Origin of the sequence: Salmonella sp. SAL03688 (assembly GCF_046551895.1) — a bacterium.
GTDB classification, from domain to species: domain Bacteria; phylum Pseudomonadota; class Gammaproteobacteria; order Enterobacterales; family Enterobacteriaceae; genus Salmonella; species Salmonella enterica.
Map to the genome: position 1 here is coordinate 1 of NZ_JBGDVI010000009.1, position 57,671 is coordinate 57,671.

The window sequence follows — 57,671 nt, forward strand, 5'->3', positions numbered from 1 at the left end:
CATGAACGGCCACACCAGGCCCTGAAATACAAAACGCCCGATGATGTTCATCAGGCGTTTTACAGACAAAAAACTGTCAACCTATATCAGGACTAGTCACGGCGCTTATCAGGCCCACGGGGAAGCGCGGTTGTAGCTACCGTCTTGAACGTCAAGCGGTAGGCCGGATAAGGCGTTTACGCCGCCATCCGGCAATAAACTAGTGCTTATGCCGCAAGATTAAAGTGTCGGGAAATCCCGACATGAGTGGGGGATAGGTTGTCGCCAAAAAGAGACATTTAAATATTTGATTTTAAATTGTTTTATTTTTAGGTGTTGCAGGTGTTGCTGATTGGCGACAGAAAGGGCGAAAAACAGACAGAGCCATTTTTAGCATGAATAACGATATTTTTCATATCTATCATTGTGTTAACAAAGTCTTTTGAATGTTGGCACAATTACTGCATAATGATAACCAGTGGCTCATTCACCTTCTTATGTCAGCCCCTTAGGGACGCGCTACATAAACTTCGAATGACGCACAACAAGGTGCCTGCCGTCCAACTTCTGATAATAGCGTAGCTTTATCAACCTCCGGGCGAAACGTCGAGTTAGGCACCGCCTTATTCCATAACAAAGCCGGGTTTAGCCCGGCTTTGTTGTATCTGGCGCTCCCCTCGGTTAGCATCTTTTTTATTCTTCTTTTATGTGAGCGACACGTTGAAGCGCTGGTCTGTTTTTCCCCGTTCTTTACGACAATTGGTCATGCTGGCCTTTTTGCTGATCCTGCTGCCGTTGCTGGTTCTGGCCTGGCAGGCGTGGCAAAGCCTTAACGCGTTAAGCGATCAGGCTGCGGTGACTAACCGCAGCACGCTTATTGACGCCCGGCGCAGCGAGGCGATGACCAACGTCGCGCTGGAGATGGAGCGAAGCTACCGACAGTATTGTGTGCTTGACGATCCGACGCTGGCAAAAGTGTATCAAAGCCAGCGTAAGCGCTATAGCGATATGCTGGACGCCCATGCCGGCGTCTTGCCGGATGATAAGTTGTATCAGGCGTTACGCCAGGATTTAAACGCGCTGGCGCAATTGCAGTGTAAAGATAGCGGCCCGGAAGCGGCAGCGGCCGCGCGTCTGGAGGCCTTTGCCAACGCGAATACGGAAATGGTGCAGGCGACGCGTACTGTGGTTTATTCGCGCGGGCAGCAGTTACAACAAGAAATCGCCGAGCGCGGACAATTTTTCGGCTGGCAGGCGCTGGTGCTATTTCTGGTGAGCCTGGCGATGGTGCTACTTTTTACCCGCATGATTATCGGGCCGGTGAAAGGAATTGAACGGATGATTAATCGCCTGGGCGAAGGCCGTTCTTTGGGGAATACCGTCACCTTTACCGGTCCGCGTGAATTACGATCGGTGGGGCAGCGCATTATCTGGCTGAGTGAGCGTCTGGCGTGGCTGGAATCCCAGCGCCATCAGTTTCTACGTCACCTGTCCCATGAGCTGAAAACCCCGCTGGCCAGTATGCGCGAGGGGACAGAGCTGCTGGCCGATCAGGTGGTTGGGCCGCTGACGCCGGAGCAAAAAGAGGTGGTCGATATTCTGGATGACAGCAGTCGTAATTTACAAAAATTGATTGAGCAATTGCTTGATTACAACCGGAAACTGGTAGACAGTGCCACAGAGCTGGAAGCGGTCGATATCGCGCCGCTTGTGGATATGGTGGTTTCCGCCCACAGTTTGCCTGCCCGCGCTAAAATGATGCATACCGATGTCGACCTGGAGGCCGAACGCTGCATAGCAGAGCCCATGTTGCTGATGAGCGTGCTGGATAATCTCTATTCCAACGCGGTGCACTATGGCGCTGAATCCGGTAACATTTGTATCCGTAGTCGCTCTCAGGGCTCCACGGTTTATATCGATGTGGTTAATAGCGGCGAACCGATTCCGCAAACCGAAAGAGAAATGATTTTTGAGCCTTTTTTCCAGGGAAGCCACCAGCGAAAAGGGGCGGTAAAAGGCAGTGGGTTAGGGCTGAGTATCGCCAGAGATTGTATTCGTCGAATGCAGGGAGAGATCCAACTGGTGGATGACAACGCGCAGGAAGTCTGTTTTCGCATCTCGCTGCCATTGCCTGCATCTGACAAACACTAATATGAATTTAAGCCTGGTGCGTATGTCACACGTTTTCGTCCAAACTATTAAACGATGCCTTTTGCGGTGGGGAATACCGGTGGGCATATCGTGTCTGGCGCTGACCGCATGTGTTCCCCATGCTTCACAGCAACTGCCCGGTAGCGCAGCGCAGGACACGCTCCCCCATTATCAACTGGCGGATTATCTCCCGACGGCGTGCGCGGATATCTGGTCGCTACGCGGGCAGGCGGTGGAGACGAATCCGCTGTACTGGCTACGCACGATTGACTGCGCCGATCGTCTGATGCCGGTTCAGTCGCGCGCAGAGGCGCGCGCGTTGACGGATGATAACTGGCAAAATGCCTTCAGGCGCGGGATTTTACTGGCGGATGCAAAAATTACGCCGCCGGAGCGGCGCGCCATCGTGACCCGTCTGGAGGCGTTAAGCGCGCAAATACCGGCTCAGGTACGGCCCGTCTACCAAATCTGGCATGACGGTCAGGCGCTGCAATTAGCACTTTCTGCCGAACGTCAGCGTTATAGCAAACTCCAGCAAACGTCAGATAGTGAGCTTGATGCGCTGCGCCAGCAGCAACAGGCCTTGCAAACGCAGCTCGATCTTACCACCCGTAAGCTGGAGAGTTTAACCGATATTGAGCGCCAGCTTTCGACACGAAAACCGTCAGGGAATTACAACGCCGATACGCCGCATACGAATGACAAACCCGCGACGTCTGAAGATGGCGCGGCGCCGTCGCCGTCACAAGATGAGGTAACGCCATGATAAGCCGTAAACCGGCGCACCTGCTGCTGGTCGATGACGATCCCGGATTACTGAAATTGCTCGGTATGCGCCTGACCAGTGAAGGATACAGCGTCGTGACCGCAGAGAGCGGCCAGGAAGGACTACGGGTACTACATCGGGAAAAAGTGGATCTGGTAATAAGCGACCTGCGCATGGACGAAATGGATGGTATGCAACTGTTCACAGAAATTCAGAAAGTACAGCCAGGAATGCCGGTTATCATTCTGACGGCGCATGGCTCCATTCCGGATGCGGTGGCCGCTACCCAGAAAGGCGTATTCAGCTTTTTGACGAAGCCGATCGACAGAGACGCGTTATATAAAGCGATAGATGAAGCGCTGGAACAGTCCGCTCCCGCGACGGACGATAGCTGGCGCAACGCTATCGTTACCCGTAGCCCGCTGATGCTGCGACTGCTTGAACAGGCGCGCATGGTCGCGCAGTCGGATGTCAGCGTATTGATTAACGGACAAAGCGGCACCGGGAAAGAGATTTTCGCACAGGCGATTCATAATGCCAGCCCGCGCAGTAACAAGCCGTTTGTCGCCATCAACTGCGGCGCGTTGCCGGAACAGTTGCTGGAGTCCGAATTATTCGGCCATGCGCGCGGCGCCTTTACCGGCGCAGTGAGCAATCGTGAAGGGTTGTTCCAGGCGGCGGAAGGCGGCACGCTGTTTCTGGATGAAATTGGCGATATGCCCGCGCCGTTACAGGTGAAGCTGCTGCGGGTGTTACAGGAGCGCAAAGTCAGGCCGCTGGGCAGCAATCGCGATATTGATATCGATGTGCGAATTATTTCCGCGACGCACCGCGATCTGCCGAAGGCGATGGCGCGGGGCGAATTTCGTGAAGATTTGTACTACCGGCTGAATGTTGTGAGCCTGAAAATTCCGGCGCTGGCGGAGCGTACCGAGGATATTCCGCTGCTGGCTAATCATCTGCTCAGACAGTCGGCACAGCGGCATAAACCGTTTGTTCGCGCCTTTTCTACTGATGCAATGAAACGGCTGATGACGGCAAGCTGGCCGGGCAACGTGCGCCAACTGGTCAACGTCATTGAACAATGCGTGGCGTTAACCTCTTCGCCGGTGATCAGCGATGCGTTGGTCGAACAGGCGCTGGAAGGCGAAAACACCGCGCTGCCCACCTTTGCCGAAGCGCGAAACCAATTTGAACTGAACTATCTGCGCAAGTTACTGCAAATTACCAAAGGTAACGTGACGCACGCGGCAAGGATGGCGGGGCGCAACCGCACGGAATTCTATAAGCTACTCTCCCGTCACGAACTGGATGCGAATGATTTCAAAGAGTAGTTTTCATGCCGTAAAGTAGCGCGAAATATGTTACGTTTAACCGCTCAAAACACAGGCGACCTTTTCAAGGAATAGCATGAAAAAGATTGATGCGATTATTAAACCCTTCAAGCTGGACGATGTCCGTGAAGCGCTGGCCGAGGTAGGTATTACCGGCATGACGGTCACCGAAGTCAAAGGCTTTGGCCGTCAAAAAGGCCACACCGAGCTGTATCGCGGCGCGGAATATATGGTGGATTTTCTGCCGAAGGTAAAAATTGAAATCGTTGTGCCTGACGACATCGTGGATACCTGTGTTGACACCATCATTCGTACCGCGCAGACGGGGAAAATCGGCGACGGTAAGATCTTTGTCTTTGATGTCGCCCGCGTTATTCGTATCCGTACTGGCGAAGAAGACGACGCGGCTATCTGATGTGCCGATTCGCTGCCCGTCTCCTCCTTGTGGGCAGCGAACCACCGTTTAATCGCCCTGCGGTAGCGCCGATGTAGTCCGGGTGCAAACCCATCTCAGGCCGACAATGGCGACGATCAGCGCCACGCAACTTAGCGTCCACTCGCCCATTTGCGAGAAAAAGTGTCCGTAGGCGGCTACCGCCGTATCACTAATTTGCGATTCCGTGGTTTGTTGCGCGACGACGCCAGCCAGCCAGTTAGCGACCGCGCCGGTCGCCAGCATATAAATACCGGTCAGTACGCCCGTGACGCCAGGCAGGTTGAGGCGGGTAATTTGCGCCATCGCGACCGGATCAATAAACAGCTCCGCAAAGCCCATCAGCGCCAGCCCTGCGATCATCATTCCCATTGATGCCTGCCCATCTAACCGGGCCTGATGCGCGTTTAGCGCCAGCAGCATAAAACCGCCGCCCATTAATACCAGCCCCACGGCAAATTTAAGCCAGACGCGCAGCACCGAGCGGGCGCTCTCTTTCGGGCTGCTCAGCCACGCCAGCACCACGCCCGCCGCCATCACCGCAATCGCATTGACCGACTGGAACAATGCGGTGGGGACGGTCATATTCAGCCAGTGGCGGTTGACAAAACGGTCGATGAATAAACTGATCGAACTTCCGCCCTGCTGCGCCAGAACCCAGAAAAGAGTGCCGGTGATCATTAACAGAACGATTTGCCACAAGGCGCGACGGTGTTCTGGAAATTTAACCATAATACGGGCGATAAGTTGCGCTGCGAAGACGCAGACAATGGCCAGCACATAGCCAGACCAGTTATTTTCCAGCAGGAGGGTGAAGAATACCGGCGCGATACACAGCATTAATACCAGCCAACCCCAGGTTGGAAGGGCGAATTTAACCGCCCGCAGCGCGGGGCGATTAACACCGCGCGTCTGCTGAAAGTGGCGATGACCGCTTAAAAAGATGAGCAGGCCGATGAACATTCCGACGCCCGCCAGCGCAAAGCCGACATGCCAGCCATACCACTGCGCCGCCAGACCACAGGCGATCGGCGCGGCTATTGATCCAATATTCCCGGCGGCGTAGAGCAGCGAGAATCCCCCGTCGCGGCGGTTGTCATCAGGGGCGTAAAGTTCGCCCAGCAGACAGCTAATATTGGATTTAAACAAGCCGTAGCCGCAGATAATAATGGCCAGCGCCGCATATAAACTCAGCGTTGAATCAGATTCTAAGCCCAATACCACATGACCCAGCGTCATCAATAAGGCGCCGGTGATAACCGCCACGCGGTTGCCAAGCAGGCGGTCGGCAAGCCAGCCGCCAAGAATAGGGGTAACGTAAACTAAAGAGGCGTAGGCGCTGAAGAGGTTGATCGCGTGGCTGTCATTAAAACCAAGCTGGTGGGTAAGATAAAGGATGAGTAAGGCACGCATGCCGTAAAAGCTGAAGTATTCCCAAATTTGAATCGCCACGATGTAAAAAATCGCGCGCGGTTGTGAGGGTGTTTTCATAAAGTCTCCTTGCTGCGTGAAAAAAGGGAAGTGGCAAGCCACTTCCCTTTGGTACTTATTTCGTATTTTCTTTCAGCACCTTAACGGTGTAACGTCCGTCTGCCTGACGATAGGCGCCGTGGATATCGGTTTCGAAGCCCGGATAGTGAGCGCCGATTTCGCACAGCATTTGCAGGAATTCCAGTACCGGACGGCTTTCCTCGGTGATCATTTCACCAGGCATCACCAGCGGCACTCCCGGAGGGTAAGGAAGGATCATGTTGGCGTTGACGCGTCCAACCATCTCTTCAAGATACACCTCTTCCGTTTCGCCATGCAGCTCTTTCTGGAACGCAGTATACGGCGTCATCACCATTTTCGGCAGCACTTCAAACGCACGGTACATTAAGTCCGGCAGATTATGATGTTCGACCAGTTTATGAATATTCTGCGCCAGTTCCTGGATGCGCATATTTTCATAAAACTCAGGCGCTTCGCGATACAGTGCCGGCAGAATGTTTTTGACGCGCAGGTTCAGGTCAAAGGCGCGTTTAAATTCAGTGAGCGCGCGCAGCAGGCTCAGAGCTTTGGTTTTGTCGATACCAATGCTGAACAGGAACAGCAGGTTGTATGGACCGGTTTTTTCTACGATGATGCCGCGTTCATCGAGATATTTGGCGACCAGACTTGCCGGAATACCGAATTCATCCATCGTACCGTCTTTCTTCATCCCCGGCGTCAGGATAGTGACTTTGATCGGGTCGAGGTACATGTGTTCGTTATCGATATTTTTGAAGCCATGCCATGCGCTATCTGAACGCAGCGGCCAGCACTCAGCTCCATCGATATGTTCCGGCTGCCATACGTCAAAGAACCAGCCGTCGGATTCGCTTTTCAGGCGTTTAATTTCTTTACGGAATTTAATCGCACGTTCAATAGAGCCGTTAATCAGGCGTTTACCCGCATTACCTTTCATCATCGCCGCTGCGGTTTCAGTAGACGCTACGATACCGTAGTGCGGAGAAGTGGTGGTATGCATCATGTAGGCTTCGTTAAAGGTTTCTTCGTTAATGTCGCCTTTAACATGAATCATGGATGCCTGTGAAAACGCCGCCAGCAGTTTATGCGTGGACTGGGTTTCATAAATGATTTTGCCTTCTACACGGTCGCCGCTCATACCGCATTTACCCTGATAAATAGGGGAGAAATTGGTATAAGGCACCCAGGCGGAGTCAAAATGAATGGACTTCACATCCAGAGTTTTCTTGATGTAGTCAGTGTTATACAACAGACCGTCATAGGTTGAGTTAGTAATAACAGCATGGACCGGCCAGGTTGCGTTAGGCGTCTCTTTTACCCGTTTAGCGATAGTGGCGTGCTGGAACTCGCTTTGCGGAATACCGCCAAGAATACCGTAGGCGTTACGGGTTGGGCGGAAATAAATCGGCGTAATGTCGCTCATCATCATCAGATGGGTCAGCGATTTATGGCAGTTACGGTCAATCAGTACCGTGCTGCCTGCCGGCGCGGAGTACATACCGACGATTTTGTTCGCCGTAGAGGTGCCGTTCGTCACCATGTAGCTACGTTCGGCGTTAAAGACGCGGGCGATATACTCTTCCGCTTCTTTATGCGGGCCGGAGTGGTCCAGCAGCGAACCCAGTTCGGAAACGGAAATCGAAATATCGGATTTCATCGTGTTCGGGCCGAAGAAATCATAAAAGATGCTGCCGACGGGGCTTTTCTGGAAAGCGGTCCCGCCCATGTGGCCAGGCGTACAGAAAGTATATTTCCCTTCGCGCACATATTTGAACAACGCTTTTGTCAGCGGCGGCAGAATATTGTCGATGTATTCATCGGTATTCTGGCGAATTTTCGCCGCGATATCGGCTGCGGCGCCTAAAGCATATTCAAAGAAGCGAACCTGCATTCTCAGATCGTTGAGGCTGACGTCCAGCGTAGAGTAGCTGTTGGCGAAGGCGTACAGCGGCATATACTCGTTCAGCTTGCTAATCTCTTCGCAAAGCTCAAGGTTATATTTATCCCAGTCGAAAATGACGCCGCAAAGGCGGGAGTTATTTTCAATCAGCTTCAGCAGGTCTTCTCGGTCGTTTGGATAGACGATACGGAAATTTAAACCTTCCAGTGCACGATGCAGTTCACGAATAGGCTCTTCTTTAAAGTAGACGCCCATGTGGTTCATGATAGCAATAACGTTCATAGTCTTGTTCCTGGTAAAGTGGGCCCCTCCCGCTACGCTATAGCAGGTGACGAAAGGGGCTTTGAGAAAAAGGAGTTAGCGGTTAAAGCGCTTCAGCCGTATTGTTGTCGCTGTCGTTGTTCTGGCGCTGGTGCATTTTGCGACCGTAGAACATCAGGATGATCAGACTGACGATAAAGGTGCCGGAGAGTTCGAAGGAGCTGGCGCCCATCAGTGCGATGAAGCAAAATGCGCAGCCCAGTACAGAACAAATCAGGCTTACCGAGTTACGGATGTTGAACCCTTCGAAGCGAATCAGGTCAACACAGGAGTAGAAGTACGGCAGCATGGTAAGCAGTACGGCAATCCCGGTCAGTTCGCCGAACAGGTCGGACGCTTTACCGCCGCTGGAGTTCATGATGGTGATCAGAATCATCAGCGCCGTCATTTTCACCGCAGCCAACAGCAGACCTTTTTTCGGAATACCGTTTTTATCCATTTCACCGTAAATTTTCGGGAAGTTGCCGTCGTTGGCGGCGCGAACCCCAGCCTGGCCGACCAGCATCATCCAGGAGCCCAGAGACGTCAGGCAGGCGAAAGCGGTAAAGGCGGAAACCAGCGGCGCAGCCCAGCCACCCAGAATCGTGGAGGTACTGATAGCGAACGGCGCGCCGGAAGAGGCCATAACGGAAGCTGGGAACATCCCGGCGATAACCTGAGTCGCGGCGATATAGATGATGCCTGCCAGCGCGGTACCCAGCATGGTTGCCAGCGGTACGGTGCGTTTCGGGTTTTTCACCATGCCGGTGCTGACGGCGGCAGACTCAACGCCAACGAACGCCCACAGGCAGAGCAGAATACTTTTAACAATGGCGTGAGAGTCGGTCGTCGTGGACGTGTTCCAGTTCGCGTGATAGGTCGCGATATCGAACCAATGCCAGCCGGCGACTGCGGTCAAGACTACCGGGATCAGCACCAGGAATAGGCCAATCGTTGTCAAGCGGCTGACCCAGGCCCCGCCCAGCATATTAATAAAGGTGAACAGCCAGACGATAGCAATACAGGCAATACCTGCCGGTATTGGATTATTTAATGCCGGGAAGAACGTAGAAAGATAAGAAACAGCGGTAATACCGATGGCTAAGTTACCAATCCAGTTTGCGTGATAATAAAGAACGCCGGTCTGGAAACCAAACGCCGGAGATATTTCCCCAGCATAAGCGATAGGGCCACCCTGTTGAGGGTTTTTGGTTGCCAGCCTCGCATAAACATAAGCCAGCGACATTGCCCCAATAATAGAAATTACCCAGCCCCAGATGGCAATGCCACCAATACTGGCAAGGTTGGCGGGTAATAATGCAATCCCGCTCCCCATCATATTACCGGCAACGACGCCAGTACAGGCAAATAGCCCGATCTTTTTGACAGAACTCATGTTCATTTCTCCTGAGCTGTATTTTTAAGAACCGGGCTTATGCTTCATATATGCTGCGTGCCCGTTCAACTGTCGACAAGATTAACGAATGGGTTGAGATAAGTCCTAAAGAAAAAGTGAAATAAACACAAACATGAAAAAACTGATAGATTGATTTTTTTGAATTAACATATAAATATCATGGAAAATATCATGAAAGGATAAACATCGTTTAATTACAAAGGGTTATATTTACATTTCTTTGCGATGAACATGTTGCCAAAATTAACATAAGCTATTTTTGGCAACATGTTTTTCACAAAATAAAAGCGAAAAATTTAATATCTTTTCGCTTTTATTTGTCATGGTTCAGCGTTAAATTTAATCTTCTGCCAGAAAACTATTCAGATAAGGGACAATTTTCTGAACGGATGTCTGAAATACGCCGTTCTCGATCCAGTACAGCGTGTTTTCACCTGGACGTAAATTAAAGGCGGTCAGATAGGCATCAGCGGCCAGACGATTCTCACCTTTCATTTCGTAAACTTTCCCCAACAGGACATAGTTAAACCACGACATTTCAAGCTCGATGCTTTTATTGATTTCCTCATACGCTGCATCGATATCACCTTTGCCTAACAGATCGACGGTCTTGATTTTATAATAAACAGACGTTTTCTCAACGCCCGGAATTTGATCTATTTTTTTAAACTCTTCGTTCAGCGCAGCCACTTGTTCTTTATCAAACGGCTGTTGTGATTGCCGTAATACATCTACCAGCACTTTATATTCATAGGCATAGTTGAAATCAGGCGTTTCCTTAATAATGCCATTCAGAATATCGCTGGCTTTACCTAGCGCCTGCGCATCGCCGCTCAGAATAAGCTGGCGCGCCTCATAAAAACGCATCAGCGCGGTATTTTGCGGCGTTCTGAACAGGGCCAGTTGTTCTCGCATTCGATTAGGCCAGGGCTGTGTTAAAACGAAAGACAGGCTATTAAACAGATCATCCTGGATGGACAACTGGTTAGTATTGGTGACGAAATAACGCTTATCCAGCATGGTTGAACCATCGGCGTTATCAATGAGCACCACAGACATAAAGCACTGCTGCGCCCGATAGTGGCGCTGATTGACAAACTGAATGGTTAACGTCTTACCGGAGCTGCTTGGCTCATTGACCCGGTAATTGGTTTTATCGTGCACCATAAAGGTCGAGTAGGTGTTCAGCAGGTCGGTGATTAAGCCGCCCAGACCGATGGCGTAGGACTCCTGCGAGACCCAGTTATTACAGGAATTGCCGCCTTCAAAACGAACATCTATATCTCGTGGGTTAAGTAATAACCGCGTTTTTGTTACCGCGGCATTATGATCTACCACCGACATCACGATAAACACCACCAGCGTCGCCAGCGAGAGTAGGAACATTACCCACGTCCAGAAAGCGGCGATACGCGGCTTTTTCGCCTTTTTAGTCGGCGTTTGCAAAGAGGCGGGCGGCACAGGCGTAGCGGCAGTAGCCCCCTCTGTCGGTTCTGCATTCATTGCTGCGATCGGCGGCGGCGGCGACGTTGATGAATTATCGATCTCATCGCTATTTTCTTCGCACCAGATAACCGGCGCCGTCAGCTTATAGCCGCGTTTAGGTACGGTAACGATGTATTCAGCATTGCTGTCTCCGCCATCTCTTAATGATTTGCGTAGTTCAGAAATGCTTTGGGTGACAACATGGTTGGTCACGATGGTGCGCATCCAGACATGATCAATAATGTTATCCCGGCTTAACACTTCATCCGGATGATGCGCAAAATACATCAGAAGATCGATCAGCCGTGGTTCAAGAGTAATCTGGCGTCCCTGACGACTGATCTGATTAACAGAAGGTGTAACCAGCCACTCTCCAATGCGTACAACAGGTTGCTGCATAAAAAGATGCCCTAACGAGCTAAGTCAAACGTTAATAATAACACGATTTGCACAGACTTTTTTTATTCCCCTTTTTTGTAAAAGAAAGGCATAAAAAGCAGCGCAATAAGCAGGGGAACGGGGAGGAAAACGGGCGTTCGCCTTAACGATAACGCCCGTTTTTTCAGAGGATTTCTTGCAATTACAGCACCTTATGCGGGCCGAAGCATTCGTAATGAATGTTTTCGTTATTCACGCCAAGGGAAACCAGTTGTTTTGCGGCAAACTGCATAAAGCCTACCGGGCCGCAAAGATAGAACTGCATTGCCGGATCGCTGATCGCGGCTTCCAGTTTGCTTAAATCCATCAGCCCTTCGCTGTCAAAGACGCGTTGGGCGCGATCGGCCTCGGTCGGTTCGCGGTACCAGGTATGGGCAGTGAAACGCGGCAGTGTACGGCCCAGCTCGCTCACTTCGTCGGCAAACGCATGAACGTCGCCGTTCTCCGCCGCGTGGAACCAGTTCACCTGCGCGGTATGCTGTTCTTTCGCCAGCGTATCGAGCATCGCCAACATCGGCGTCTGGCCGACGCCAGCGGAAATCAGCGAAACGGGGGTATCAGCGGCGACATTCATAAAGAAGTCACCTGCCGGCGCAGCCAGATGCACCACATCGCCTACGCTGGCGTGATGGTGTAACCAGTTTGATACCTGGCCGCCGTCTTCACGCTTCACGGCAATACGGTATCCTTTGCCATCGGGTTTACGGGTCAGTGAATATTGGCGGATCTCCTGATGCGCAAAACCTTCCGGCTTCAGCCAGACGCCCAGATACTGCCCGGGACGGTATTCCGCCACCGTACCGCCGTCGACCGGTTCAAACTCAAAGCTGGTGATCAGTGCGCTACGCGGGGTTTTCGCAACGATGCGGAAGGGGCGCGTGCCTTCCCAGCCGCCGTCTTTGCTGGCGTTCTCGTGATAAATCTCGGCTTCCCGATGAATAAAGACGTTAGCCAGTACGCCATAGGCTTTGCCCCACGCGTCCAGCACTTCCTGGCCCGGGTTGAACATTTCGTCCAGCGTCGCCAGCAGATGTGTCCCGACGATGTTGTACTGCTCCGGCTTAATCTGGAAGCTGGTGTGCTTCTGCGCGATTTTTTCTACCGCCGGCAGCAACGCCGGTAAATTTTCGATATTGCTGGCGTAGGCCGCGATAGCATTAAACAGGGCTTCACGCTGATCGCCGTTACGCTGGTTGCTCATATTGAAGATTTCTTTGAGCTCCGGGTTATGCGTAAACATACGGTCGTAGAAGTGGGCGGTCAGTTTCGGTCCTGTTTCAACCAGCAGGGGAATGGTGGCCTTTACTGTAGCGATGGTTTGTGCGTCAAGCATACGTGCTTCCTTTATGTGAAAATCTAATGATGTATATCAAATGCATCTTATAAAAATACCCTTGCATTGTAAATGGATCTTCTCTGCTTTACGTTATGGATGTAACAACGTGAAAAATCTGCATCACAAAGCTGAAAAGAAATCCGTTGAAATTCGTCAGACTCTCGTTCAGGAAACCCTTATCTGACGCACAGGTAATCGTTTGCGTAAAAACCTTTGTCAAGACCTGTTATCGAAGAATGATTCGGTTATACTGTTGGCCGAAGTCCCACGGACTGCCTTTTCAGGCACAAATTTTATTGTTAGCTGAGTCAGGAGATGCGGATGTTAAAGCGTGAAATGAACATTGCCGATTATGATGCCGAGTTGTGGCAGGCTATGGAGCAGGAAAAAGTACGTCAGGAAGAGCACATCGAACTGATCGCCTCCGAAAACTACACCAGCCCGCGCGTGATGCAGGCGCAGGGGTCTCAGCTGACCAACAAATACGCTGAAGGTTATCCGGGCAAGCGCTACTACGGCGGTTGCGAATACGTTGATGTCGTTGAGCAGCTGGCTATCGACCGCGCGAAAGAACTGTTCGGCGCCGACTACGCTAACGTGCAGCCGCACTCCGGTTCTCAGGCTAACTTCGCTGTTTACACCGCGCTGCTGCAACCGGGCGATACCGTTCTGGGTATGAACCTGGCGCAGGGCGGCCACCTGACTCACGGCTCCCCGGTTAACTTCTCCGGTAAACTGTACAACATCGTACCTTACGGTATCGATGAGTCCGGTAAAATTGACTATGACGAGATGGCGAAGCTGGCCAAAGAGCACAAGCCGAAGATGATTATCGGTGGCTTCTCTGCCTACTCCGGCGTGGTTGACTGGGCAAAAATGCGTGAAATCGCTGACAGCATCGGCGCATACCTGTTTGTCGACATGGCGCACGTGGCGGGCCTGATTGCCGCAGGCGTTTACCCGAACCCGGTTCCGCACGCTCACGTTGTCACCACCACCACCCACAAAACCCTGGCGGGTCCGCGCGGCGGCCTGATCCTGGCGAAGGGCGGCGATGAAGAGCTGTACAAAAAACTGAACTCCGCCGTGTTCCCAAGCGCGCAGGGCGGCCCGCTGATGCACGTGATCGCGGGTAAAGCGGTAGCGCTGAAAGAAGCGATGGAGCCGGAGTTCAAAGTTTACCAGCAGCAGGTGGCGAAAAACGCCAAAGCGATGGTGGAAGTGTTCCTGAACCGCGGCTACAAAGTGGTGTCTGGCGGCACTGAGAACCACCTGTTCCTGCTGGACCTGGTGGATAAAAACCTGACCGGTAAAGAAGCTGACGCCGCGCTGGGCCGTGCTAACATCACGGTGAACAAAAACAGCGTGCCGAACGATCCTAAGAGCCCGTTCGTGACCTCCGGTATCCGTATTGGTTCTCCGGCGGTTACTCGTCGCGGCTTCAAAGAGGCGGAAGTGAAAGAGCTGGCTGGCTGGATGTGTGACGTGCTGGACAACATCAATGATGAAGCCACCATTGAACGCGTGAAAGCGAAAGTACTGGATATCTGCGCCCGCTTCCCGGTTTACGCGTAAGCGTTTGTGTTGTGTAAATGTCCCGATGGCGCTGCGTCTGTCGGGCATTACTTATGCGCCATAACGTGACGCCGCCGGAAGTCATTATTCGGCGGCGTTGCCGTTTGAACTTCTCCCTCCGCCTGTTAACCTTATGTTACCCTTGCCAGCGCAACCGTTTACCGCCAGACTATCGCCTCCAAACGGGAGGGAATCATGGCATTGCATTCCACGCGCTGGCTGGCGCTCAGTTATTTCACCTACTTCTTTAGTTACGGTATTTTTCTGCCCTTCTGGAGCGTCTGGCTCAAAGGTCTTGGGCTAACGCCGGAAACCATCGGTCTTCTTCTGGGCGTGGGTCTGGTCGCGCGTTTTCTCGGTAGTTTGCTCATTGCGCCTCGCGTAAGCGATCCTTCGCAGTTGATCTCCGCGCTGCGCGTACTGGCATTGCTGACGCTGGTATTTGCGCTGGCATTTTGGGCAGGAACGCATGTCGCGTGGCTAATGGTGGTGATGGTTGGGTTTAACCTCTTCTTTTCACCACTGGTGCCGCTGACCGATGCGCTGGCCAATACCTGGCAAAAGCAAATTACCCTGGACTATGGTCGGGTGCGGCTGTGGGGGTCCATCGCCTTCGTGATAGGGTCGGCGCTGACCGGTAAGCTGGTGAGTTTATACGATTACCAGGCGATTCTGGCGCTACTGACGCTCGGCGTCGCCTCGATGTTGCTGGGTATGTTGTTACGTCCCAGCGTGCCGCCGCAAGGGGAAAGCCGTCAGCAGGAGAGCGCAGGCTGGCCCGCCTGGCGTACGTTGGTGGCACAAAGTTGGCGTTTTCTCGCCTGCGTCTGTTTGCTGCAAGGGGCGCACGCCGCCTACTATGGTTTTAGCGCCATCTACTGGCAGGGGGCTGGCTATTCAGCATCGGCGGTCGGCTATTTATGGTCGTTGGGCGTGGTGGCGGAAGTGATCATTTTCGCCCTGAGTAAAAAGCTATTCCGCCGGTTTAGCGCCCGCGACTTGCTGTTGCTTTCTGCTGTGTGCGGCGTGGTACGCTGGGGACTGATGGGCTGGAGTACGGCGTTGCCGTGGCTGATTGTGATACAAATCCTGCACTGTGGCACGTTTACTGTTTGCCATCTGGCCGCTATGCGCTATATCGCTGCGCGTCAGGGAAGCGAGGTGATTCGTTTGCAGGCCGTCTATTCCGCTGTGGCGATGGGCGGCAGTATCGCGATTATGACGGTATTTGCCGGTTTTCTGTATCAACATCTGGGCGGCGGCGTATTCTGGATTATGGCGCTGGTGGCATTGCCCGCTATCTTCCTTCGGCCCAAAGTGGTTGCCGCGTCATGATTCCAGGATCTTGCGGATCTGCTGCTGCTGGTGCTCTGTGAGGGTGCGATCCGCATGAATTAATGGCGGTGAGAAGAGCGGTAGCGGCGTGGCGTAAGGGGTAACAATCAGCGCTACGCCGCGCGGGCATCCCTCTTTTTGAAACGCCTGGAGCGATATCCGTCTGATATTCAGCGGCAACAGGGTCAGTTCACGCAGTTGCTGCTCAATATGCGTCTCCAGCGCATCATTTTTATCCGCTAACAATACGATCTGTCTCTCATGCAAATCGTTATCCTGCATTAGCCAGGCGCCGAAAATCACTGCCACCAGCCCCGTCTCTTCCTCGGAAAAGTGGATACCATATTCGGCTTCAAACCCGGCGAGCGCCTCACGTGTGGTGCGAACCAGACGCGGATAAAGACGGTTGAACTCTTCCGGAAGCGTATTATCGATGCCAATCGTGAATAAACTTCGGTTCAGCGCCTGGGCGAGATGGACATACAGCTGATCGTTAAGCCCTTGTTCGTCGCTGAAGCGTACGTTCCCTTTTTCTCGAAAGCGCAGCACCAGCCGCGCCACCTCCAGTCGCAGTTGCTGCGCCCGTTGATGCGTGTCGCGAATCGGGTCGGGGAGGCGAATCATTGAAAACAGTAACGCCATAAACAGCGCTTCATTGAGCGGTGCGGCCTGCATCACGTGGCGCTGCCAGTGACGACCAATTTCCTGGGCGAGTGGATATTCCGCGCACGACTGCGCCCAAATCTGCTGCACAGGGTTGAATTCCGGGGTGATGCCGGCATGGTGTTGTAGCAGACAATACTGTAAAAAGAGACGCAGGAACTGCACGTCGCGATGTTCAAATGGTTTTTGCAACCGGCGGGCGCACAGATTGATGAGCGCGTGCAGATTAATATCGTCATACAGCGGACGCGCGATACCGCGCTGTTTTAGCGCGTTTTTTAAGGCCGGGGTAAACTGTTGCGTGACGAAGGTCGGGCATAAACGCAGGCCGCGCCTGAGCCAGTGTAAAAGGCAAAGGCGCTGATCGAGTGCTGTACCTTCGATCCGATAGCAACCGTTCTGGCATGTTGTGATGGCAAGGCGATGATAGCGCTGGATCTCCAGGCTTGTCTCAGTGATATCCTCACGGGCAGTATCATCATCAACGCCATTAAGCGCGCTGAAGATTTCCACCGTGGCAATTGGCTCCGGCTGGAAAAGCGTCAGCAATACCTGACAGCGGCGCTGGGGAGCGGAAAGTACAGATGGTGGGGCAATTGTCGGCATCATCTGTCAGGTCTCCCGTTAGTTTGTCTGGTAAGGATAGCTAAAGTTTGCGCGTGAAAAATGTGATAAGCGTGCTTTTAGGCCAGGAATGCTGAGGAACGTCACAGAATTTTTATCGCGAGGAACAGATGAAGCCAGTGAAACGCAGCGCCTTAACACTATTTCTTGCCGTTTTATCTTTCGTGGCGGCGGCGCATCCGCACAGCTTCATCCGTCTGCAAACGCAGGTGGTCAGTGAAAATGAGCAATTTGTGGCGTTAAAAATGCGCTGGACAATGGACGCGCTGACGTCCGCAGATCTGCTGTATGACGCCGGAAACGCGGCACCGGGGTCAGAAATATGGAAAAAGTTGGCGGCGGAAGTGATGGCTAACGTACTTGGGCAGCACTACTTTACAGAAGTGTGGCGCAATGGCGCGAAAGTGAAGTTTAAAAACAGGCCGACAGAATACGGTATGACGCGTGACGCGCATCAGGCGGTATTGACCTTTACGCTACCGCTGGCTGAACCGCAGCCGTTAAGCGGACAGACTTATACCTTTTCAACGTTTGATCCCTCTTATTATGTCGATATGCATTATGACCAGGACAGCGATATCACGATGCCGGAACCGCTGCGCGAAAAGTGTCGGATTCAGGTTTATACTCCTGCGCCCGGCGAAGAGACGCTACGTTTCGCCCAGTCGCTGGATAAAGAGGACGCGCCGCCGGAGGATATGGATTTAGGTAAACAGTTTGCCCAAACGGTGACCTTGCAATGTCAGTAATTTTTTCTCAACGCACTCCGGGGCGACGCTGGCTCTCGCTGTGGCCATTGGCGTTATTCCTGCTGCTGATGCTGGTTGGCGGTCTGTGGATATGGCAGGCTTGGCCGCAGGTGATGTTGAAAAGCGCTCTTTGGCAGCGGGACGTAAATCAGCAGTTGAGCGCGCTGCTTAATGCGGTGGCGACGCATCCTGAGCGGGCGGGCGGATCGTTGCTTCTGCTGAGTTTTATGTATGGCGTGCTTCATGCGCTGGGGCCGGGACACGGCAAAGTGGTGATCGCGACATGGCTGGCGACGCATCCTTCGAAGCTGAAATCAAGTATCGTGTTAACCCTCGCCGCCGCGTTATTACAGGGGGTCGTGGCTATCGGGTTGGTGGTGGGCGTGCTGACCGTATTGCAACTTCCGGCCAGGCAGCTCCATCTGAGCGGTTTCTGGCTGGAAAAGGGGAGCTATGCGTTAGTTGGCGGGCTGGGCATCTTGCTGTGCTGGCGGGCCATAAAAAGGTTACGCGCGCTGCTACGTAAACCTGCCTTTATCGCTTTTACGCCGCGCCATGTTCACCATGAAAAATGCGGCTGCGGACATCAGCATTTACCGACGCAGGAACAATTGCATAGCGGCGATGACTGGCGCGCGCGACTCATGATCGTACTGTCTATGGGGATGCGGCCCTGTTCCGGCGCGATAATGGTGCTGTTATTCAGTAAAGTGATTGGCGTTTTTAGCTGGGGAATGGTGTCGGTACTGGCAATGGCGGCGGGAACCTCGCTAACGATTACTTCGCTGGCGCTGCTGGTACACACTTTTCGTGCTCTGGCGGTGAAACTCAGTGGAAACAAAGCGCCGGCGTTATGGCGGCAGGTAGGCTGGTCAACGCTGGCGCTGGCCGGAGGGGTCATACTGCTTGTTGCGGCGTTGGTCATGTGGTTTAGCGTGCCGCAGCCTGTGGGCGGGCTGCGGCCATGGCGTGGTTGATTAGTGCCCGGCGGGTTTGAGATGCATCCGCGCGACGGATTCGTCTTCGGCCCAGTAAATGCGTTCGGCGACCATCGCTTCCGGATTGAGCTGAACGCCGCGCAGTACCCGTTCTTTAAAACGCAGGTAGCCGCCTTTGTCGATCAGATGGCCCATATGGAGATAGATCGGTTTTCCGCCGAGCATCTCTTTTTCAAATTCATACAGGTTAACGATCACCTGCTTTATCACATCTTCAGTCACCCAGTTGAGGAAGAGCTTGCCGACGCGCGGCGTCTTTTTACTGGTGCGTCCGCCCAGACGGACTTGCCAGAGCTGATCCGGCTTACGTTGCCAGGCCAGCGTCGGACAGGCCAGCACGCACTCGCCGCAGCCGATACAGGCGGACTCTTCTTTGACCGCTTTGCCGTTCTTCAGCGCCAGGCAGCCTACCGCGTGGTGACTACAGGCCTTCACGCAGGCGCCGCAACCGATACAGCGATCGGCAGTGAAGCGCATTTTCGCCACGCCAATAATCCCCAGATCGGCCATTGACGCCTTCGCGCAATCATTCGGGCAGCCAACGATGACCGTTTTGAGATGATAAGGGCTGGGATAGACCAGTTTTTCAAGACGACGGGACAGACCGGTCGTGTCAGTGTTGGCTTTCTGGCAAATGCGGTTCCCCTGACAGGCGACAATATTTCGCCCGCCAATAGCGAGATAGCCCGCTTTGGTATCCTCAACCTGGACGTCGCACAGTTCTATTTCAATCTCGCGAAGAAACGGCTCCAGCGCGGCGTTCACGTTGTCGATATCTTCGTAACGGATACCCGGCATCGCCAGCTTCTGGCGGGTAGTGAGGTGAATTTGTCCGTTGCCCCAGGTTTCGGCGATGTCACGCGCCACCGTTAGCAAATGCGCGGGCAAAATACCGCCGGGAATGCGGACGCTGATCATGGCTTCGCCGCGCACTTTTGACAGGCGATATTCGTTTTTCGCACGGGCTTTAATGATATCAATATCAATGCTCATGATGTTCTCCTTAATCGGCAAAACGTTGCGCGACGGCGTAGTTAAATATCGGGCCGTCGGTGCAGACATACACTTCGCCCATACGGCAGTGGCCGCACTTCCCGACGGAGCAGGCCATCCGGCGTTCGTAGTCCACCCAGATTTGCTCCGGCTTGAGCCCTTTTTGCAGCAGCATTTTTACGGTAAAGGTAATCATTATTGGCGGCCCAACGACGATGGCCTGCATAGTGTCGATATCGCTAAGCGTCATGTCGGCAAGCCGATCGGTCACCCGGCCAATCTGGTAACGGTCATCAGCCTCGCCTTCATCCAGCGTGAGCACCAGATTATGTTTGCCGCGCCACGTCGCCATTTCTTCTTTGTACAGCACGCAATCGCGATTTTTATAGCCGAGAATCATATCCAGTTGACCAATTTCCTGGGGATTCTCAACGAAATAGCGCATTAAGCCTTTCACCGGCGCGACGCCCGTGCCGCCTGCGACAACCAGTAAGGGTTTATGGCGCAGCGTATCGACCGGATAGCCATTGCCATAGCAGCCGCGTAGCCACACGTTGTCGCCTTCTTTCAGCGTAAAGAGGGCGCTGGTCACTTTTCCGACATTACGGATCAGCAGATCTATCCAGCCGTCGCCGTAGTCGGAAACGGAGATGGGCGCTTCGCCGACGCGCGGCAGCGACACCTCAACAAATTGCCCCCAGTGCGCGGGAAAATCGACGGCCACGCGGAAATTCCACTCCAGCGGCGTGTGGCGAGTAATACTGAGGATGCGGTACGCCGCAGGCAGCAAACTGTGCTGCGGTTTATCATGACAGGAACAATGTGACATGCGTTATGCCTCCTCTGCCAGCGCCTGCCGAACGGCAGCGGTCATTTTATTGATAATCAAAGAAAATTTGATGTATTGCGGGCAGCGATCGTCGCAGCGGCCGCAGCCGACGCACATATGTTCAATGCCGTTGCGCGCTTTGTAGTCATTGACCTTATGCAGGGCGCGGTAGCGCAGACGCTCGCCGGGTTTTTCGCGAAAACCATGACCGCCGGCCATGTCGCTAAAGCCCGGCACCATGCAGCTTGCCCACTGGCGACGGCGTTCGCCGCGCTGCGGATTTTCATCATAGGCGACGTCAAAGACGCTATAGCAGGTACAGGTTGGGCACCCGGTAGTGCAGCGGCCACAACTGATGCAGCGGCTGTCGTAGGCGTCCCATAGCGGGTGGCGGGTGAGAATGTCGCGAATTTTTTGCGGATCGCGGCAAACGCTGTCCGGCGTGACGACGGTTTCCCGGTTTTCGCTGACGAAAGAGGGGGTATAGTCAGCCTCCTGCCCCAGCCCTTGTATCGCCGCCTCGATAAAGGGATCGCGGATGCTGACAAGCGCGCCCTCATCGCTAAAACGCATGGCGGCGCTATAACAGTCAGTTTTATTGGTACCCATTGAGACGCAGAAACAATTTTCGAAGCTTTCTTCACACTCAATAAGGACGAAACGAATATGCTCCCGTAGCAGTTGATAACTGTAATCGGAATTATTCCCATTTGATAAATACATATAATCCAGCCGCGACATGGCGTTAATGTCGCAGGCGCGGGCAAAGATGATTATCGGGGAGGTGTCTGTCTCGGCAATTTGAATGGTGTCTTTATCGAAATAAAAGAGCGTTTCGGTGATAGGGGCGATAATGGTATTCGGCGACATGTGCGATTTCTCGTGCCAGATGAGATCGCGCCAGCCGCTAATCCGTTGATAAATAATGTTGTCAGTGTCGGAAAAACGTCCGCCGCGAAACTCTGCGGACGGGGCAAACACGCGCCATTTTTTGTTTAATCGCTGGATAAGCAAACTAAACTCGTCAGGCGTAATTTTGATAGCCATCACATACTCCACAGTAATATTCAGGAAAAACAAATGAAAATAAATTGTTATAAAAATCAGTTGAATATTACTGTTACGCTAGCGCTAATCCACCGCCTTCGCTAACGGGAAAAAATGGTTTTTACTATCGGTATAATAAATATATTCTTAATCATAAAATATGCATATATACAGCGTCGCGCTATTTAGCGGATAGCGCGGTCTGAATAAATTTAATCATTGCATCACGGTAAAGGTTTGCATAACGTCCGGAAAAAGCATCAATGTGATCGCCGTCAGGAATGAAGATTTTTTGTTTGGGCTCCCGGGCGAGGGCATACAATTTCTCACTGTCCTGCCAGGGAATAACATGGTCTGCCGTGCCATGAAGAATCAATACCGGAATGGGGCTGACGCTGGCGATATTGCGATCCGCGCTATAGCGGTCATCAAGCAAATAGCCGCTGCCCGGGATCATCTGGTTGGCGATGGAGGAATAGGATAAAAACGTTGAGTCGAGGATAATCGCACGTATGCCCGCCTGGTCGGCGTAGCGCATATTTGCGCAGCCTACGCAGTGGCCTACGGCGGCCAGTACATTATTGCCGCCCAGGCTCTGCCCCAGCAGTATCAGGCGCTCGGGGTTAACGTCGGCACGATGCCGCACATAATCTATCGCGCTTTTCGTATCGTCCAGTAGCCCTTCTTGTGATGGGGTGCCCTCAGATTCGCCAAAACCACGGTAATCAAACATAAACAGGTTTACGTTGCGTTCTGGCAGCCAGCTGACTAACGGCCAGTGCGCCGACATATTTCCGGCGTTGCCATGGACATGAATCACCGTCGCGACGGCGTTTTCCGGCCTGCCGAAAGCAGTGGGAATAAACCAGCCGTGCAGATACGTGCCATCTTTGGCGGTAAAGGTAATGGATTCAGCTTCGGCAGGGGTTGGCCCATAGACTTTATTGTCCGGGTAATAAAAGGCATTGATCGCTACGCGGGGTAGCAGGTAAATACAGACCACAATGATAAACAGAATAAAAAGGGATTTGACGATGCGTCGGGTATGTTGAAGGGTCATGTTCGCTTCCTTGCCGCTTTATGCCAATAGCGGAGCAGGGAGCGATCGTACAAAAACATGCAGGCAAGTAAAGCGATGAGGCTGTGTTTAGGAAAAACGCCTGAAAAGGCACGGCGGATGAGTGGCCCCATCCGCCGAAGAGACTTAGCGCTTCAGCGCATCGCTCAGTTCGTCGCGCATATTCGCCAGCATGGCTTTAACGACGCGCGGATTCCCCGCCACGATATTACCGGTCATCATGTAGTTATGACCGCCGGTGAAATCGCTGACGATACCGCCCGCTTCACGAACCAGCAGTTCGCCCGCGGCGAAATCCCACGGACGAAGGCCAATTTCAAAGAAACCATCGACACGACCTGCAGCCACATAGGCCAGATCCAGCGCGGCGGAACCGGTGCGGCGGAAATCGGCGCATTCGGTGAACAGCTTGCCGATAATATTAATGTAGGTGGTCGCGTATTGTTTGGCTTTGAACGGGAAGCCGGTGGCGAGGATAGTGCCGTCCAGATCGCGCGCGGTACTGCCGCGCAGACGGTAGCCGTTCAGTTGCGCGCCCTGACCGCGGGTGGCGGTGAACAGTTCGTTACGCATCGGATCGTAAACGACAGCCACTTCAGTACGGCCTTTAATGCGTACAGCAATGGAAACAGAGAAGTGTGGCAGACGTTTGATGAAGTTGGTGGTGCCATCCAGCGGATCGATAACCCATTGAACATCCTGATCTGTGCCAACGTGCTCACCGCTTTCTTCGGTGATAATAGTGTGTTGCGGGTAAGATTTGCGAATGGTGTCGATAATTACCGCTTCAGCGGCCTTATCTACATTGGTCACAAAATCGTTACTGCCTTTTTGGCTCGCTTCTACAGCGTCCGGAGTTTCATAGTTTTTGGCAATTACATTACCCGCCTTGCGCGCTGCGCGCACGGCGATGGTCAGCATCGGATGCATCGGTCTCTCTCACTGGATGTTAAAGAACGGGAAAACGGCGCAGAGTATAGCAGCGAGATCGGAATCTGTCTTGGTTTTATGGTAAGATGTCAGAATAATCTTTAGCTGAAGAAAGACAATGCTGCAAAACATTCGAATTGTGCTGGTGGAAACCTCCCACACCGGCAATATGGGCTCCGTGGCTCGCGCTATGAAAACCATGGGCTTAACTAACCTGTGGCTGGTAAACCCGCTGGTGAAACCGGACTCCCAGGCCATCGCCCTGGCGGCAGGCGCCAGCGATGTGATCGGTAATGCGCAGATCGTCGATACGCTGGACGAAGCGTTGGCTGGCTGTAGCCTGGTGGTCGGCACCAGCGCCCGCTCCCGCACTCTGCCGTGGCCGATGCTTGATCCGCGCGAGTGCGGCTTAAAAAGCGTGGCGGAAGCGGCAAATACGCCGGTTGCGCTGGTTTTTGGTCGTGAGCGTGTCGGGCTGACTAACGATGAGTTGCAAAAATGCCATTATCACGTCGCGATTGCCGCTAACCCGGAGTACAGCTCGTTGAATCTGGCGATGGCGGTACAGGTCATCGCGTATGAAGTCCGCATGGCCTGGCTGGCGACGCAGGAAAACGGCGACGCGGCAGATCATGAAGAGACGCCGTATCCGCTGGTGGACGATCTTGAACGTTTCTACGGCCATCTGGAGCAGACGTTGCTCTCCACTGGCTTTATTCGCGAAAACCATCCGGGGCAGGTGATGAATAAATTGCGCCGTCTGTTTACCCGCGCCCGCCCGGAAAGCCAGGAGTTGAATATTCTGCGTGGGATTCTGGCGTCTATTGAGCAGCAGAATAAAGGCAAGTAACCGCATCAATATCGCACGGAACGCTAAATACCTGACTAATTTACTCAAGTAAATAGTTGACCAAATTACTCGGGAATGTCAGACTTGTCCCTGCTATGCAATACCCCCATTTTACAATAAAAAACCCCGGGCAGGGGCGAGTTTGAGGTTAAGTAAGACATGAGACTGACATCTAAAGGGCGTTATGCCGTGACCGCAATGTTAGACGTTGCGCTCAACTCCGAAGCGGGCCCGGTACCGTTGGCTGATATTTCTGAACGTCAGGGGATTTCCCTTTCTTATCTGGAACAGCTATTTTCCCGTTTACGTAAAAACGGTCTGGTTTCCAGCGTACGCGGGCCGGGCGGCGGTTATCTGCTGGGTAAAGATGCTGGCAGTATCGCGGTCGGCGAAGTGATCAGCGCGGTTGATGAATCCGTTGACGCGACCCGTTGCCAGGGGAAAGGCGGCTGTCAGGGCGGCGATAAATGCCTGACCCATGCGCTGTGGCGTGATTTAAGCGATCGCCTGACCGGTTTTCTCAACAATATTACCTTAGGCGAGCTGGTGAATAACCAGGAAGTTCTGGATGTGTCTGGTCGCCAGCACACGCATGACGCGCCGCGCGCCAGTGGTCGTGCGCAGGACGCTATCGACGTTAAATTACGCGCTTAATTAAAATATTACGCCATCTCTTCTGGCGGCCTCATGCGGTGAATGCCGCGGTCGTCTGAAAGATGAAGCGTAAAAAAGAATTCAGAATCAGGCCGGGACGCGGACGTCCCGTCAACACGGTCGTACATCCAGCCGGTTGCCTGATTCCTTGCATTGAGTGATGTACGGAGTTTAAGAGCAATGAAATTACCGATTTATCTCGACTACTCCGCAACCACGCCGGTGGACCCGCGTGTTGCCGAGAAAATGATGCAGTTTCTGACCCTGGACGGAACCTTTGGGAACCCGGCGTCTCGTTCACACCGTTTTGGCTGGCAGGCTGAAGAAGCCGTCGATATCGCCCGCAACCAGATTGCTGAACTGGTCGGCGCCGACCCGCGTGAAATCGTCTTTACCTCAGGGGCGACGGAGTCCGATAACCTGGCGATCAAAGGCGCTGCCAACTTTTATCAGAAAAAAGGCAAGCACATCATCACCAGCAAGACCGAGCACAAAGCGGTGCTGGACACCTGCCGTCAGCTTGAGCGCGAAGGGTTTGAAGTGACCTACCTGGCGCCCCAGCGCAACGGCATCATCGATCTCAACGAGCTCGAAGCAGCGATGCGTGACGACACCATTCTGGTTTCCATCATGCACGTGAACAACGAAATCGGCGTGGTGCAGGATATCGCGACCATCGGCGAAATGTGCCGCGCGCGCGGTATCATCTACCACGTTGACGCCACCCAGAGCGTGGGCAAACTGCCTATCGACCTGAGCCAACTAAAAGTGGATCTGATGTCCTTCTCCGGTCATAAAATTTATGGTCCGAAAGGCATTGGCGCGCTGTATGTGCGTCGTAAGCCGCGTATTCGCATTGAAGCGCAGATGCATGGCGGCGGGCACGAGCGCGGTATGCGCTCTGGTACTCTGCCTGTCCACCAGATCGTCGGTATGGGCGAAGCTTACCGTATCGCGAAAGAAGAGATGGAGACCGAAATGGCCCGTCTGCGCGGTCTGCGTAACCGTCTGTGGAACGGCATCAAAGATATTGAAGAAGTTTACCTGAACGGCGACCTTGAGCAGGGCGCGCCAAACATTCTCAACGTGAGCTTTAACTACGTTGAAGGCGAGTCGCTGATCATGGCGCTGAAAGACCTGGCGGTCTCTTCCGGTTCCGCCTGTACATCCGCCAGTCTGGAACCGTCCTACGTGCTGCGCGCGTTGGGCATGAATGACGAGCTGGCGCATAGCTCTATCCGTTTCTCTTTAGGTCGTTTTACCACTGAAGAAGAGATCGACTACACCATTGATCTGGTTCGTAAATCCATTGGCCGTCTGCGTGACCTTTCTCCACTGTGGGAAATGTACAAGCAGGGTGTGGATCTGAACAGCATCGAATGGGCACATCATTAATCGGTATCGGAATCAGGAGAATTTATAATGGCTTACAGCGAAAAAGTAATCGATCACTATGAGAACCCGCGTAACGTAGGGTCGTTTGACAACAACGACGATAACGTGGGAAGCGGCATGGTTGGCGCTCCGGCCTGCGGCGACGTCATGAAGTTGCAGATTAAAGTTAACGATGAAGGTATCATTGAAGACGCGCGCTTCAAGACTTACGGCTGCGGTTCCGCTATCGCCTCCAGTTCTCTGGTAACGGAGTGGGTGAAAGGGAAATCCCTGGACGAAGCGCAGGCGATTAAAAACACCGACATTGCAGACGAACTGGAGCTGCCGCCGGTGAAAATTCACTGCTCTATTCTGGCGGAAGACGCGATTAAAGCCGCTATTGCGGATTACAAAAGCAAACGCGAAGCGAAATAAAATAGAACGTTAACATTGAGGTTTTGTTATGTCGATTACACTTAGCGACAGTGCAGCAGCGCGAGTTAATACCTTCCTGGCCAACCGTGGTAAAGGGTTTGGTCTGCGTCTGGGCGTGAGAACCTCCGGCTGCTCAGGTATGGCTTATGTACTGGAATTTGTTGACGAGCCAACGGCGGAAGACACCGTGTTTGAAGACAAAGGCGTTAAGGTAGTGGTTGACGGCAAGAGCCTGCAATTTCTGGACGGTACACAGCTGGACTTCGTAAAAGAAGGTCTGAACGAAGGGTTTAAATTCTCCAACCCGAATGTGAAAGATGAGTGTGGTTGCGGCGAAAGCTTCCACGTGTAACCGTGTTCCGCTGTTATACCGAGCATTCGTGCTGCAGAAAAGCGGCAAGCGAGTGAATCCCCAGGCGCTTACTTGAGTAAATGACTGGGGGAACCCGCGCAGACAACGCATCTGCGGCGCGAAGTAAGAAGGTATAACCCCACCGTGGTCGCCTGCGTGTGGGGTTTGTTCTGACAGGCTATCCCTGAGAATGTTATGGATTACTTCACCCTCTTTGGCTTACCAGCCCGTTATCAGATTGACACCCAGGCGCTGAGCCTTCGTTTTCAGGATCTGCAACGCCAGTATCACCCTGACAAATTTGCCAACGGCACCCAGGCGCAGCAGCTTGCCGCCGTCCAGCAATCCGCCACGATCAACCAGGCCTGGCAAACGCTGCGTCACCCTTTGACGCGCGCGGAGTATCTGCTTTCCTTACACGGGTTCGATCTGGCCAGCGAGCAGCATACGGTACGCGACACCGCGTTTCTGATGGAACAACTCACGCTTCGCGAAGAGCTGGACGATATCGAACAATCAAAAGACGACGTGCGGCTGGAAAGCTTCATCAAACGCGTACAAAAGATGTTTGATGCTCGTCTTCAGCAAATGGTGGAACAGTTGGACAACGCCGCGTGGGACGCGGCGGCGGATACGGTGCGCAAACTGCGGTTTCTCGATAAACTGCGAAGCAGCGCAGAACAACTCGAAGAAAAGCTGCTCGATTTTTAACTGGAATCTAACATGGCCTTATTACAAATTAGTGAGCCTGGTCTGAGCGCCGCGCCGCATCAGCGTCGTCTGGCGGCGGGCATCGACTTAGGCACTACCAACTCTCTGGTTGCGACGGTTCGCAGCGGCCAGGCGGAAACTCTGCCTGACCACGAAGGGCGCCACCTGTTGCCTTCAGTGGTTCACTATCAGCAGCAGGGCCATACGGTCGGTTACGCTGCGCGTGACAATGCCGCGCAGGATACGGCCAACACTATCAGCTCTGTGAAACGCATGATGGGACGCTCGCTGGCGGATATCCAGGCGCGCTATCCGCATCTGCCTTACCGGTTTAAGGCAAGCGTTAATGGGCTGCCGATGATTGACACGGCAGCTGGATTGCTCAATCCGGTACGCGTATCGGCTGATATTCTCAAAGCGCTGGCCGCGCGGGCTAGCGAATCGCTCTCCGGCGAGCTGGATGGCGTGGTGATTACCGTTCCCGCCTATTTCGATGATGCCCAACGTCAGGGGACGAAAGACGCCGCGCGGCTGGCGGGCCTGCATGTACTGCGCCTGCTCAACGAACCGACGGCGGCGGCGATTGCCTACGGTCTGGACTCAGGCAAAGAAGGCGTTATTGCTGTTTACGATCTCGGCGGCGGTACCTTCGATATCTCTATTTTACGCCTGAGCCGCGGGGTGTTTGAAGTGCTGGCGACGGGCGGTGATTCTGCGCTCGGCGGCGACGACTTTGACCATCTGCTGGCGGACTATATTCGCGAGCAGGCGGGAATTGCCGATCGTAGCGACAATCGCGTTCAGCGCGAATTGCTGGATGCCGCGATTGCCGCGAAAATCGCCTTAAGCGATGCCGATACTGTTCGCGTTAACGTTGCGGGCTGGCAGGGGGAGATCACTCGCGAGCAGTTTAACGATCTCATTTCCGCGCTGGTTAAGCGCACGCTATTGGCCTGCCGTCGCGCATTGAAAGATGCCGGCGTTGATCCCCAGGACGTTCTGGAAGTGGTCATGGTCGGCGGTTCGACCCGTGTACCGCTGGTGCGTGAGCGGGTGGGCGAATTTTTTGGCCGCACGCCGTTAACCGCTATCGACCCGGATAAAGTGGTCGCTATCGGCGCAGCGATTCAGGCCGATATTCTGGTCGGCAACAAGCCGGACAGCGAAATGCTGCTGCTGGACGTGATTCCACTCTCTCTTGGGCTGGAAACGATGGGCGGCCTGGTGGAAAAAGTCATTCCGCGCAACACCACTATCCCGGTGGCGCGCGCGCAGGATTTTACCACCTTCAAAGACGGCCAGACCGCGATGTCTATCCATGTGATGCAGGGCGAACGCGAACTGGTGCAGGACTGCCGTTCGCTGGCGCGCTTTGCGCTGCGCGGGATTCCGCCGCTGCCGGCGGGCGGGGCGCATATTCGCGTGACCTTCCAGGTAGACGCCGATGGCCTGTTGAGCGTCACCGCAATGGAAAAATCCACCGGCGTCGAGGCCTCCATTCAGGTCAAACCTTCCTATGGCCTGACCGATGGCGAAATCGCCTCGATGATCAAGGATTCCATGAGTTTTGCCGAGCAGGACGTGAAAGCGCGTATGCTGGCGGAGCAAAAAGTCGAAGCCGCGCGCGTGCTGGAAAGTTTGACCGGCGCGCTAACTGCCGACGCCGCGCTGTTAAGCGCCGCAGAACGTCAATGCATTGATGATGCCGCCGCACATTTAAGCGCGGTCGCACAAGGCGATGATGTTGACGCCATAGAACAAGCCATTAAAAACGTAGATAAACAAACCCAGGAATTTGCCGCTCGCCGCATGGACCAGTCGGTTCGTCGCGCGTTGAAAGGCCATTCCGTAGACGAGGTTTAACATGCCGAAGATTGTTATTCTGCCTCATCAGGATCTTTGTCCGGATGGCGCAGTTCTGGAAGCTGAGACCGGTGAAACCATTCTTGACGTTGCGCTGCGCAACGGCATCGAGATTGAACACGCCTGTGAGAAATCGTGCGCCTGCACCACCTGTCACTGTATTGTACGTGAAGGCTTCGACTCCTTGCCGGAAAGTTCGGAAGAAGAAGACGATATGCTGGATAAAGCGTGGGGGCTGGAGCCGGAAAGTCGACTGAGCTGCCAGGCCCGCGTTACCGACGACGATCTGGTTATCGAAATTCCACGTTACACAATCAACCATGCGCGTGAGCATTAACAGAGGGTAGTATGGGACTCAAGTGGACCGATAGCCGCGAGATCGGCGAAGCGTTATACGACGCATATCCTGATGTCGATCCTAAAACCGTTCGTTTCACCGATCTGCATCAGTGGATCTGCGAACTGGACGATTTTGACGACGACCCTAACGCATCCAATGAAAAAATTCTGGAGGCGATTCTGCTAGTCTGGTTGGATGAAGCAGAGTAAGTCAAATAACGGGCTGCCCTACGGCGGCCCGTTTGCTAATAAGGAAAATAACAATGACAGAAGCCATGAAAATTACGCTTTCCACGCAGCCTGCCGATGCGCGCTGGGGCGATAAAGCCACTTACAGTATTAATAACGACGGTATTACCTTGCATCTTAACGGTAAAGACGATCTGGGGTTGATCCAGCGTGCGGCGCGTAAAATCGACGGCCTGGGAATAAAACAGGTCGCGCTGACAGGCGAAGGATGGGATATCGAGCGTTGTTGGGCATTCTGGGCGGGTTACAAAGGACCAAAAGGCGTCCGTACCGTAATGTGGCCGGATTTAGACGATGCCCAACGTCAGGAACTGGATAACCGCCTGACCATTATTGACTGGGTGCGCGACACCATTAATGCTCCGGCGGAAGAGCTTGGGCCGGAGCAACTGGCGCAGCGCGCGGTGGATCTGCTGTGCAGCGTCGCGTGCGATAGCGTCACTTATCGTATCACCAAAGGCGAAGATCTGCGCGAGCAGAACTATATGGGGTTGCATACCGTAGGCCGTGGTTCTGAGCGTCCGCCGGTGCTGCTGGCGCTGGATTACAACCCGACGGGAGACAAAGATGCGCCGGTTTATGCCTGCCTGGTCGGTAAAGGTATCACCTTTGACTCCGGCGGCTACAGTATCAAACAAAGCGCTTTTATGGACTCAATGAAATCCGATATGGGCGGCGCGGCGACAGTAACGGGCGCGCTGGCGTTCGCCATTACCCGTGGGCTGAATAAACGCGTAAAACTGTTCCTGTGCTGCGCCGATAATCTGATCAGCGGCAATGCGTTTAAACTGGGCGATATTATTCGCTACCGTAATGGTAAGAATGTCGAAGTCATGAATACCGATGCGGAAGGGCGACTGGTACTGGCGGATGGCCTGATTGACGCCAGCGCGCAACACCCGCAGCTAATCATTGATATGGCGACGTTAACCGGCGCGGCGAAAACGGCGCTGGGTAACGACTATCATGCGCTATTCAGTTTTGACGATACGCTGGCGGGGCGCTTGCTGACCAGCGCGGCGCAAGAGAATGAACCGTTCTGGCGTCTGCCGCTGGCGGAGTTCCACCGTAACCAGCTGCCGTCTAACTTTGCGGAACTGAACAACACCGGCAGCGCGGCGTATCCCGCCGGGGCAAGCACTGCCGCGGGTTTTCTGTCGCACTTTGTTGAAAATTACCGCGAAGGCTGGCTGCACATTGACTGTTCCGCCACTTATCGCAAAGCGCCGGTTGAGCAGTGGGCTGCCGGGGCAACCGGTCTGGGTGTGCGCACCATCGCGAATTTGCTGACCGCCTGAACGGTGTTTTTGTAGGCCGGGTAAGCGAAGCGCCACCCGGCATTTTGCCTGATGGCGACGCCGTGCGTCTTATCAGGCCTACAACCCATATACATAATTTGTGATTCCTATGTCCGAAACTAAAAATGAATTAGAAATCTTGCTGGAGAAAGCGGCGACTGAGCCCGCGCATCGTCCGGCATTTTTCCGTACCTTACTGGAGTCCACCGTCTGGGTGCCGGGCAGCGCTGCCGAAGGCGAGGCGATTGTGGAAGACAGCGCTCTGGATTTGCAGCACTGGGAAAAAGAAGACGGCACGACCGTCATTCCCTTCTTTACTTCTTTGGAGGCGCTGCAGCAGGCCGTGGAAGACGAACAGGCGTTTGTGGTGATGCCAGCGCGCACGCTGTTTGAAATGACGCTTGGCGAAACGCTATTCCTCAACGCTAAATTGCCGACCGGCAAAGAGTTTATGCCGCGTGAGATCAGCCTGCTTCTCGCTGAGGAAGGCAGTCCGTTAAGTACGCAGGAAGTGCTGGAAGGCGGCGAGTCGCTTATTTTATCCGAAGTGGCCGAGCCGCCGTCGCAGATGATTGATTCCCTCACTACGCTGTTTAAAACCATCAAACCGGTGAAACGCGCGTTTCTCTGCGCGATTAAAGAACATGCGGACGCCCAACCCAATCTGCTGATTGGCATTGAGGCTGACGGCGAGATTGAAGAGATCATTCACGCAGCGGGCAATGTGGCGACCGACACGTTACCGGGTGACGAACCGATCGATATTTGTCAGGTGAGGAAGGGCGAGCAGGGTATCAGCCACTTTATCACCGAGCATATCGCGCCGTTCTACGAGCGCCGCTGGGGCGGGTTCCTGCGCGATTTTAAACAGAACCGCATCATCTGAAGAAAAGAAAGCCGCCCAACAGGGCGGCCTCCTGGCTTACCTGCTCTGGACGTTGAGCGTTACGGGAACAGAATTACCTGGGTAGCTTCTGTCTGCGTGAAGACACAACGTGCCAGAAACAAGAAGCACGACACAAAAGCATCGTACCTCCATGTTGCGGTCCTTGCGAAGACCGCATCACGGCAGTACCGCTGGCGATAATGCCGTGATAGCAGGCACTACGGTGTGCCTGCGCTTACGGCCATGGGTTATCCTCTCCTGAAGCCAGCGCCCGTTTGCGAGACGGCGGAAAGGGCCGGGAAAGATAATACCTAAAATGTTGAATAGTTTCCCGGTAAATTATATTGACATTTGCTCCCTTAAAAGGGAGTATTAATCCCCTACGGTGTGCCTGCGTTGCTATGGCAACAAAGCCTGCTGGAAAGGCCGCGAACCGGACCAGCACAAAAAAACCGCTCAATTGAGCGGTTTTTTTGTGGCCTGCTTAAACCGAATTTATGTAGATTCGTTTTAAATCAGCCTGAACGGTAGGCTGGATAAGCGTGAGCGCCATCCGACATCGTGTCGATTAATCGCCGAGCGCGTCCAGTTTTGCCCAAAACGCCTCATGATAATCCTCCAGGTCAAGTAAAGCGGCATCGCGTTTTTCATTCATTTTTTGCTGTGCCTTCCATTGCGAAAGATGTAAATCCTCTTCGGTAAAGCCAATGTCTTTAGCGCCCGAAATAATATTATAGAGATATTCCACCAGGGAAGACTCCGCCAGCCAGAATTCATTTCGTTCCATGCGGGCAATAGGGTATTCGCCGTTGGCATCCCGTTCTGTGATATAGATAAAAATGGCCTGATCGCCGACATGATCGATACGAATTAATGCCGGAAGACGGGGATCGTTACTCCAGACAGGCATCAGATCTTCAATATCAATACCTGAGCCATCCATGCCAACGCCGTAATACGCCTCTTCATCAGGGGAGTAAGAATGAATTACTCCCTCTTTATCAATAGATCTTTGTAATGTTTCAATCACAGGCATATTATAATTGCTAAGTAGATCGCGGTCGTAGGCCAGTAGCGCCTTCAGGCTTTCAGGTAACTCAGTGGTTTCCGTATTTTGCGGATCGCGATACTTACGCACTCGCAGACGACTTATTTCCTCAGCAGGCATAGGATTTGGCACCTCATTACGGTTAACCTTTTTAACCAACTCAATTAAATTAGCGAGTGAAATATCCATTTTCCATCCTTAAAAAATTATATTTACAGGAGTTATTTCCCGGTGAAAACCAAAACAGCAGTGATGATACTCCTTATACCCGACGTAAAGTATTTACCGATAAAAAATAGGATTTTATTAAGAGAAAATAATGCCCGTTTGCAGGACAGCAGAAAAGAGCTGAATAAAAGCAATGTCTGTAGATCGTTTTACATCAGCCTGAACGGTAGGCCGGATAAGCGTGAGCGCCATCCGGCATGGCGGATATTAAGCGGGTTCAACCGGTAAATCGGTACGCGCGCCCCATTCGCTCCACGCGCCGTCGTAAAGCGTGACGTCAGGCACATCCAGCGTGGCGAGCGCCAGCACCACGACCGCGGCCGTCACGCCGGAACCGCAACTGGCGATAATCGGTCTGTCGAAACTCACGCCGTGGCTGAAAAAAATCTCATTCAGTTCGTCAGTGGTCTTTAATTCGCCCTCATACACCAGTTCCGTCCACGGGACGTTTAGCGCGCCAGGAATGTGTCCGCGCCTCAGCCCCGGACGCGGTTCATCAGCCTGAGCGTTGAAACGTGTCGCCGGACGCGCGTCAACGATTTGCGCGGTTTTTTCATGGCTTGCCAGCAATACGTCGGTGAGACGCACCACGGCTTGCGGCGCGAATTTCGCCTCAAACTCGCCTCCTTCATGCGCCTCCTCGCCTTCGCGCAATAGCCATTCGTCACGCTGCCAGCCCGCCAGTCCGCCCGCCAGAATGGACACTTTCTCGGCACCGAACGTGCGTAGCATCCACCATGCCCGCGGAGCGGAGAACAGATTGCCTTCATCGTATATGACCAGGTGTTTATCCTGGCGAACACCCAGTTCACGCATGGCCACCGCAAACGCTTCCGGGCGCGGCATCATATGCGGCAGCGGCGATGCGCGATCGGAAAGCGCTTCAATATCAAAAAACAGCGCGCCGGGAATATGTCCGGCGCGATATTCGCCCGCCATATCACGATGTTCCTGTCCTGGCGGCGCCATACGGGCGTCAAGAATCTGTATTTCCGGATCATCAATATGTTCGGCAAGCCAGTCGGCGGCGACAAAAAAGGCGGTGGTCATGGGCATCTCCATTGTTACCTGATTATGGACAAATTGTCGGACGTTTCCCGAAAAGGGACAAGTAGAAGAGGCTGTTTTGGCTGGCGAAACCACATTTCTGCGTAAAATTTTCGCATCATCACAGTAATACGGACTTACACAATAAAATTTCTCGCGCATAATATCTCATCAACCGTTGCTGACAGGCCGTTAAGGCCAGGGATGAAAGATGAAACATTTACGCGTGGTGGCCTGCATGATCATGCTGGCGCTGGCGGGATGCGATAACAACGATAAAACCGCCCCGACGACTAAAAGCGAAGCGCCAGCCGTAGCGCAGCCCTCGCCCGCGCAAGACCCGGCACAGCTACAAAAGCTGGCGCAGCAAAGCCAGGGCAAAGCGCTCACGCTATTAGACGCCTCCGAAGCGCAGCTCGACGGTGCGGCGACGCTGGTGCTGACGTTTTCAATTCCTTTAGATCCTGAACAGGATTTCTCCCGTGTGGTTCACGTGGTTGATAAGAAAAGCGGCAGCGTTGACGGCGCATGGGAGCTGGCGCCAAATTTAAAAGAGCTAAGGTTACGTCATCTGGAACCTGAACGCGTGCTGGTGGTCACGGTTGATCCCGCCGTTAAAGCGCTGAATAACGCCACCTTCGGCAAGTCTTATGAAAAAACGATTACCACGCGTGATGTCCAGCCCAGCGTCGGCTTTGCCAGCCGGGGATCGCTGCTACCGGGGAAAATCGCGGAAGGACTGCCGGTCATGGCGCTTAACGTCAACCATGTTGATGTGAACTTTTTCCGCGTTAAGCCCGGATCGCTGGCGTCATTTGTCAGCCAGTGGGAGTACCGTAGTTCTCTCTCTAACTGGGAGTCCGACCATCTGCTGAAAATGGCGGATCTGGTTTATACCGGTCGTTTTGATCTTAATCCGGCGCGCAATACGCGTGAGAAACTGCTGCTGCCATTAAGCGATATTAAGCCGCTGCAACAGGCGGGCGTATATGTGGCGGTAATGAATCAGGCTGGACACTACAACTATAGTAATGCCGCTACGTTGTTTACCCTTAGCGATATCGGCGTGTCCGCGCACCGTTACCATAATCGGCTGGATATCTTTACGCAAAGCCTGGAAAACGGCGCGGCGCAGTCGGGAATTGAGATTGTTCTTCTGAATGATAAAGGTCAGACGCTGGCGCAGGCGACGAGCGACGCGCAGGGACATGTGCAACTGGAAGCTGATAAAGCGGCGGCGCTATTACTGGCGCGTAAAGAGGAGCAGACCACGCTGCTCGATCTCACGCTTCCGGCTCTGGATCTGTCGGAATTTAATGTCGCTGGCGCGCCCGGCTACAGCAAGCAGTTCTTTATGTTCGGCCCGCGCGATCTCTACCGACCGGGCGAAACGGTTATCCTCAACGGATTACTGCGCGATAGCGACGGTAAAACGCTGCCCGATCAACCCGTTAAGCTGGAAGTGGTAAAACCAGATGGACAGGTGATGAGTATCATCGTCAGCCAGCCGGAAAACGGGCTATACCGTTTGAATTATCCGCTGGATATCAACGCGCCGACCGGCTTGTGGCATGTCCGCGCCAACACCGGCGATAATTTGCTGCGGAGTTGGGATTTCCATGTGGAAGACTTTATGCCGGAGCGGATGGCGCTCAACCTGACGGCGCAAAAAACACCGCTGGCGCCTGCGGATGAGGTGAAATTCTCCGTTGTCGGCTATTACTTGTATGGCGCGCCTGCTATCGGCAATACCCTGCAAGGGCAACTTTTCCTGCGTCCGCTGCGCGACGCTGTCGCGGCCTTGCCTGGTTTCCAGTTTGGCAATATTGCCGAAGAGAATCTTTCGCGCAGCCTGGACGAAGTTCAGCTTACGTTGGATAAAGGCGGGCGTGGTGAAGTGAGTGCTGCCAGCCAGTGGCAAGAAGCGCATTCGCCGCTGCAGGTGATTCTACAGGCCAGCCTGCTGGAGTCTGGCGGTCGTCCGGTCACTCGTCGCGTAGAGCAGGCGATTTGGCCTGCCGATACGTTACCGGGAATTCGTCCACAGTTCGCCGCCAAAGCGGTATACGACTACCGTATGGATACCACCGTTAATCAACCGATTGTCGACGAAGACAGCAACGCCGCATTCGAAATTGTTTACGCCAACGCGCAGGGCGAGAAAAAAGCGGTGTCCGGTTTACAGGTGCGGCTCATCCGCGAGCGTCGCGACTATTACTGGAACTGGTCGGAAAGCGAAGGCTGGCAGTCGCAGTTTGATCAAAAAGATCTGGTGGAGGGCGAGCAGACGCTGGATCTGAACGCGGATGAAACCGGAAAAGTCAGCTTCCCGGTGGAATGGGGCGCGTACCGTCTGGAGGTCAAAGCGCCGAATGAGACGGTCAGCAGCGTTCGTTTCTGGGCCGGCTATAGCTGGCAGGATAACAGCGACGGTAGCGGCGCGGCGCGTCCGGATCGCGTCACCCTCAAACTGGATAAAGCGAATTATCGTCCAGGCGATACCATGAAATTGCATATCGCCGCGCCGGTCGCCGGTAAAGGTTATGCCATGGTGGAGTCCAGCGATGGTCCGCTGTGGTGGCAGGCGATCGATGTGCCGGCACAAGGTCTGGAGCTCACGATTCCGGTGGATAAAACCTGGAATCGCCACGATCTCTATCTCAGTACGCTGGTGGTGCGTCCCGGCGATAAATCTCGTTCCGCGACGCCAAAACGCGCCGTGGGGTTACTACACCTACCGCTGGGGGATGAAAACCGCCGCCTCGATCTGGCGCTGGAAAGCCCGGCTAAAATGCGCCCGAATCAGCCGCTCACCGTCAGGGTGAAAGCCAGCGTTAAACACGGCGAAATGCCAAAACAGATCAACGTGCTGGTCTCCGCGGTCGATAGCGGCGTATTGAATATCACCGATTACGCGACGCCGGACCCGTGGCAGGCGTTCTTCGGTCAAAAACGCTACGGTGCGGATATCTACGATATTTACGGCCAGGTCATTGAAGGGCAGGGGCGGCTAGCGGCGTTGCGTTTTGGCGGCGATGGCGACGACCTTAAGCGCGGCGGAAAACCGCCGGTAAACCATGTCAATATCATCGCGCAGCAGGCGCAGCCGATCACGCTCAATGAGCAGGGCGAAGGGGTCGTAACGCTGCCGATTGGCGACTTTAACGGCGAACTGCGGGTTATGGCGCAGGCATGGACAGCGGACGATTTTGGTCGCGGCGAAAGCAAAGTTGTTGTCGCCGCGCCAGTGATTGCCGAGCTGAATATGCCGCGTTTTCTGGCGGGAGGGGATGTTTCGCGACTGGTGCTGGACGTCACCAATCTGACCGACCGCCCGCAGACGCTGAATATTGCGCTCGCCGCCAGTGGGTTACTGGAACTGCTTAGCCAGCAGCCGCAACCGGTCAACCTGGCGCCGGGCGTGCGCACCACCTTATTCGTTCCGGTACGCGCGCTGGAAGGTTTGGGCGAAGGCGAAATCCAGGCGACCATTAGCGGTCTGAATCTGCCGGGAGAAACCCTCGGCGCGCAGCATAAGCAGTGGCAAATCGGCGTGCGTCCGGCCTGGCCTGCCCAAACGGTAAATAGCGGCATTGCGCTGGCGCCGGGAGAGAGCTGGCATGTACCAGAGCAGCATCTGGCAAACGTCTCGCCAGCCACGTTACAGGGACAACTGCTGTTAAGCGGAAAACCGCCGCTCAATCTGGCGCGCTACATTCGCGAGCTGAAAGCATATCCGTACGGGTGCCTGGAACAAACCACCAGCGGGTTATTCCCGGCGCTGTATACCAATGCCGCTCAATTGCAGACGCTCGGTATTACCGGCGATAGTGATGAAAAACGGCGCGCCGCGGTGGATATCGGCATCTCCCGGATACTACAGATGCAGCGTGATAATGGCGGTTTTGCGCTATGGGATGAAAATGGGGCGGAAGAGCCCTGGCTAACGGCCTACGCGATGGATTTCCTCATTCGCGCGGGCGAGCAGGGATATAGCGTCCCGCCGGAGGCCATTAACCGGGGCAATGAGCGACTGCTGCGCTATCTGCAGGATCCCGGTACGATGCTGATTCGTTATAGCGATAATACCCAGGCCAGTACTTTTGCCGCTCAGGCTTACGCCGCGCTGGTACTGGCGCGTCAGCAGAAAGCGCCGCTCGGCGCGCTGCGCGAAATCTGGGAGCGCCGTAGTCAGGCGGCTTCAGGACTGCCGCTGATGCAATTGGGCATCGCGTTAAACACGATGGGTGATGCCAGACGCGGCGAAGAGGCCATTACGCTGGCTCTGAATACGCCGCGTCAGGACGAACGGCAATGGATAGCGGATTACGGCAGTTCTCTGCGCGATAACGCTCTGATGTTGTCGTTACTGGAAGAGAACAACCTCAGACCGGACGCGCAAAACGCGCTATTAAGCTCGCTTTCTGAGCAGGCCTTCGGTCAGCGCTGGCTCTCTACCCAGGAGAACAATGCCTTGTTCCTCGCCGCGCATTCGCGACAGGCCAGTGCGGGCGCCTGGCAGGCGCAGACCTCGTTAGAGGCGCAGCCGCTGTCGGGCGACAAGGCGCTGACCCGTAATCTGGATGCTGACCAGCTGGCCGCCCTTGAGGTGACGAACACCGGTAGCCAGCCGCTATGGCTGCGTCTGGATAGCAGCGGCTATCCCTCATCTGCGCCTGAGCCTGCCAGCAACGTTTTGCAGATTGAACGACAAATACTGGGGACCGATGGTCAGCGCAAATCGCTGTCCTCGTTGCGTAGCGGCGAACTGGTGCTGGTCTGGTTAACGGTAGTGGCCGATCGCAATGTGCCGGATGCGCTGGTGGTGGACCTGCTCCCGGCCGGGCTGGAGCTGGAAAACCAGAATCTGGCTGACAGCAGCGCCAGCCTGCCGGAGAGCGGTAGCGAAGTGCAAAATCTGCTTAATCAGATGCAGCAGGCGGATATTCAGTATATGGAATTCCGCGACGATCGGTTTGTGGCTGCCGTCGTTGTCAATGAGGGCCAGCCCGTGACGCTGGTCTACCTGGCGCGCGCGGTAACGCCGGGGACGTACCAGCTTGCGCAACCGCAGGTGGAATCGATGTACGCGCCTCAGTGGCGGGCAACCGGCGCGAGCGAGGGGCTGCTGATTGTGACGCCTTAAATGAACGGTTGGCGTGGTAAACGTGGCCGCTGGCTGTGGCTGGCGGGCGCGCCGCTTTTTATTTTCCTGGCGTTATGGGCAGCGGATAAACTCTGGCCGCTGCCGCTCAATGAGGTCCATCCTGCGCGGGTCGTGGTAGCCCATGACGGTACGCCGCTGTGGCGCTTTGCCGACGCCGGGGGGATCTGGCGTTATCCGGTGACGATTGAAGAGGTCTCTCCCCGCTACCTGGAGGCCTTAATCAATTACGAAGATCGCTGGTTCTGGCGGCACCCTGGCGTTAACCCTTTCTCCGTCGCGCGCGCGGCATGGCAGGATCTTACCGCCGGGCGCGTTATTTCCGGCGGCAGTACGCTGACTATGCAGGTGGCGAGACTGCTGGACCCGCATTCGCGCACGTTCGGCGGTAAAATCCGCCAGCTTTGGCGCGCCCTCCAGCTTGAATGGCATTTGTCCAAGCGCGATATCCTGACGCTGTACCTGAACCGCGCGCCGTTCGGCGGCACGCTACAGGGTATTGGCGCTGCAAGCTGGGCCTACTTCGGCAAGCCGCCCGCGCGCCTGAGCTACGCTGACGCGGCGCTGCTGGCCGTATTGCCGCAGGCGCCGAGCCGGTTACGCCCCGACCGCTGGCCTGCGAGAGCCGAAGCGGCACGAAATAAAGTGCTGGATCGGATGGCGGCGCAGGGCGTCTGGCCTGCCGAAACGGTACGCGAGTCGCGTGAAGAACCGGTCTGGCTGGCGCCGCGTCAAATGCCGCAACTGGCGCCGCTTTTTGCCCGAATGATGTTGAGTAAAAGCCAGAACGACAAAATTGTGACCACGCTGGACGCCGGATTGCAGCGGCAACTGGAAGATCTGGCGCGGGCATGGAAAGGGCGGCTGCCTGCACGCAGTTCGTTGGCGATGATCGTTGTCGATCATACCAATATGAGCGTGCGCGGCTGGGTAGGATCGGTAGACCTTAATGACGACAGCCGTTTTGGTCATGTCGACATGGTAACGGCGATCCGATCGCCGGGATCGGTACTCAAACCCTTTGTGTACGGTCTGGCGCTGGATGACGGCTTGATCCATCCCGCATCATTATTACAGGACGTTCCGCGCCGTACCGGAGATTACCGCCCGGGAAACTTCGACAGCGGATTTCACGGCCCGGTCAGCATGAGCGACGCGCTGGTACGCTCGCTGAATCTGCCTGCCGTTCAGGTGCTTGAAGCCTATGGGCCGAAACGATTTGCGGCAAAACTGCGTAACGTCGGCCTGCCGCTATATTTGCCTGCTGGCGCGGCGCCCAATCTTTCGCTGATTCTGGGCGGCGCGGGCGCGCGGCTTGACGAGATGGCGGCGGCATACAGCGCATTCGCTCGTCATGGGAAAGCGGCGAAATTACGGTTACAGCCGGACGATCCGCTGTCGGAAAGACCATTAATGTCGCCGGGAGCGGCGTGGATCATTCGACGAATTATGGCGGATGAAGCGCAACCCTTACCGGATAATGCGCTGCCGCGCATTGTGCCGTTGGCGTGGAAAACCGGCACCAGCTACGGCTATCGCGATGCGTGGGCTATTGGCGTTAACGCGCGCTATATCATCGGCATCTGGACAGGCAGACCCGACGGCACGCCTGTGGTGGGGCAATTTGGTTTTGCCAGCGCGGTGCCATTACTTAACCAGGTCAATAATCTGTTACTGGCGCATACGGGACGCCTGCCGGAAGATCCGCGTCCGCAGACGGTAAGCCGCGGCGTCATTTGCTGGCCGGGCGGACAGACTCTGCCTGCCGGAGACAGCAACTGTCGCCGCCGCCTGGCGACATGGCTTCTCGATGACAGCCAGCCGCCCACGCTGCTGTTACCTGAGCAGGAAGACATCAACGGTATTCGTTTCCCGGTCTGGCTGGATGATACAGGGCGGCGTGTCGCTGCCGACTGTCCGCAGGCGCGTGCGCATACGTTTATCGTCTGGCCGCGGCCGCTGGAGCCGTGGCTGCCGCCTGCGGAAAGACGTAGCGCCCGCTTGCCCGCGGCGTCCGACCACTGTCCGCCGCTACAGGGCAATGACGCCGCGCCGTTAATGCTGTCAGGAGTGAGGGATGGCGCGGTGATCAGGCAATTGCCAGGCCAGGAAAACGTCACGCTGCCCGTCTCGACTACCGGCGGCAAAGGGCGTCGCTGGTGGTTTTTAAATGGCGAACCTGTTAATGGCGAAAATAATCGCCTTTCTTTATTACTCAATATCGCTGGACGTTATCAGCTTGTCGTAATGGATGAGTCCGGTCAGGTTGCTGCGGTTAATTTTGAATTAATACGTTAACAACTCTTCAGAATAAATTATGAATTTCATTTAATTTAAAGTTAATGAGAATTATTAATTTTTCCGGAATTACCCTTAATGAGGGAGCTTGATAAATATCAAGAGATCTAACACTTAAAAACGTGAGAATGGGTTTTTATTTGACGAGTCGGATCATGAAAAATATAAAAAGCCAGGGAAATGGCGAACAGCCCGCTATTTCTCGCCGCCACTTTATCCAGGCCAGCTCCGCGCTTATTGCGTTACCGTTTGTCTCCTCGCCAGCTACCGCTCAGGCGCGAGCTGTGACAGCAACTGAAGACAGGCCTGCGGAAAAAGTCGTTCAGACATGCAGCACTTTTGACTGCGGGGGCAAATGCGATATTCGGGCGCATGTTAGTGACGGTATCGTGACGCGAATTTCAACGCGACCGGATAATGCGCTGGATGCGCAAATGCCGGTGATTCGTGCCTGTGTTCGTGGACGCGCATACCGTAAATTTGTTTATCATCCTGACAGACTTAAATATCCCATGAAGCGCGTAGGAAAACGCGGTGAAGGAAAATTCGAGCGAATTTCCTGGGATGAAGCGACAACCTTAATCGCCGATAATTTAAAATCGATTACTGAAAAATATGGCCCGGCTTCGCGCTATGTTCATGTTGGCACCGCCGTTTCCGGCGGCACCTTTTCCGGCGATAAAATGGCGCGTCGCCTGCTGAATCTGACCGGCGGCTATCTCGAAAGCTACCATTCTGTGAGTATGGGCAACACGGCGGCCGCGACGCCTTATACTTACGGCATTGCCGCCAGCGGCAGTTCGCTGGATACGCTTTTGGACACCAAACTGGTGATTCTGTGGGGCCATAACCCGACGGAGACCATTTTTGGTCATACCAACTATTTCTTGCAGAAGATGAAGCAGAACGGTACGCGGTTTATCGTGGTCGATCCGCGCTATTCCGACACCGTTTCGTCGCTGGCGGATCAGTGGATCCCGCTACTGCCCACCACCGACAATGCGCTGATGGACGCGATGATGTACGTCATCATCAGCGAGAATCTGCACGATCGCTCATTTATTGCGCGCTACGCTATCGGTTTTGATGAAGACTCAATGCCGGAAGGCGTACCGGCTAACGAATCGCTGGTGGCGTATCTGACCGGCGCCAAAGACGGTGTCGTTAAGTCCCCCGAGTGGGCGGAAAAGATCACCCATGTGCCGGCGCAAACCATTCGCCAGTTAGCGCGTGATTACGCGAATACCAAACCCGCCGCGTTGATTCAGGGGTGGGGACCACAGCGCCACAACTGCGGCGAGCGCACCGCGCGCGGCTCGACTCTACTGGCGACCATTACCGGTAATGTCGGCATCAAAGGCGGTTGGGCTGCGGGTTACGGCGGCTGCGCTAACCGTAAATTCGCCGCGGGTCCGGAGATGCCGGATAACCCGGTAAAAGCCAAAATTTCGGTGATGAACTGGGTGCAGGCCGCAGACGACGCCAGCAAAGTGACGCCGGATATGGGGCTGAAAGATGCCGATAAGCTGGACAGTAACATCCGTATTCTGTTCTCGCTGGCCGGGAACTATCTGGCGAATCAGAACCCCGATCTGCACCAGGCGGTACGCGTACTGGAGGATGAATCAAAGATCCAGTTTATTGTCGCCAGCGATCTGTTTATGACGCCGAGCGCGAAATACGCTGATCTACTGCTGCCGGAAACCAGCTTTATGGAACGCTGGAACATCGGTGAAACCTGGGGTACGGCAAGCTACCTGATACTCTCTGAAAAACTGATCGAGCCTGAATTTGAGCGGCGCTCCGACTACGACTGGCTACGTGAGGTGGCGGCGAAATTAGGCATTGAGAATGAATTTAGCCAGGGGCGCGATGAGAAAGCGTGGATTGAACACATCTGGGAACAGACGCGCCTGGCGATGCCGGACGAAAATCTGCCGGATTTTGCCACGCTGCAAAAGACCCGTCAGCATCTGTTCAAAAGCGCGCCATTTATCGCCTTTGAAGACAATATTCGCGATCCGGAAAATCATCCGTTCCCGACGCCGTCAGGGAAAATAGAGATCTTCTCGAAGCGCCTCTACGACATGCAGCATCCGGAAATCCCGGCGTTATCGCACTACGTTCCCGCGCATGAAGGCCCGGAGGATGCGCTGGCGAAAGATTTTCCGCTCCAGTTAATTACGTGGAAAGGAAAAAACCGCGCCAACTCAACGCAATACGCTAACCCGTGGCTGATTGAAGTGCAGCAGCAGACATTGTGGATCAACCCGCAGGATGCGCAAAAGCGCGGCATTACGCATGGCGACATGGTGCGCATTCATAACTCACGCGGGATTTGCGAAATCCCGGCGGAAGTGACGCCGCGTATTATTCCCGGCGTTGTCGCGATGCAGGCCGGCGCCTGGTGGCAGCCGGATGAGAACGGTATTGATAAAGGCGGCTGTGCGAACGTCCTCAGCTCGGCCCGTATTACCGCGCTGGCGAAGGGAAATTCACATCAAACCATGCTGGTGGAGGTGGCTAAAGCATGAGTCAGTTTACACATTACCCGCCGGTGAGCGATAAACAACTGGGGTTTTTCATCGACTCCTCACGCTGCTCCGGTTGTAAAGCCTGCCAGGTGGCCTGCAAAGACAAAAACAATCTGGAAGTAGGCCGTCGTTTCCGCCGCGTCTATGAAGTCAAGGGCGGAAGTTTCATCCCGACCGGGCAGGGCGGGGTCAGCAATAACGTATTTGCTTATACGCTTTCCATTTCCTGCAACCACTGTGCGGACCCTGTCTGCACCAAAAATTGCCCGACTACCGCTATGCATAAACGCCCGGGCGACGGCATCGTGCGCGTTGATACTGACAAATGCGTCGGCTGTGGCTATTGCGCCTGGTCCTGCCCTTACGGCGCGCCGCAGCTTAACGAGCAGACCGGCCAAATGTCCAAGTGCGACATGTGCGTTGATTTACTGGCGAAAGGTGAACCGCCCGTCTGTGTTGCGACCTGTCCGCTGGAGGCCATCAAGTTTGGCCCGATTGATGAACTGCGCGCGAAGTACGGTAGCGTATGCGACGTTAACGGGCTGCCAGATTCATCCATAACCAAACCTAATCTGGTTGTCAAAGCGCATCAGGGCGCAGAAAAAGAGGGTAAACGCCATGCATGAGTTACCGCTGCTGATTTTTACGCTCTGTTTGCAAGGGTCTGTGGGCGTGACTCTGTGGCTGGCGTTGGGCCGCCAGTACGCCGTAGAGGGACGGGTGCCTGCACACGGCGCGCTTCCCGCGATGGCGGGGGCGTTTGTACTGGCCTGCGTAGGGCTGCTTGCTTCAGCGCTGCACATGGGCTATCCCCTGAATGCGCTAAATGCGTTACGTCATGTCGCCAGTTCGTGGCTGAGTCGCGAAATCGTCTTTGCCAGCCTTTATCTGGCGGCGCTGGGGCTAGGGGTTGTGCTGCTGTTTTTCCGAAAGCCAGGCTGGCAGCCGCTGCTGGCGCTGGCGGCAGCGTTCGGGCTGGTGGATGTATTCTGCATGGCGCAGGTTTATATCCATGCCTCGGTGGCGACCTGGCAGCATAGCAACACGCTGGCGCTGTTTTTTGGCACGTCAGGCATTATCGGCTCGGTAGTCATTGCGCTGGCTTATCTGCGCAACGCTGGCACCGCAATGCGCTGCGCTGTGGTGGTGGTCGCACTGATGGTGCTGATTCGCCTGATCATGCAGCCGCTATGGCTGGCGGATATTAATGCGGTGGATACGACGGTCGTCACTTTCCCGCATCATCCGCTACAGGCGCTGGCGCAGTTGCGCGACGTCTATCTTCTCGGCTGGTGTGTCTCAGCGGCGGGAATGCTCTGCTTTGCCGCAGGCGGTCTGCGAAACGCCAGAGGGACGCTGGTGGCGGGCAGCGTATTGCTGCTTCTCGGCGAGATTATGCTGCGCTACGTCTTCTTTAGTATTGGCTGATGGTTAACCTGACGATCGATCCGGCGGTAGACGTGACGCAGGCCTGCGTCCGTCGTCGCTTTCGTTTTTCTTCCTGCCGCGCTTGCGCCGATGTTTGTCCGGCGCAGGCGTTTTCGCTGGCGCAGGGGCAGGTCAGCATAGATACGACGCGCTGCATAGCCTGTGGCGACTGTCTGTTTGTCTGTCCTGTTGACGCCATTATCGGTATCAAACCGGTTAAACGCTTTGTGCAGGGGGATACGTTGGTGGGGCCGTTTTCGCTACAGGCGCCAACGGTCGATGAACTGCTTCTCTGGCACAGCCAGTACGGTATTCGCTTTATTGATATTGCGGTGGAGCGATCGGCGCAGTGGCTGATGGCGCTGGCGAGGCTAAATTTAGCGCTGCGCCGCTACGGCGAGCCGGGCTGGTCTTTCAAACACGTTGTCGGCGCGGAGATTAACGCCTCGCGGCGCACTCTGTTTCATGTTCCGCGCGACGCCATTACCCCGTGTGCCGTCGAGCCGGGGAAACGGCGTCTCAGACAGGCGTTTTCCGCGTTCAGCGAATGCGTACCCGAAATCAGTCCGCAAGAGTGCAGGATGTGCGGCGCCTGCTGGCGAAGCTGCCCGGAGAACGTTATCCAGTTTGACGACAATACCCTGACGATAGCTGCGGCGCGTTGTACGGGATGCGGCGGCTGTGCGGCGGTATGTCCGCATCAGGCGCTGCGGCTGCGGTTTGACGTGGAACCCGCCTCAACGCGGCATAGTGCGGCGTATACGCTCACCTGCGAAAGCTGCAAACGTACTTTCCATGCTCTCACGCCTGAACACACGCACTGCGTGCTGTGTCAGTCCCCTGAGTTTGCTGTGCGCCTTTAACTTTTGTTGCTAATGCTCATTTTATTTTAAAAAAATGTTACCTGCATCCATAGGCAATTGATGGGATGCTCTTTATAATCCGCGCCTGACATAACAACAGAACATATTTCAGAGGTAAACATGGCTATTGAACGGACTTTTTCCATCATTAAACCCAACGCGGTGGCAAAAAACGTTATTGGCAGCATCTTTGCGCGCTTTGAAGCTGCAGGGTTCAAAATTGTTGGCACTAAAATGCTGCACCTGACCGTTGAGCAGGCGCGCGGCTTCTATGCTGAGCACGACGGCAAGCCGTTCTTTGACGGTCTGGTGGAGTTCATGACCTCTGGCCCTATCGTGGTATCCGTGCTGGAAAGTGAAAATGCGGTACAGCGTCATCGCGATCTGCTTGGCGCCACCAATCCGGCGAACGCGTTGGCGGGTACGCTGCGCGCCGACTACGCTGATAGCTTAACTGAAAACGGCACCCACGGTTCGGATTCGCTGGAATCCGCGCAGCGCGAAATCGCCTTTTTCTTCGGTGAAGGCGAAGTGTGCCCGCGCACCCGTTAATCTCCTTCGTCTTTCACGCTGTAAATGCGTTGGCGATAAATTATCGGTTCAAATATTATTTTTGCTAATGCCGCGTGCAGACGTGGCATCCTTACGCCAGAATTTGTACAATGCAGCGCCCCCGGACGAGCAGTAAGCTTACCGGGGCGTTTCTTTTTTCAACCCTCCAGGGGCCATAACGTGTAATAACGAGGCCGGAATAGCATATGTCTGAACAAATTGTCACACCTGAAAGCAGTACCCCGGTAGTTCTTAACAACGAAACGAAAATCAACCTGCTGGATCTCAACCGTCAGCAGATGCGCGAGTTTTTTAAAAACTTAGGTGAAAAGCCTTTCCGCGCCGATCAGGTGATGAAATGGATGTATCACTATTGCTGCGATAATTTTGATGAGATGACCGACATCAACAAAGTGTTGCGCGGCAAATTAAAAGAGGTCGCGGAAATCCGCGCGCCGGAGGTCGTTGAAGAGCAGCGTTCCTCAGACGGCACCATTAAGTGGGCGATTGCTGTCGGCGATCAGCGCGTTGAAACGGTCTACATCCCGGAGGACGACCGCGCTACGCTGTGTGTCTCTTCACAGGTAGGATGCGCGCTGGAGTGCAAGTTTTGTTCAACTGCGCAGCAGGGCTTTAACCGCAACCTGCGCGTATCGGAAATTATCGGTCAGGTCTGGCGTGCGGCGAAAATCGTCGGCGCGGCCAAAGTCACCGGCCAGCGTCCGATCACCAATGTGGTCATGATGGGGATGGGCGAGCCATTGCTTAACCTGACCAATGTCGTACCGGCAATGGAAATTATGCTCGATGACTTTGGTTTCGGCCTGTCCAAACGCCGCGTCACGCTCTCAACGTCCGGCGTGGTGCCTGCTCTGGATAAACTGGGCGATATGATAGATGTCGCGCTGGCTATCTCCTTACATGCGCCGAATGACACTATTCGCGACGAAATCGTCCCGATCAACAAAAAATACAATATCGAAACGTTCCTGGGCGCGGTTCGCCGCTATCTGGAGAAATCCAACGCCAATCAGGGGCGCGTGACGATTGAATACGTAATGCTTGACCACGTTAACGACGGCACTGAACACGCGCATCAACTGGCGGAGCTACTAAAAGAGACGCCTTGTAAGATTAATCTGATTCCGTGGAACCCGTTCCCTGGCGCGCCGTATGGCCGCAGCTCTAACAGCCGTATCGATCGCTTTTCTAAAGTTTTGATGAGTTATGGTTTCACGACCATCGTACGCAAGACGCGTGGCGATGACATTGATGCGGCATGCGGACAGTTGGCAGGCGATGTGATTGACCGTACTAAACGTACTCTGCGTAAGCGTATGCAGGGAGAGGTGATTGACATCAAGGCTATTTGATAGCAGTTGCGCCACGGGGCATTCATTATACCGTGGCGCAATGTCAGTTGAATAATGTCTGGCGTTGTACTTGTCTGGTCAATAATAACGGTGCGTTTTTGTCGACTTTAAGGCAGTATGTAATGGTGCAACAAGAGTTTAGCCTTGTGTCTTAGCGGTTTTGTCATCTGCGGCCTGACAGGCTTATACTGTCTGACTAAGGTTAACTAACCTGATGTTTCGCGGTGTGGGCGGGCATTACGGCTCGTCGGCGCCTGAATCCTAATTTACACGTACCTGTAGCTGTAGCGAATGAATACTGAAGCCACGCACGACCAAAATGAAGCACAAACCACCGGCGTTCGTCTGCGCAATGCCCGTGAACAACTCGGACTCAGCCAGCAGGCTGTCGCTGAGCGACTTTGCCTGAAGGTTTCTACGGTACGCGATATTGAAGAAGATAAGGCGCCGTCCGATCTTGCTTCAACCTTCCTGCGCGGATATATCCGCTCATATGCGCGTCTGGTGCATGTTCCAGAAGAGGAACTGCTGCCGGGGCTGGAAAAGCAGGCCCCGCTGCGCGCCGCTAAAGTCGCTCCGATGCAGAGTTTCTCATTAGGAAAGCGTCGTAAAAAACGCGACGGCTGGTTAATGTCTTTTACCTGGCTGGTACTGTTTGTGGTCGTAGGGCTGACCGGCGCCTGGTGGTGGCAGAACCATAAGGCGCAGCAGGAAGAGATCACGACAATGGCCGATCAAAGCACGGCTGAACTGAACGCAGATGCAGATAAAGACAGCGGCCAAAGCGTACCGCTGGACACCGGTGCCGTGACAAGCCAGGATACGACGCCAGCGCAAACGGCTCCGGCGCCTGCGACGCCGGTTGATTCGACGGCGGCGACGCAAACGCAAACGCCAGCGCCAACGGCGGCGGCGACGCAAAATACGGTAGTCGCGCCTTCGCAGGCGAATGTCGATACGGCTGCGACATCTGCCGCGCCAGCGGCAACGGAGACGCCGTCCGCGCTGCCGACCAGTCAGGCTGGCGTAGCGGCGCCTGCTGCCGATCCGAACGCGCTGGTGATGAATTTTACCGCTGACTGTTGGCTCGAAGTCACTGACGCCACGGGTAAGAAGCTGTTTAGCGGTATGCAGCGTAAAGATGGTAATTTAAACCTAACCGGTCAGGCGCCTTATAAACTTAAAATTGGCGCGCCGGCCGCGGTGCAGATCCAGTATCAAGGAAAACCTGTCGATCTGAGCCGCTTTATCAGAACTAATCAGGTTGCGCGTCTGACCCTTAATGCCGAACCGACACCGGCGCAGTAACAGACGGGTAACGCGGGAGATTTTTCATGCATAACCAGGCTCCGATTCAACGTAGAAAATCGACACGTATTTACGTTGGGAATGTGCCGATTGGCGATGGCGCCCCTATCGCCGTCCAGTCGATGACTAACACGCGTACCACTGACGTGGAAGCGACGGTTAATCAGATCAAAGCGCTGGAGCGCGTTGGCGCAGATATTGTTCGTGTTTCTGTACCGACAATGGACGCCGCCGAAGCGTTCAAGCTTATCAAACAGCAGGTTAACGTCCCGCTGGTTGCCGATATTCACTTCGACTACCGCATTGCGCTGAAAGTAGCGGAATACGGCGTTGACTGCTTGCGTATCAACCCCGGCAATATCGGTAACGAAGAACGTATTCGTATGGTGGTGGACTGCGCGCGCGACAAAAACATCCCTATTCGTATCGGCGTAAACGCCGGATCGCTGGAAAAAGATCTGCAGGAAAAATACGGTGAGCCGACGCCGCAGGCGCTGCTGGAATCAGCCATGCGCCATGTCGATCATCTCGATCGTCTCAACTTTGATCAGTTCAAAGTGAGCGTAAAAGCGTCCGATGTATTCCTTGCCGTTGAGTCTTATCGTTTGTTGGCTAAACAGATCGATCAGCCGCTGCATCTGGGGATCACCGAAGCGGGCGGCGCGCGTAGCGGGGCGGTCAAGTCGGCGATCGGTTTAGGTCTGCTGTTATCGGAAGGCATCGGCGACACGCTGCGCGTATCGTTGGCGGCCGACCCGGTGGAAGAGATCAAAGTCGGTTTTGATATCCTGAAGTCGCTGCGCATTCGCGCGCGCGGCATCAATTTCATCGCCTGCCCGACCTGTTCTCGCCAGGAGTTCGACGTTATCGGCACGGTGAACGCGCTGGAGCAGCGTCTGGAAGATATCATCACCCCGATGGACGTCTCGATCATCGGTTGCGTAGTGAACGGGCCGGGCGAAGCGCTGGTATCGACGCTGGGTGTGACGGGCGGCAATAAGAAAAGCGGCCTGTATGAAGACGGCGTGCGTAAGGACAGACTCGATAACGACGATATGATCGCGCAGCTTGAATCCCGTATTCGCGCGAAAGCAAGTCAACTTGATGAAGCGCGTCGGATTGACGTGCTGCAGGTTGAAAAATAAGAACGTGATGGGAAGCGGCGCGCTTCCCGTGTATGATTGAACCCGCATGGCTCCCGGTTCGTTCGGGGAAGCGCTGAGGGTTCATTTTTATATTCAGAAAGAGAATAAACGTGGCAAAAAACATTCAAGCCATTCGCGGCATGAACGATTATCTGCCTGGCGAAACCGCCATCTGGCAGCGCATTGAAGGCACACTCAAAAACGTGCTCGGCAGCTACGGTTACAGTGAAATCCGCTTGCCGATTGTAGAGCAGACCCCGTTATTCAAACGCGCGATCGGTGAAGTTACTGACGTAGTTGAAAAAGAGATGTACACCTTTGAGGATCGCAACGGCGATAGCCTGACATTGCGCCCTGAAGGTACGGCGGGCTGTGTACGCGCCGGCATCGAACATGGTCTCCTGTACAATCAGGAACAGCGTTTGTGGTATATCGGCCCGATGTTCCGTCATGAGCGTCCGCAAAAAGGCCGCTACCGTCAGTTCCATCAGCTAGGCGCCGAAGTCTTCGGCTTACAAGGCCCGGATATTGACGCGGAGCTGATTATGCTGACCGCACGCTGGTGGCGCGCGCTGGGCATCGCTGACCACGTTAGCCTGGAGCTGAACTCTATTGGTTCATTAGAGGCGCGTGCGAACTATCGCGATGCGCTGGTCGCGTTCCTCGAACAGCATCAAGAGACGCTGGACGAAGACTGCAAACGCCGTATGTATACCAATCCGCTGCGCGTGCTGGATTCAAAAAATCCGGACGTGCAGGCGCTGCTCAACGACGCGCCCGCTCTCGGCGACTATCTCGATGACGATTCACGCGAGCACTTTGCCGGCCTGTGTAAATTGCTGGACGCGGCGGGGATTGCCTACACCGTCAACCAGCGTCTGGTACGCGGTCTGGATTACTACAACCGCACCGTATTTGAATGGGTAACAAACAGTCTGGGGTCACAAGGCACCGTCTGTGCGGGTGGTCGTTATGACGGTCTGGTGGAACAACTGGGCGGTCGCGCTACCCCGGCAGTGGGCTTTGCGATGGGCCTGGAACGACTTGTTTTGTTAGTTCAGGCAGTTAATCCGGAATTTATTGCCTCTCCTGTTGTCGATATATACCTGGTAGCTGCCGGCGCACAAACGCAGTCTGCGGCAATGACGCTGGCGGAGCGGCTGCGCGATGAAATGCCAGGCGGGAAGCTAATGACAAACCACGGCGGCGGCAACTTTAAGAAACAGTTTGCCCGCGCCGATAAGTGGGGCGCCCGTATTGCACTGGTTCTTGGCGAATCTGAAGTCGCCGATGGGACTGTTGTAGTGAAGGATTTGCGCTCCGGTGAGCAAACGGCAGTGGCGCAGGACAGCGTCGCCGCGCATTTGCGCACTTTATTGGGCTAAGGAGAAGGACAGCGTGGAAATTTACGAGAACGAATACGACCAGGTGGATGCGATTAAACGCTTCTTTGCCGAAAACGGCAAAGCGCTGGCTGTCGGAGTGATTTTAGGGGTTGGCGCGCTGGTTGGCTGGCGTTACTGGAGCAGCCATCAGACGGAGTCCGCGCGTGCTGCTTCTCTGGCGTATCAAAATGCGGTGACGGCGGTAAGCGCCGATAAGCCGGATAGCATTCCCGCCGCTGAAAAATTCGCGGCTGAGAATAAAAATACCTATGGTGCGCTGGCGTCTATGGAACTGGCGCAGCAGTTTGTGGATAAGAATGAACTTAAAAAAGCCGAAGCCCAGTTGCAGCAGGGGTTGGCGGCCACCAGCGATGAAAATCTCAAGGCGGTGATTAATCTGCGTCTCGCTCGCGTTCAGTTACAGCTTAAGCAAGCTGACGCCGCGCTGAAAACTCTGGATGCCGTTAAAGGCGAAGGATGGACGGCCATTGTCGCTGATTTGCGCGGCGAAGCGTTGCTGAGTAAGGGTGATAAAAAAGGCGCGCGCAGCGCATGGGAAGCGGGCGTCAATAGCGATGCTTCTCCGGCGTTGAGCGAAATGATGCAGATGAAAATCAATAATTTGTCCATCTGAGAGGGACCCGATGCAATTGCGTAAATTACTTCTGCCAGGGTTGCTTTCCGTTACCCTGCTCAGCGGCTGTTCACTGTTTAGCGGCGAAGAAGATGTCGTCAAGATGTCTCCATTACCGCAGGTTGAAAACCAGTTTACCCCGACCACTGTCTGGAGCACCTCTGTCGGTAACGGAATTGGCGAATTTTATTCTAACCTTCATCCGGTAATGGCAGATAACGTGGTCTATGCAGCCGATCGCGCGGGCGTGGTAAAAGCGCTCAATGCGGATGATGGCAAAGAGATCTGGTCTGTGAATCTGGGCGAGAAAGACGGCTGGTTCTCTCGTTCGTCCGCGCTGTTGTCCGGCGGCGTCACGGTCGCGGGCGGTCACGTCTATATCGGCAGTGAAAAGGCCGAGGTTTATGCGCTGAATACCAGCGACGGTACTACAGCATGGCAGACGAAGGTCGCAGGCGAAGCGTTGTCTCGCCCGGTTGTCAGTGATGGAATCGTCCTTATCCATACCAGCAACGGTCAGTTGCAGGCGCTAAATCAGGCGGATGGCGCTATTAAATGGACGGTGAACCTGGATATGCCTTCGCTGTCGCTGCGCGGCGAATCTGCGCCGGCAACCGCGTTCGGCGCGGCTATTGTTGGTGGTGATAATGGCCGCGTCAGCGCCGTGTTGATGCAACAAGGCCAGATGATTTGGCAACAGCGTATCTCCCAGGCCACTGGCCCAACGGAAATTGACCGTCTGAGCGACGTTGATACCACGCCGGTTGTGGTAAACGGCGTTGTTTACGCGTTGGCGTATAATGGTAACTTAACGGCGCTGGATCTGCGCAGTGGTCAGATTATGTGGAAACGCGAGCTGGGTTCGGTCAATGACTTTATCGTCGACGGCGACCGTATCTACCTGGTCGATCAGAACGATCGTGTGCTGGCGCTGACCACTGACGGCGGCGTAACGCTGTGGACGCAAAGCGATCTGCTGCACCGTTTGCTGACCTCCCCGGTGCTGTATAATGGTGATTTAGTCGTCGGCGATAGCGAAGGTTATCTGCACTGGATTAATGTTGATGACGGGCGTTTTGTGGCCCAACAAAAAGTAGACAGTTCCGGTTTTCTGACCGAACCGACGGTGGCGGATGGTAAACTGCTCATCCAGGCCAAAGACGGTACGGTCTACGCGATTACGCGTTAATCGTCACGGTTGTGCGTTTTAAAAAACGGCTCCTGGTGTAGGGGCCGTTTTCCTGTTTTTAACAATGGCGCAAAATGCGCACGTTGTCTGATGATTTTTTTAATGAGGCTTTAAACATGGTACCTGTGGTCGCGCTTGTCGGGCGCCCTAACGTCGGAAAATCCACGCTATTTAACCGTCTGACCCGCACCCGAGATGCGCTGGTTGCGGATTTCCCGGGTCTGACTCGTGACCGTAAGTACGGTCGTGCGGAAGTTGAAGGCCGCGAGTTTATCTGTATCGACACCGGCGGTATTGACGGCACCGAAGACGGCGTCGAAACGCGGATGGCGGAACAGTCGCTGCTGGCGATTGAAGAAGCGGATGTGGTGTTATTCATGGTTGATGCGCGCGCTGGCCTGATGCCGGCGGATGAAGCGATTGCCAAACATCTGCGTTCCCGTGAAAAACCGACCTTCCTGGTGGCGAATAAAACGGATGGTCTCGATCCCGATCAGGCGGTTGTCGATTTTTACTCGCTGGGATTAGGCGAAATTTACCCTATCGCCGCCTCACATGGTCGCGGCGTATTGAGCCTGCTGGAACATGTGCTTCTGCCGTGGATGGATGATGTCGCGCCGCAGGAAGAGGTGGATGAAGACGCGGAATACTGGGCGCAGTTCGAGGCGGAACAAAATGGCGAAGAAGCGCCGGAAGATGATTTTGACCCGCAAAGCCTGCCGATCAAGCTGGCGATTGTCGGTCGCCCGAACGTAGGTAAGTCCACACTCACTAACCGTATTCTCGGCGAAGAGCGCGTGGTGGTATACGACATGCCGGGCACCACTCGCGACAGCATTTATATCCCGATGGAACGCGACGAACGGGAATATGTGCTGATTGACACGGCGGGGGTGCGTAAGCGCGGAAAAATCACCGATGCGGTAGAAAAGTTCTCGGTGATTAAAACGTTGCAGGCGATTGAAGACGCTAACGTCGTACTGTTGGTTATCGATGCGCGCGAGGGGATCTCCGACCAGGATTTGTCTCTGCTGGGCTTTATCCTCAATAGTGGGCGCTCACTCGTTATCGTAGTCAACAAATGGGATGGCCTGAGCCAGGAAGTCAAAGAGCAGGTGAAAGAGACGCTGGATTTCCGTCTGGGCTTTATTGATTTTGCCCGCGTCCATTTTATCTCTGCGCTACACGGCAGCGGCGTCGGCAACCTGTTTGAGTCCGTACGCGAGGCTTACGACAGTTCCACTCGCCGGGTGAGCACTGCGATGCTGACCCGTATCATGACGATGGCGGTGGAAGATCATCAGCCGCCGCTGGTGCGCGGTCGCCGTGTGAAACTGAAATATGCCCACGCTGGCGGCTATAACCCGCCGATTGTGGTGATTCACGGCAACCAGGTAAAAGATCTGCCAGACTCCTATAAGCGCTATCTGATGAACTACTTCCGCAAGTCGTTGGAAGTGATGGGGACGCCGATTCGCATTCAGTTTAAAGAAGGGGAGAACCCGTATGCGAACAAGCGTAACACACTGACGCCAACGCAAATGCGCAAACGTAAGCGTCTGATGAAACATATCAAGAAAAGCAAGTAATGCTTTTTCAGTAATATTCCAGGCCTGACAAGCACTGCGCTATCAGGCCTTTCAAGTAAAAGTGAGTCACGCGCCTGAGGAGAATGTTATGGAAATAACCTGCCCCGTTTGCCATCACGCGCTGGAGCGCAATGGCGATACAGCGCATTGCGAGACATGCGCTAAAGATTTCTCGTTACAGGCAATGTGTCCTGACTGCCGCCAGCCGTTACAGGTTTTGAAAGCCTGCGGCGCAGTGGACTATTTTTGCCAGAACGGTCATGGTTTAATTTCAAAAAAACGGGTTAACTTCGTCATTTCCGATCAATAAAACCGCTGTCGACGTTGCGCCGCAGAGCAGAGGCGTCGGCGTCTTATCCGGCTAAGGGCAAAAGCGTTATTCGATACTCCCGTAATATCCGCATAGTATCCTGCCCGGCAGCTATTTTATTCTTTTTATTGATTCAACTATTTATAGAGAATATTATTCCCGATAATTAATATTAGAAATAAATAACAGCCTTCTTTTTATTTATTATATCAATATTATAAGTCTGTTTCATATTAAACTTTTCTTTTTAGGAATATATTTAGGTCTGTTAGTTATGATTCCATCTGAATCATCCATATAATATCTTTTCATCGAGGCGTGTTTATTTAACGACAGGGATATCATATGGTGCGAAGGATTCGCATTCTGGTTTTGCTAGTAGTGTCTGGAGTATCAGTTGCGGCTTCCGGCGCAGATAACTCTGTATCTGCAAATGATGAAAGCCACCCCTCTCTGCCTGATTTAGCCAGCGAATCCGCGAAAAAAGAAGAACAGGAAAATAAAGGAAAGTCCTTTAAAGAACAGGGCGCTGACTACTTTATTAATTCCGCCACCCAGGGCTTTGATAATCTCACCCCGGAAGCGCTGGAATCCCAGGCGCGTAGCTATTTGCAAAACCAAATTACTTCCTCAGCACAGTCATATCTTGAAGGCGTAATGTCACCTTATGGCAAGATCCGTACCAGCCTCACCGTG

Annotated in this window: 49 protein-coding genes (1 of these 49 running past the window's edge); 35 read left to right on the forward strand and 14 right to left on the reverse strand. The window is 54.3% G+C overall.

The window, feature by feature from the left end:
- The first annotated feature begins 699 nt into the window (after nucleotides 1–699).
- The 4 genes from qseE to glnB all read left to right on the forward strand — a co-directional run bounded on the left by qseE (nucleotide 700) and on the right by glnB (nucleotide 4,645).
- A complete protein-coding gene (gene qseE / locus ACLJR2_RS11155; protein WP_001670672.1) occupies nucleotides 700–2,130 on the forward strand; it encodes a two component system sensor histidine kinase QseE/GlrK in 1,431 nt (476 codons plus the stop codon).
- 1 nt (nucleotide 2,131) lies between these two features.
- A complete protein-coding gene (qseG, locus tag ACLJR2_RS11160) occupies nucleotides 2,132–2,896 on the forward strand; it encodes a two-component system QseEF-associated lipoprotein QseG (protein ID WP_001054241.1) in 765 nt (254 codons plus the stop codon).
- On the forward strand, nucleotides 2,896–4,230 hold the full coding sequence (glrR, locus tag ACLJR2_RS11165) for a two-component system response regulator GlrR (RefSeq protein WP_024131115.1): 1,335 nt from the start codon (nucleotides 2,896–2,898) through the stop codon (nucleotides 4,228–4,230). The genes qseG and glrR overlap by 1 nt, the downstream gene beginning before the upstream one ends.
- A 76-nt stretch (nucleotides 4,231–4,306) precedes the next feature.
- A complete protein-coding gene (gene glnB / locus ACLJR2_RS11170; RefSeq protein ID WP_000717694.1) occupies nucleotides 4,307–4,645 on the forward strand; it encodes a nitrogen regulatory protein P-II in 339 nt (112 codons plus the stop codon).
- A gap of 48 nt (nucleotides 4,646–4,693) precedes the next feature.
- Here the strand turns inward: glnB and dtpD are convergent, their stop codons facing one another.
- The 5 genes from dtpD to hmpA all read right to left on the reverse strand — a co-directional run bounded on the left by dtpD (nucleotide 4,694) and on the right by hmpA (nucleotide 13,045).
- Complete coding sequence (dtpD, locus tag ACLJR2_RS11175; RefSeq protein ID WP_000856793.1) at nucleotides 4,694–6,154, reverse strand: dipeptide permease DtpD; 1,461 nt, start codon at nucleotides 6,152–6,154, stop codon at nucleotides 4,694–4,696.
- A 55-nt stretch (nucleotides 6,155–6,209) separates the two neighbouring features.
- On the reverse strand, nucleotides 6,210–8,354 hold the full coding sequence (cadA, locus tag ACLJR2_RS11180; protein WP_001100652.1) for a lysine decarboxylase CadA: 2,145 nt from the start codon (nucleotides 8,352–8,354) through the stop codon (nucleotides 6,210–6,212).
- A gap of 82 nt (nucleotides 8,355–8,436) precedes the next feature.
- On the reverse strand, nucleotides 8,437–9,768 hold the full coding sequence (gene cadB, locus ACLJR2_RS11185; protein ID WP_000100008.1) for a cadaverine/lysine antiporter: 1,332 nt from the start codon (nucleotides 9,766–9,768) through the stop codon (nucleotides 8,437–8,439).
- A 360-nt stretch (nucleotides 9,769–10,128) separates the two neighbouring features.
- Nucleotides 10,129–11,673 carry a lysine decarboxylation/transport transcriptional activator CadC gene (gene cadC, locus ACLJR2_RS11190; RefSeq protein WP_001187141.1) on the reverse strand — a complete coding sequence of 515 codons (1,545 nt, stop codon included), beginning with the start codon at nucleotides 11,671–11,673 and terminating at the stop codon, nucleotides 10,129–10,131.
- Nucleotides 11,674–11,854: 181 nt separating this feature from the next.
- Nucleotides 11,855–13,045 carry an NO-inducible flavohemoprotein gene (hmpA, locus tag ACLJR2_RS11195; RefSeq protein ID WP_000883147.1) on the reverse strand — a complete coding sequence of 397 codons (1,191 nt, stop codon included), beginning with the start codon at nucleotides 13,043–13,045 and terminating at the stop codon, nucleotides 11,855–11,857.
- 324 nt (nucleotides 13,046–13,369) lie between these two features.
- Here hmpA and glyA point away from each other — a divergent pair, with 324 nt between their 5' ends.
- Together glyA and ACLJR2_RS11205 are read left to right on the forward strand one after the other, a co-directional pair.
- The gene (glyA, locus tag ACLJR2_RS11200; protein ID WP_000919178.1) at nucleotides 13,370–14,623 is read left to right on the forward strand and encodes a serine hydroxymethyltransferase; all 1,254 of its coding nucleotides are present in this window, start codon (nucleotides 13,370–13,372) and stop codon (nucleotides 14,621–14,623) included.
- 195 nt (nucleotides 14,624–14,818) lie between these two features.
- Entirely contained in the window at nucleotides 14,819–15,958 is a 1,140-nt protein-coding gene (locus ACLJR2_RS11205; RefSeq protein ID WP_001173721.1) for a 3-phenylpropionate MFS transporter, read from the forward strand.
- Here ACLJR2_RS11205 and csiE read toward each other — a convergent pair.
- Nucleotides 15,953–17,230 carry a stationary phase inducible protein CsiE gene (gene csiE, locus ACLJR2_RS11210; protein ID WP_000982963.1) on the reverse strand — a complete coding sequence of 426 codons (1,278 nt, stop codon included), beginning with the start codon at nucleotides 17,228–17,230 and terminating at the stop codon, nucleotides 15,953–15,955. The genes ACLJR2_RS11205 and csiE overlap by 6 nt on opposite strands.
- Before the next feature lie 125 nt (nucleotides 17,231–17,355).
- Here csiE and ACLJR2_RS11215 point away from each other — a divergent pair, with 125 nt between their 5' ends.
- Together ACLJR2_RS11215 and ACLJR2_RS11220 are read left to right on the forward strand one after the other, a co-directional pair.
- Nucleotides 17,356–17,994 carry a DUF1007 family protein gene (locus ACLJR2_RS11215; RefSeq protein ID WP_000805728.1) on the forward strand — a complete coding sequence of 213 codons (639 nt, stop codon included), beginning with the start codon at nucleotides 17,356–17,358 and terminating at the stop codon, nucleotides 17,992–17,994.
- Nucleotides 17,985–18,971 carry a nickel/cobalt transporter gene (locus ACLJR2_RS11220; RefSeq protein WP_000111023.1) on the forward strand — a complete coding sequence of 329 codons (987 nt, stop codon included), beginning with the start codon at nucleotides 17,985–17,987 and terminating at the stop codon, nucleotides 18,969–18,971. The genes ACLJR2_RS11215 and ACLJR2_RS11220 overlap by 10 nt, the downstream gene beginning before the upstream one ends.
- Here the strand turns inward: ACLJR2_RS11220 and asrC are convergent, their stop codons facing one another.
- The 5 genes from asrC to suhB all read right to left on the reverse strand — a co-directional run bounded on the left by asrC (nucleotide 18,972) and on the right by suhB (nucleotide 23,869).
- Nucleotides 18,972–19,985, reverse strand: coding sequence for a sulfite reductase subunit C (gene asrC / locus ACLJR2_RS11225; protein WP_000020685.1), 1,014 nt, complete (start codon nucleotides 19,983–19,985; stop codon nucleotides 18,972–18,974).
- A 10-nt stretch (nucleotides 19,986–19,995) separates the two neighbouring features.
- Nucleotides 19,996–20,814: an anaerobic sulfite reductase subunit AsrB gene (gene asrB, locus ACLJR2_RS11230; RefSeq protein WP_000017587.1), complete on the reverse strand. Its 819-nt coding sequence runs from the start codon at nucleotides 20,812–20,814 to the stop codon at nucleotides 19,996–19,998.
- 3 nt (nucleotides 20,815–20,817) lie between these two features.
- Nucleotides 20,818–21,861, reverse strand: coding sequence for an anaerobic sulfite reductase subunit AsrA (asrA, locus tag ACLJR2_RS11235; protein ID WP_000985209.1), 1,044 nt, complete (start codon nucleotides 21,859–21,861; stop codon nucleotides 20,818–20,820).
- A gap of 181 nt (nucleotides 21,862–22,042) precedes the next feature.
- The gene (locus tag ACLJR2_RS11240) at nucleotides 22,043–22,921 is read right to left on the reverse strand and encodes an alpha/beta hydrolase (protein WP_000174954.1); all 879 of its coding nucleotides are present in this window, start codon (nucleotides 22,919–22,921) and stop codon (nucleotides 22,043–22,045) included.
- Between the two features lie 144 nt (nucleotides 22,922–23,065).
- Nucleotides 23,066–23,869, reverse strand: a complete 804-nt coding sequence (suhB, locus tag ACLJR2_RS11245; RefSeq protein WP_000553473.1) for an inositol-1-monophosphatase — start codon at nucleotides 23,867–23,869, stop codon at nucleotides 23,066–23,068.
- 118 nt (nucleotides 23,870–23,987) lie between these two features.
- Here suhB and trmJ point away from each other — a divergent pair, with 118 nt between their 5' ends.
- The 11 genes from trmJ (at nucleotide 23,988) to sseB (ending at nucleotide 32,880) form a co-directional block, all read left to right on the forward strand.
- Nucleotides 23,988–24,719, forward strand: coding sequence for a tRNA (cytosine(32)/uridine(32)-2'-O)-methyltransferase TrmJ (gene trmJ / locus ACLJR2_RS11250; protein ID WP_000940032.1), 732 nt, complete (start codon nucleotides 23,988–23,990; stop codon nucleotides 24,717–24,719).
- A gap of 159 nt (nucleotides 24,720–24,878) precedes the next feature.
- Nucleotides 24,879–25,373 (forward strand): Fe-S cluster assembly transcriptional regulator IscR, encoded by a 495-nt coding sequence (gene iscR / locus ACLJR2_RS11255; protein WP_001241346.1) that lies wholly within the window; start codon nucleotides 24,879–24,881, stop codon nucleotides 25,371–25,373.
- A gap of 180 nt (nucleotides 25,374–25,553) precedes the next feature.
- Entirely contained in the window at nucleotides 25,554–26,768 is a 1,215-nt protein-coding gene (gene iscS / locus ACLJR2_RS11260) for a cysteine desulfurase (RefSeq protein WP_000775263.1), read from the forward strand.
- A gap of 27 nt (nucleotides 26,769–26,795) precedes the next feature.
- The gene (gene iscU / locus ACLJR2_RS11265) at nucleotides 26,796–27,182 is read left to right on the forward strand and encodes a Fe-S cluster assembly scaffold IscU (protein ID WP_000331704.1); all 387 of its coding nucleotides are present in this window, start codon (nucleotides 26,796–26,798) and stop codon (nucleotides 27,180–27,182) included.
- 28 nt (nucleotides 27,183–27,210) lie between these two features.
- Complete coding sequence (gene iscA / locus ACLJR2_RS11270) at nucleotides 27,211–27,534, forward strand: iron-sulfur cluster assembly protein IscA (protein WP_000028952.1); 324 nt, start codon at nucleotides 27,211–27,213, stop codon at nucleotides 27,532–27,534.
- Between the two features lie 195 nt (nucleotides 27,535–27,729).
- The gene (gene hscB / locus ACLJR2_RS11275) at nucleotides 27,730–28,245 is read left to right on the forward strand and encodes a co-chaperone HscB (protein WP_000384398.1); all 516 of its coding nucleotides are present in this window, start codon (nucleotides 27,730–27,732) and stop codon (nucleotides 28,243–28,245) included.
- Between the two features lie 12 nt (nucleotides 28,246–28,257).
- Nucleotides 28,258–30,108 (forward strand): Fe-S protein assembly chaperone HscA, encoded by a 1,851-nt coding sequence (gene hscA, locus ACLJR2_RS11280; protein WP_001196651.1) that lies wholly within the window; start codon nucleotides 28,258–28,260, stop codon nucleotides 30,106–30,108.
- 1 nt (nucleotide 30,109) lies between these two features.
- Nucleotides 30,110–30,445: an ISC system 2Fe-2S type ferredoxin gene (gene fdx, locus ACLJR2_RS11285; protein ID WP_001124466.1), complete on the forward strand. Its 336-nt coding sequence runs from the start codon at nucleotides 30,110–30,112 to the stop codon at nucleotides 30,443–30,445.
- A gap of 11 nt (nucleotides 30,446–30,456) precedes the next feature.
- Complete coding sequence (gene iscX / locus ACLJR2_RS11290; protein WP_000523621.1) at nucleotides 30,457–30,657, forward strand: Fe-S cluster assembly protein IscX; 201 nt, start codon at nucleotides 30,457–30,459, stop codon at nucleotides 30,655–30,657.
- Between the two features lie 53 nt (nucleotides 30,658–30,710).
- Entirely contained in the window at nucleotides 30,711–31,994 is a 1,284-nt protein-coding gene (gene pepB, locus ACLJR2_RS11295; RefSeq protein ID WP_000133536.1) for an aminopeptidase PepB, read from the forward strand.
- 109 nt (nucleotides 31,995–32,103) lie between these two features.
- Nucleotides 32,104–32,880 carry an enhanced serine sensitivity protein SseB gene (sseB, locus tag ACLJR2_RS11300; RefSeq protein WP_001533245.1) on the forward strand — a complete coding sequence of 259 codons (777 nt, stop codon included), beginning with the start codon at nucleotides 32,104–32,106 and terminating at the stop codon, nucleotides 32,878–32,880.
- Between the two features lie 36 nt (nucleotides 32,881–32,916).
- Here the strand turns inward: sseB and timP are convergent, their stop codons facing one another.
- The 3 genes from timP to sseA form a co-directional block, all read right to left on the reverse strand.
- Nucleotides 32,917–33,033 (reverse strand): small toxic inner membrane protein TimP, encoded by a 117-nt coding sequence (gene timP, locus ACLJR2_RS11305; protein WP_350406992.1) that lies wholly within the window; start codon nucleotides 33,031–33,033, stop codon nucleotides 32,917–32,919.
- 415 nt (nucleotides 33,034–33,448) lie between these two features.
- Nucleotides 33,449–34,117 carry a DUF5066 family protein gene (locus tag ACLJR2_RS11310; protein ID WP_000355295.1) on the reverse strand — a complete coding sequence of 223 codons (669 nt, stop codon included), beginning with the start codon at nucleotides 34,115–34,117 and terminating at the stop codon, nucleotides 33,449–33,451.
- Nucleotides 34,118–34,363: 246 nt separating this feature from the next.
- The gene (gene sseA, locus ACLJR2_RS11315; RefSeq protein WP_000205244.1) at nucleotides 34,364–35,206 is read right to left on the reverse strand and encodes a 3-mercaptopyruvate sulfurtransferase; all 843 of its coding nucleotides are present in this window, start codon (nucleotides 35,204–35,206) and stop codon (nucleotides 34,364–34,366) included.
- Nucleotides 35,207–35,414: 208 nt separating this feature from the next.
- Between sseA and ACLJR2_RS11320 the strand changes: the two genes are divergently transcribed.
- From ACLJR2_RS11320 to sinH, 16 genes are all read left to right on the forward strand, one after another.
- Nucleotides 35,415–40,349, forward strand: a complete 4,935-nt coding sequence (locus ACLJR2_RS11320) for an alpha-2-macroglobulin family protein (RefSeq protein ID WP_000681854.1) — start codon at nucleotides 35,415–35,417, stop codon at nucleotides 40,347–40,349.
- On the forward strand, nucleotides 40,350–42,665 hold the full coding sequence (gene pbpC, locus ACLJR2_RS11325; RefSeq protein WP_001014763.1) for a peptidoglycan glycosyltransferase PbpC: 2,316 nt from the start codon (nucleotides 40,350–40,352) through the stop codon (nucleotides 42,663–42,665).
- A gap of 155 nt (nucleotides 42,666–42,820) precedes the next feature.
- Nucleotides 42,821–45,199: a DMSO/selenate family reductase complex A subunit gene (locus tag ACLJR2_RS11330; protein WP_001534574.1), complete on the forward strand. Its 2,379-nt coding sequence runs from the start codon at nucleotides 42,821–42,823 to the stop codon at nucleotides 45,197–45,199.
- On the forward strand, nucleotides 45,196–45,825 hold the full coding sequence (locus ACLJR2_RS11335) for a DMSO/selenate family reductase complex B subunit (RefSeq protein ID WP_000077436.1): 630 nt from the start codon (nucleotides 45,196–45,198) through the stop codon (nucleotides 45,823–45,825). Before ACLJR2_RS11330 ends, ACLJR2_RS11335 begins: the two co-directional genes overlap by 4 nt.
- On the forward strand, nucleotides 45,818–46,627 hold the full coding sequence (locus ACLJR2_RS11340; RefSeq protein ID WP_000544877.1) for a dimethyl sulfoxide reductase anchor subunit family protein: 810 nt from the start codon (nucleotides 45,818–45,820) through the stop codon (nucleotides 46,625–46,627). The genes ACLJR2_RS11335 and ACLJR2_RS11340 overlap by 8 nt, the downstream gene beginning before the upstream one ends.
- Nucleotides 46,627–47,490, forward strand: coding sequence for a 4Fe-4S binding protein (locus ACLJR2_RS11345; RefSeq protein ID WP_000247773.1), 864 nt, complete (start codon nucleotides 46,627–46,629; stop codon nucleotides 47,488–47,490). Before ACLJR2_RS11340 ends, ACLJR2_RS11345 begins: the two co-directional genes overlap by 1 nt.
- 120 nt (nucleotides 47,491–47,610) lie before the next feature.
- Complete coding sequence (ndk, locus tag ACLJR2_RS11350) at nucleotides 47,611–48,042, forward strand: nucleoside-diphosphate kinase (RefSeq protein WP_000963846.1); 432 nt, start codon at nucleotides 47,611–47,613, stop codon at nucleotides 48,040–48,042.
- A gap of 206 nt (nucleotides 48,043–48,248) precedes the next feature.
- Nucleotides 48,249–49,415: a bifunctional tRNA (adenosine(37)-C2)-methyltransferase TrmG/ribosomal RNA large subunit methyltransferase RlmN gene (locus ACLJR2_RS11355; protein WP_000003206.1), complete on the forward strand. Its 1,167-nt coding sequence runs from the start codon at nucleotides 48,249–48,251 to the stop codon at nucleotides 49,413–49,415.
- Between the two features lie 291 nt (nucleotides 49,416–49,706).
- Nucleotides 49,707–50,723, forward strand: coding sequence for a cytoskeleton protein RodZ (gene rodZ / locus ACLJR2_RS11360; RefSeq protein WP_001090881.1), 1,017 nt, complete (start codon nucleotides 49,707–49,709; stop codon nucleotides 50,721–50,723).
- Nucleotides 50,724–50,749: 26 nt separating this feature from the next.
- Nucleotides 50,750–51,868, forward strand: coding sequence for a flavodoxin-dependent (E)-4-hydroxy-3-methylbut-2-enyl-diphosphate synthase (ispG, locus tag ACLJR2_RS11365; protein WP_000551804.1), 1,119 nt, complete (start codon nucleotides 50,750–50,752; stop codon nucleotides 51,866–51,868).
- A gap of 110 nt (nucleotides 51,869–51,978) precedes the next feature.
- Nucleotides 51,979–53,253 carry a histidine--tRNA ligase gene (gene hisS, locus ACLJR2_RS11370; RefSeq protein WP_001107138.1) on the forward strand — a complete coding sequence of 425 codons (1,275 nt, stop codon included), beginning with the start codon at nucleotides 51,979–51,981 and terminating at the stop codon, nucleotides 53,251–53,253.
- A gap of 13 nt (nucleotides 53,254–53,266) precedes the next feature.
- Entirely contained in the window at nucleotides 53,267–53,887 is a 621-nt protein-coding gene (locus ACLJR2_RS11375) for a YfgM family protein (protein ID WP_000409217.1), read from the forward strand.
- Between the two features lie 10 nt (nucleotides 53,888–53,897).
- Nucleotides 53,898–55,076, forward strand: a complete 1,179-nt coding sequence (gene bamB, locus ACLJR2_RS11380; protein ID WP_001177072.1) for an outer membrane protein assembly factor BamB — start codon at nucleotides 53,898–53,900, stop codon at nucleotides 55,074–55,076.
- A gap of 116 nt (nucleotides 55,077–55,192) precedes the next feature.
- Entirely contained in the window at nucleotides 55,193–56,665 is a 1,473-nt protein-coding gene (gene der / locus ACLJR2_RS11385) for a ribosome biogenesis GTPase Der (protein ID WP_000249411.1), read from the forward strand.
- 88 nt (nucleotides 56,666–56,753) lie between these two features.
- Nucleotides 56,754–56,975, forward strand: coding sequence for a zinc ribbon domain-containing protein (locus ACLJR2_RS11390; protein WP_000406469.1), 222 nt, complete (start codon nucleotides 56,754–56,756; stop codon nucleotides 56,973–56,975).
- A gap of 345 nt (nucleotides 56,976–57,320) precedes the next feature.
- Nucleotides 57,321–57,671: the beginning of an intimin-like inverse autotransporter SinH gene (sinH, locus tag ACLJR2_RS11395; RefSeq protein WP_000252244.1), read on the forward strand. The gene runs 1,842 nt beyond the window's last position; only the first 351 of its 2,193 coding nucleotides appear in the window; it begins with the start codon at nucleotides 57,321–57,323; the stop codon falls past the right edge of the window.

Bases quoted from the DNA above. Each gene is read 5' to 3' on its own strand.
- ACLJR2_RS11215 (WP_000805728.1), top strand. From the start codon at position 17,356: ATGAAGCCAGTGAAACGCAGCGCCTTAACACTATTTCTTGCCGTTTTA.
- ndk (WP_000963846.1), top strand. From the start codon at position 47,611: ATGGCTATTGAACGGACTTTTTCCATCATTAAACCCAACGCGGTGGCA.
- glyA (WP_000919178.1), top strand. From the start codon at position 13,370: ATGTTAAAGCGTGAAATGAACATTGCCGATTATGATGCCGAGTTGTGG.
- suhB (WP_000553473.1), bottom strand. From the start codon at position 23,869: ATGCATCCGATGCTGACCATCGCCGTGCGCGCAGCGCGCAAGGCGGGT.
- glnB (WP_000717694.1), top strand. From the start codon at position 4,307: ATGAAAAAGATTGATGCGATTATTAAACCCTTCAAGCTGGACGATGTC.
- ACLJR2_RS11345 (WP_000247773.1), top strand. From the start codon at position 46,627: ATGGTTAACCTGACGATCGATCCGGCGGTAGACGTGACGCAGGCCTGC.
- trmJ (WP_000940032.1), top strand. From the start codon at position 23,988: ATGCTGCAAAACATTCGAATTGTGCTGGTGGAAACCTCCCACACCGGC.
- ACLJR2_RS11355 (WP_000003206.1), top strand. From the start codon at position 48,249: ATGTCTGAACAAATTGTCACACCTGAAAGCAGTACCCCGGTAGTTCTT.
- qseG (WP_001054241.1), top strand. From the start codon at position 2,132: ATGAATTTAAGCCTGGTGCGTATGTCACACGTTTTCGTCCAAACTATT.
- ACLJR2_RS11320 (WP_000681854.1), top strand. From the start codon at position 35,415: ATGAAACATTTACGCGTGGTGGCCTGCATGATCATGCTGGCGCTGGCG.
- der (WP_000249411.1), top strand. From the start codon at position 55,193: ATGGTACCTGTGGTCGCGCTTGTCGGGCGCCCTAACGTCGGAAAATCC.
- rodZ (WP_001090881.1), top strand. From the start codon at position 49,707: ATGAATACTGAAGCCACGCACGACCAAAATGAAGCACAAACCACCGGC.
- hscA (WP_001196651.1), top strand. From the start codon at position 28,258: ATGGCCTTATTACAAATTAGTGAGCCTGGTCTGAGCGCCGCGCCGCAT.
- iscR (WP_001241346.1), top strand. From the start codon at position 24,879: ATGAGACTGACATCTAAAGGGCGTTATGCCGTGACCGCAATGTTAGAC.
- ACLJR2_RS11330 (WP_001534574.1), top strand. From the start codon at position 42,821: ATGAAAAATATAAAAAGCCAGGGAAATGGCGAACAGCCCGCTATTTCT.
- asrA (WP_000985209.1), bottom strand. From the start codon at position 21,861: ATGGCTATCAAAATTACGCCTGACGAGTTTAGTTTGCTTATCCAGCGA.
- cadA (WP_001100652.1), bottom strand. From the start codon at position 8,354: ATGAACGTTATTGCTATCATGAACCACATGGGCGTCTACTTTAAAGAA.
- sseB (WP_001533245.1), top strand. From the start codon at position 32,104: ATGTCCGAAACTAAAAATGAATTAGAAATCTTGCTGGAGAAAGCGGCG.
- fdx (WP_001124466.1), top strand. From the start codon at position 30,110: ATGCCGAAGATTGTTATTCTGCCTCATCAGGATCTTTGTCCGGATGGC.
- ACLJR2_RS11240 (WP_000174954.1), bottom strand. From the start codon at position 22,921: ATGACCCTTCAACATACCCGACGCATCGTCAAATCCCTTTTTATTCTG.
- bamB (WP_001177072.1), top strand. From the start codon at position 53,898: ATGCAATTGCGTAAATTACTTCTGCCAGGGTTGCTTTCCGTTACCCTG.
- iscX (WP_000523621.1), top strand. From the start codon at position 30,457: ATGGGACTCAAGTGGACCGATAGCCGCGAGATCGGCGAAGCGTTATAC.
- hscB (WP_000384398.1), top strand. From the start codon at position 27,730: ATGGATTACTTCACCCTCTTTGGCTTACCAGCCCGTTATCAGATTGAC.
- ACLJR2_RS11390 (WP_000406469.1), top strand. From the start codon at position 56,754: ATGGAAATAACCTGCCCCGTTTGCCATCACGCGCTGGAGCGCAATGGC.
- ACLJR2_RS11310 (WP_000355295.1), bottom strand. From the start codon at position 34,117: ATGGATATTTCACTCGCTAATTTAATTGAGTTGGTTAAAAAGGTTAAC.
- asrC (WP_000020685.1), bottom strand. From the start codon at position 19,985: ATGAGCATTGATATTGATATCATTAAAGCCCGTGCGAAAAACGAATAT.
- pbpC (WP_001014763.1), top strand. From the start codon at position 40,350: ATGAACGGTTGGCGTGGTAAACGTGGCCGCTGGCTGTGGCTGGCGGGC.
- iscA (WP_000028952.1), top strand. From the start codon at position 27,211: ATGTCGATTACACTTAGCGACAGTGCAGCAGCGCGAGTTAATACCTTC.
- pepB (WP_000133536.1), top strand. From the start codon at position 30,711: ATGACAGAAGCCATGAAAATTACGCTTTCCACGCAGCCTGCCGATGCG.
- ACLJR2_RS11340 (WP_000544877.1), top strand. From the start codon at position 45,818: ATGCATGAGTTACCGCTGCTGATTTTTACGCTCTGTTTGCAAGGGTCT.
- ispG (WP_000551804.1), top strand. From the start codon at position 50,750: ATGCATAACCAGGCTCCGATTCAACGTAGAAAATCGACACGTATTTAC.
- csiE (WP_000982963.1), bottom strand. From the start codon at position 17,230: ATGATGCCGACAATTGCCCCACCATCTGTACTTTCCGCTCCCCAGCGC.
- timP (WP_350406992.1), bottom strand. From the start codon at position 33,033: ATGGAGGTACGATGCTTTTGTGTCGTGCTTCTTGTTTCTGGCACGTTG.
- iscS (WP_000775263.1), top strand. From the start codon at position 25,554: ATGAAATTACCGATTTATCTCGACTACTCCGCAACCACGCCGGTGGAC.
- asrB (WP_000017587.1), bottom strand. From the start codon at position 20,814: ATGTCACATTGTTCCTGTCATGATAAACCGCAGCACAGTTTGCTGCCT.
- ACLJR2_RS11335 (WP_000077436.1), top strand. From the start codon at position 45,196: ATGAGTCAGTTTACACATTACCCGCCGGTGAGCGATAAACAACTGGGG.
- ACLJR2_RS11220 (WP_000111023.1), top strand. From the start codon at position 17,985: ATGTCAGTAATTTTTTCTCAACGCACTCCGGGGCGACGCTGGCTCTCG.
- iscU (WP_000331704.1), top strand. From the start codon at position 26,796: ATGGCTTACAGCGAAAAAGTAATCGATCACTATGAGAACCCGCGTAAC.
- hmpA (WP_000883147.1), bottom strand. From the start codon at position 13,045: ATGCTTGACGCACAAACCATCGCTACAGTAAAGGCCACCATTCCCCTG.
- sseA (WP_000205244.1), bottom strand. From the start codon at position 35,206: ATGACCACCGCCTTTTTTGTCGCCGCCGACTGGCTTGCCGAACATATT.
- cadB (WP_000100008.1), bottom strand. From the start codon at position 9,768: ATGAGTTCTGTCAAAAAGATCGGGCTATTTGCCTGTACTGGCGTCGTT.
- dtpD (WP_000856793.1), bottom strand. From the start codon at position 6,154: ATGAAAACACCCTCACAACCGCGCGCGATTTTTTACATCGTGGCGATT.
- ACLJR2_RS11205 (WP_001173721.1), top strand. From the start codon at position 14,819: ATGGCATTGCATTCCACGCGCTGGCTGGCGCTCAGTTATTTCACCTAC.
- cadC (WP_001187141.1), bottom strand. From the start codon at position 11,673: ATGCAGCAACCTGTTGTACGCATTGGAGAGTGGCTGGTTACACCTTCT.